Below are 57,671 nucleotides of genomic sequence, written 5' to 3'. Positions count from 1 at the left end.
TCGAGTTCTTCATTGATCGATACTCGGTCGAGCATTTCACCGGTTTCCGGGTCTCGATATTCCTGATCCTGAATCCAGAAATCGGCATAGGTAACGTAACGATCAAAGATATTCTGACCATATTCGGCATACGACTCGAGGTAGGCGGTCTGAATTTCTTTACCGATAAAGTTCACATACTCGGTGGCCAGGTATTCCTTCAGGTAGTTCAGGTAGCGATTCTGCGTTTCCTCAGGGAACTGCTCCTGTTCAATCGCCTGCTCCAGGACATACATCAGGTGCACTGGGTTGGCGGCCACCTCGGTTGAGTCGAAGTTGAATACCTTGGAGAGAATTTTGAAAGCAAAGCGGGTGGAGATGCCGCTCATACCCTCATCGACGCCAGCTCCATCTTTGTATTCCTGAATCGACTTGGCTTTCGGATCTGTGTCTTTCAGATTCTCGCCGTTGTAGATCCGCATCTTCGAGTAGACGCTGGAATTCTCCGGGACTTTTAAGCGCGAAAGTACAGTGAACTGGGCCAACATCGACAGGGTGTCAGGCGCACATGGCGATTCAGCCAGTGACGAATGCTCCAGCAGTTTTTTGTAGATGTTTATTTCTTCATCAACGCGCAGGCAGTAGGGCACTTTCACAATATAAACACGGTCGAGGAAAGCCTCGTTGTTTTTATTGTTGCGGAATGCCTGCCACTCGGATTCATTTGAGTGAGCGAGGATGACGCCTTCGAAAGGAATCGCCCCCATGCCTTCGGTGCCGTTGTAGTTGCCTTCCTGAGTCGCTGTCAGTAATGGGTGGAGCACCTTAATAGGCGCCTTGAACATCTCGACAAACTCCATCAGCCCCTGGTTGGCACGACAGAGTGCGCCTGAGTAAGCGTAAGCATCCGGGTCATCCTGGGCGTAGTCTTCCAGCTTGCGGATATCGACTTTACCGACCAGAGATGAAATGTCCTGGTTGTTTTCGTCACCGGGTTCGGTTTTGGCCACCCCCGTCTGATCGAGAATGGACGGGTAGAGTTTTACGACTTCAAACTTACTGATGTCACCGCCTAATTCATGGAGGCGCTTAACGGCCCACGGAGACATGACTTTGCCAAGATAGCGGCGTGGAATGCCGTAGTCTTCTTCCAGAATCGCCCCATCTTCGTTGGGGTCAAACAGTCCCATGGGCGACTCAAAGACAGGCGAGCCTTTAATGGCGTAAAAAGGAATACGTTGAATTAACTCTTTCAGACGTTCGGCGAGTGAGGATTTACCACCACCGACCGGGCCTAACAGATACAGGATCTGTTTACGCTCTTCGAGCCCCTGCGCAGCGTGACGGAAGTAGGAGACTATGTTCTCGACGGCGTCTTCCATACCGTAAAACTCAGAGAAGGCTGGGTAGCGCTTGATGACTTTGTTGGAAAATATCCGGCTCAGACGAAGATCCCGGGAGGTGTCGATGATTTCTGGCTCACCAATGGCCATTAGCATTCGTTCTGCCGCGGAGGCATAAACGGTGGGATCCTGTTTGCAGAGCTCAAGGTAGTCCTGAAGGCTCATTACCTCTTCCTGCGTGTCGCGATAGCGCTCCTGAAAACGACTGAATACGCTCATGGTTCACCCCTTATCGGTCTGTCCGAATATATGTTTCCGTTACATAAAACCCTGTAAAAAATTGCTATGTCTGGGACCAGTATGTCCCTTATCCGTTGTTGTTGGCCAGAGAATTTATGTTTCTTTGACGTCGTATAATCAGTATGCACAGCTTGTGCCGGCATGCAGCATTATTAGCTGACCAATGTGATCAAAGACACGATTTGACAGAAAAGCCGGATAAAAATGCACATGCCTGAAAAAACGGTCTACGGCTTTTGCAGTGCGCTGGAGAAGGGAAGTACTGGGGCTGAAAGAGGAGATGGAGTGCGCTCAGCGAGCGCACAATTCAGGAACGGCGAGCTTCCACATTTCGAAACCACCGTCCAGGCTGAACACTCGAGAATAGCCCTGAGCGGCAAAGAACTGCGCAGCACCCTGACTGGAGTTACCGTGGTAACAGCACACAATAAGCGGAGCATCTTTCGGTGTGTTCTGCATGAACTCAGGCAGGTTGTCGTTATCAACATTCACCGAGCCCTTTATATGGTTATCATTGAAACTCTGGGCATCGCGGATGTCAGCAATACGGACATCAGCTTCATCAAGTAACGATTTGGCTTCGGCGATGTTGATTCGTTCAAAGGTCATAGGTCTCTCTCTTAGCTGTCAGCCTGCGCAGGCACGCTGAATCTTTGTTGGTCTTCGAGGCGTAATGCCGTCAGGGCTCCACCCCAGACACAGCCTGTGTCCAGTGCCCATACGTTACGTACGTCGGCATTTCCCTCAAGTGCCGCCCAGTGCCCGAACAGCAGTCGTGTGTCGACAGACTGGCGATGGGGGTGCTGAAACCAGGGTATAAAACCTTGCGGAGAGTTTCCTGCTCCCTCTTTAGTTTTCAGGTCGAGGCGACCATCCTTATCAATGAAGCGCATACGTGTTAAGTAATTGACGATCAGGCGTATTCTGTCAATGCCTGTCAGACTTTTGTCCCACAAGTCAGGCTGGTTGCCATACATGCCCTGAAAGAAGTTTTTGCAGTCGTTCTGAAGTATGTATTCAACTTCCTGCGACAGACGACGCGCTTTTCGCGCTGACCACATAGGTGGCAGACCTGCGTGGCTCATGCACCAATTGCGCGCAGCATCGTAATGAACCAGAGGCTGATGCCGCAGCCAGTCCATCAGAAAACCGGCATCCGGTGCCTCGAATACGTGTTTCAGTGTATCGCCGCCTTTGGTTTTACGATCACTGTAGTAGCAGGCCAGCATGTGCAGGTCGTGGTTACCGAGTACGACGGTGGCCCTGTGCCCCAACTGCTGAATAAAGCGCAGGCACTCCAGCGACTCCGGGCCACGGTTAACCAGATCGCCTGCGAACCACAGGTGGTCGTTATTACGGTCGAAACGTATTTCGCTGAGCAGTCTTTGTAGCGGCTCGAAACAGCCTTGCAGATCACCAATCGCGTAGGTAGCCATCAGTTCAGTGCGTTAGGCAGAGCCAGAGTGAATACAGGGATGGTCGCATGAAACAGAGTGCCGTCGTCAGCTTCCATCACATAGTAGCCGCGCATGCTTCCGACGCGTGTCTGTAAAACTGATCCTGATGAGTAGCGATAGGTCTCACCGGGCTCAATGGTAGGCTGTTCGCCAATAACGCCTTCACCTTTTACTTCCTGCACATCGGCATTGCCGTCGGCGATAAACCAATGGCGCGTGCGCAGTGTCGCTCCCTGATCACCGCGGTTGGTGATGCTGATGTGGTAAGCGAATACAAAGCGGTCATCTTCTGGCAGTGACTGCTCTTCGAGATATTCGGTTTCCACCTCAACATTGACGGTGTCTTCAAGCTTCATCGGATGACTCCTTCAGTAGCTCTGCCACCTTATCTGCAATGGTAACGTATTGCTCCAGTGTCAGATTCTCTGGGCGCAGGCCAGTATCAATACCAATACTTTCAAGGGTGGCGGCATCAATGAGATTTTTCAATGTATTACGGATAGTTTTGCGTCGCATACTGAAGGCTTCACGTACTACGCGCTCAAGTACCTTGTGGTCTTTCGCGGGAAACGGCAGCTCTTCGTAAGGCTCCATGCGTACAATGGCGGACTCGACCTTAGGTGGCGGGTTAAATGCGCCTGGCCCGACAATAAAGAGAGGTTCTACTTTGCAGTAGTACTGCGCCATGATGCTCAAGCGACCGTAGTCACCGTTGCCCGGCACTGCGCCCAGTCGCTCGACGACTTCTTTCTGCAGCATGAAGTGCATGTCCTGAACCATTTTATGGTGGCTCAGGAAATGAAAAATCAGCGGCGTCGAAATGTTATAGGGCAGGTTACCCACAATACGCAGACGTTGGCCCGGCTCGAGAATTGTATTGAAGTCGAACTTAAGCGCGTCGCCTTCGTGGATACGAAAATCCGGATAATTAAAGAACTTAGTACGCAGAATCGGAATCAGATCGCGGTCGAGTTCGACCACATCCAGCTTGCCAGAGGTTTCCAGCAGCGGCTCGGTCAGTGCGCCCATCCCCGGCCCGATTTCTACCAGACAATCCGTCGGTTTCGGACTGATCGCTTTTACGATTTTTCCGATTACGTGCTGATCATGCAGAAAGTTCTGGCCAAAGCGCTTCCGGGCCTTGTGGCCATGGGCTTTGGGTGTGTGTTTACTCATTGGGTTATTTCCTTTCTGCGGTTGGTGGCCATCTGAGTGGCGACCTGAATAGCGGTGTGCAGGCTACCGCTGTCAGCCTTGCCGGTGCCAGCAAGATCTAACGCAGTGCCGTGATCAACAGAGGTACGGACGATGGGCAGCCCCAAGGTGATATTGGCAGCCCGGCCAAAGCCGTGAAATTTAAGAACAGGTAGCCCCTGATCGTGATACATCGCCAGCGCCGCGTCGGCGTTATCCAGATACTTGGGTGTAAACAGGGTGTCTGCAGGCAGGGGGCCTGTCAGGTTAAGCCCTTCTTCCCGCAGTGCATTCAAGGCAGGAATGATGGTATCGATTTCTTCGCGACCCAGGTGGCCGTCTTCACCCGCGTGCGGGTTCAGGCCTGCTACCAGAATATGCGGTGCAGGCACACCAAAGAATTGCTGCAGGTCGTTGTTCAGTATTCGACTGACACGTTGAATGCGATCACCAGTGCAGGCATCGGCGACGTCTTTTAACGGTAGATGGGTGGTAACAAGAGCGACCCGTAGATCTTCTGTCGCGAGCATCATTACGACTTCTTCAACGCCACAGTAATCACGGAAATACTCAGTATGGCCACTGAAAAGCACGCCGGATTCGTTAATGACCCCTTTGTGAACCGGTGCTGTGACTATGCCATCCCAGCGACCATCGACACATCCCTCAGCCGCGATGCGCAGAGTTTCTATCACGAAGGCGCCATTCTCTTTATTGAGAACGCCAGGGCTGACAGCTGCATTCACTGGCACAGGAAATACGGTCAGGTGACCATTACCCGATTGTGCTCCGGCATCACCAAAGGTATGCAGGGTCAGGGGTAATCCCAGCGAGTCCGCACGGTCAGCCAGTACTGCCGGGTCTGTGATAACGACAAGATCGGTCGACAGCTTAGCCTGGGCAATCTGAACACAGAGGTCCGGCCCGATACCGGCGGGTTCTCCCGCCGTTACGGCAAGGCGCAGACTCACGGCTGTTCCTTGATGTCGACGTAGGCTTCTGAGCGAATTTTACGCAGCCAGATAGGAAGTTCTTCTTCGAAGCGACGTCCATAAAGCATCTGGCGCACCTGATTACGCTGCACTTCTTCACCGATGTCGGCTTCACGACGGTCGGTCACCTGAAGCACATGCCAGCCAAACTGACTGCGCACCGGCGTACTTAACTCACCGGTCGGAGTAACGTCCATCGCTTGCTCAAATTCCGGCACCATGTCGCCGGGTGAAACCCAACCAAGGTCACCGCCACCGGCACCGCTGCCGGGGTCATCACTGTATTCACGAGCCAGCTCTGCGAAATCTGCACCGGCCTTCAGGCGCTCATAAATCTGATTAATGAGTTCACGGGCCTGATCCTGATCGCGCACTTCATTCGGGGTGATCAGAATATGTCGTACTTCAGCCTGTTGAATCAACTGAGAGTTACCGCCGCGCTTGTCTTCAAGCTTGATAATGTGGAAACCACTGGCGGTGCGGATCGGATCTGAGATATCGCCGACGCTCATTTCGGGCGCAATGTCCGCGAAAATGGATGGTAGCTGAGCGTCTTTACGCCAGCCCATGTCGCCGCCATTCAAGGCTGTACGTCCCTGGGATTCGGCCATGGCAGTTTTGCCGAAATCGGCGCCATCGCGTAGCTCTGCCACAAGCTTGTCTGCTTTATTTTCAGCTTCTTTGTATTCCTGTGGTGCGGCACCAGAGCGAACTGAAATCAGAATGTGGCGAAGTCTGTATTCTGCAGCCGAAGCGATACGCCCAATATCCGAGGCCAGAAAGTAATCGATATCCTGATCTGTGATCTCGATGCGTTCACCCACCTGATACTGCTGTACCCGGCTGATGCGCATTTCATTGCGAATCTGTTCACGGGCATAGGCGAAAGATACGCCTTCGCTGGTCATGGCCTGTTGAAACTCGGCCAGGCTCATACCGTTCTGCGCCGCGATGCGTCCCATCGCGTCATCCAGCTGCGACTCACTGATGCGGATGCCTGCACGATCCGCCATCTGCAATTGCACGCTTTCGGTGATCATGCGCTCGAGTACCTGTTCGCGCAGGGTATCTGCTTCTGGCAATTCGTTCTGATTACTCTGAACACCTACCGTTTTGATGCGTTGTTCTAGCTCGCTTTCCATGATGATGTCGTCATCGACAACAGCCACCACTCGATCGATCAACTGAGGCTCTGCATGGAGTAAGGCGCTGACAGTCATTGCCAGAAGAGAAAAAATCAGGTGCTTAATAGTCATGGTATTGGCGTCTTGAGTATCCATAAATGCTTTCAGACAAGAGGCTGTCGGTGCCGCTGCCCAGTGTGGTCAGACCTTTTAACTGAATGCTCAGCATAAAGCCGTAATGTTTTTCGGTTGAGAACTCCCCTGAGCTGCGGGGTGAACTTTCCCGATAGGTGAATTGTGCTCGCCAGCAACAATTCTGATATTCGAATCCGGCCAGAGACTCCAGAACCGGGTCTTCCGGGCGACGTTCTCCCGTCTCATAGTGTTTCAGATCACGAAGCTGCCTTGCAAATAGCGCCCAACGATCGTTCAGAGACCAGAATGCACTGGCATCAAGTTGGTGCGTATTGTAGCTAGTTTCAGTGTCAGGGTCGCGGCTCTCGGTGCGTGTATTGCTGAGGCTTAACATATGATTCGCTTCATCACGGAAGCGGACACCGTAGCGTTGCTGACGGAAGTAGTCCTGATGCGAATCCCACTCGAGAAAAGAGAAGACTGTCCAGTCGCTGTTCGGGTTCCATTCCGCTTCACCCAGAGTGCTGGATGTATGGCGCTCAAGGTAGTCGCTTTCGGTCTCGTTGATGTTCACTTCACGATCGCGGAAATACCAGATCTGACCTACGCCAGCCCGGAGCTGTTCCAGACCATCGTCGCGGATATAGCGTGTTGTGACCCCGGTACTGATCTGATTCAGGTCTGCCAGGCGGTCGCCGCCGGTAAAGCGGTCACCGTTGAATAAGCTTGAGTAGGTGACGCTGGTGGCTTTGGTATCGAAGGCCGGAATGTCTTCCTGACCGCTACGGTAGGGGCTGTACGCATACAGCACGCGAGGTTCCAGAGTCTGAATGTAGTCGGTATTGAAGGCGCTGGTTTCACGCTCAAAGAAGAGGCCGCCGTCGAGGGTCAGACGGGGTGCTCCGAACGCTGGCGTTTCATCGTCGTCTGTGGGCTCTGCATCGTAAAGCCGGTAGCTGCGATAGCGGTAATCCAGTGCAGGCGTGAAGAAACCGTATGGCTGTGTCATTGGGTAGGCGATGCGGGTGTCCGACAGAAAACGATCACCGTTAAGAGCGGCGCGGCCACTGAGCGTCTGCTGATTGCCGTCGATCACGGCGGAGCTTTCGCGGTTGAAGCGTGTGGCCTGCACGGTTTGCTTCATTGTCCAGCCTGACTCTGATGTTGGTGTGAGTGTCAGGCCGACCTGAGGCAGGCGGCGATACGGTCGGTTGCTGAGCGAGATGTCTTCGTCCGTCGTCTGAAAGCTCTCAGCAAGAAAAGTCGCTTTCACCGGTGTCGTATCGTAGCGAATCAGGCCTCTTCTTGGCAGATGGGAAGCCCGGTACACAGAGGCACTCGGGTTCATGTCCGAGAAGTAGTCCTCATCACTGACATTGTTGTAGAGAAATTCGTGGCTCCAGTGACGGCCCCAACGACCCGTTTGTGAGTAATTCACCAGAGAGCGTTCTTCGCCGGTTTCTTCGTCGTCAGCGAGAATGCCGTAATTCAGCTCGCCATCACCGAAAAGCGCTGTTTTGTGTCGTAGTTGGTTTTCCCACAACAAACCATGATCAAGCACGTGGTGGGCAGTGATGGTGGCATCCAGGTTGGGGGCGATATTGAGATAAAAAGGAATCTGAATATCTTCCGCCTGGCCCATACCGTTCACAGACAGTGACGGATCGAGGAAGCCGGTGAGGCGCCGGTCATCAATCGGGAAGCGATAATAAGGTATGTACAGGATCGGTACTTCGGCGACCCTGAGTCGAGTGTGCCAAGCAGTACCAAATCCTTCGTTCTGATCCAGGCTCAGTTCGCTGGCTGCGATGTCCCAGTCGTTGTGGCCGGGTTCGCAGAAGGTCAGGGTAGCCCCTTTCATTTCCAGAACCTGATCTTGGGGTGATCCCAGTTGTTCTGCGGTTCCTCTCAGGTGACGGTCGGCAATGACCCAGGCGCTGTGGTTCAGTTCGATATCACCCTGTGCGTCGTCGATACGAGCGTTGTCGCCACCCAGCGTCATGCCCGGAGAGGTGACGGACACATTGCCCTTGAAATTAGCCACCTGTTGCTCAGGAAACCAATGCGCGTAATCAGCTTTGAGCAGCTGGTCTCGTCGCTGAAATACTACATCGCCACTCAGCTCAATTTCTCCAGCGCGGGTTAAGGTTCCCTGATCGGCCTCAGCTTCAATCCTGTCGGTGTCGAGAGCCGCGGGTGTGGTGACAACGTAGGCGCCCGTGCAGAACTCCGGAAGCGCTTCAGCCTGTTCTGCAGGGAGCTGCGATCTCGGAGTCCAGCCGAGGGCTTCATAGTTGAAGTGCTCCGCAGAGTCGGCCAATGCTTGGTGGCTCAGACCGGTGGCGAGTGCAGGTAGCAATAGATGCAGGCACGGGCGCAGGTACAGGCAAAAGTACAGGAGTAGATACTGAGATGTTCGGTTCAGGTCAGTCATGTAGGGCAGCAGGCGCGATTCCGGAATGAAGTGTGTTATCTTTAGCGGCTTATCAGGGCGCCAATTCTGGGGCCCAATTCTAGAACGACTGACACCGAGAGGCCAGCATGGATCAGCGAAGGGATAACCTTGCGCATTGGGCAGTAAATCAGATTCAGCAACTTACTGGCGAAGATCTGACCGCAGAATTGTCAGTAGTTTCAGGCGATGCCAGTTTTCGTCGATATTTTCGGCTGACGGGCGCCGATTCCAGCTGGATCTGTGTGGATGCACCTCCAGAGAAAGAAGATAACCCTAAATTTATTGCGATCGCACGCAGCTGGTCCGAGCAGGGTGTGAATGTACCCGCAGTTTTAGGCGAAGATATCGCTCAGGGATTCATGCTTTTACAGGACTTCGGCGATAAGCTGCTTTGGCCGGCGCTTCACGATGGTGCCGACCATGAACGCGTACTTGCGTTGTACAAACTCGCTATCGATGAGCTGATCAACATCCAGAAACTCAAGGCCGGTGAGCTGCCAGTATATGATGCCGCACTTCTGCGTCAGGAGATTTCTCTGTTCACCGACTGGCTGTGCGAACGTCAGATTTCGCTGTCTCTGTCGGCCGATGAACACAGACTGATTACTGATGTTACGGATATTCTGGTTGATTCAGCGCTGGCACAGCCGCAGGTGGTCGTGCATCGTGATTACCACTCACGGAATCTGATGCTTTGTGCAGAGGGTGCTCTGGGTGTTATCGACTTTCAGGATGCTGTTCAGGGGGCTGTCACCTACGATCTGGTGTCGCTATTGCGTGACTGCTACGTGCGTTGGCCACATGAAATCGTTGATGAGCTGACTGCCTACTACCACGAGAAAGCTTCATTGGCGGGCGTACTGGATATGCCATACGACGCCTTTTCCAGAGCGTTTGATCTGATGGGAATGCAGAGACACCTCAAAGCTGCGGGTATTTTCGCCCGCCTTAACATCCGTGATGGCAAGGCAGGTTACCTGGCAGATATCCCTAATACCTGCGTGTATCTGCGCGAAGTCGCGGGACGGTATTATGAATTCTCGGCTTTCTGTCAGTGGCTCGACGAACGATTTCTCCCAGCGATGGAGAAAGGCCTGTCATGAAGGCTATGATTCTGGCGGCAGGTCGCGGCACCAGAATGGCGCCGCTGACAGATAAATGCCCCAAGCCCCTTATTCCTCTATGTGGTAAACCCCTTATCGTGCACCATCTTGAGAAGCTTGCTGCGGCAGGTATTAAAGAGGTGGTGATTAATCATGCCTGGTTGGGAGAACAGATTGAGCAGCACCTGGGGGATGGCAGTGCGTGGGGACTGACTATTCACTACTCCGCTGAAACCGACGCGCTCGAAACCGGTGGTGGGGTCTATCAGGCATTGCCGCTGCTTGGCGCGGCGCCTTTTCTTCTAATCAATGGTGATGTCTGGACTGATTGGGATTACACCGAGGCGGCTCAGTATGAGCTGAATGAAAGTGACCTTGGTTGCCTCTGGCTGGTCGATAACCCGGATCATAATCCGAAGGGCGACTTTGCGTTGCAGGCGGGGCGGGTGGTCAATGAGCCGCAGCTGACGTTCAGTGGGGTCTCCGTTCTCAAACCTGAATTATGGGCATCCGCGACGGCGGGCGCCTATCCACTAGCACCCATGTTGCGAGAGGCCATGACGACGAACCGGCTTGCAGGTCAGTTGATGAATGGCCGATGGGTCGATGTCGGCACCCCCGAGCGACTGATGACTTTGGAGAACGATTTACTTAACCAAGACGGTGGTGACGATTGAAACCGTTGGCGAATAGTAATCGTGTCTGGGTAGGAAAAGCGTCGGGGGCAGCCATAGGCCTGTTGTCCGGTGGGCCGTTCGGGCTGGTGATTGGTGCGATTGCCGGACACCTGTTAGACAGATTGGCTGAAAAGGCACGCAGTGGTCCGGCAGGCCCAATGGCTCAGGAGCATATGAGTGCTCTGTTCCGTGTGATGGGGCATCTTGCCAAAGCGGATGGTCGCATCAGCGAAAAAGAAATTGCCGCGGCCGAAGGCGTGATTGAAGCCTTGGGAATGACCGGTGACCGTCGTACATTGGCCATTCGCCTGTTTGGTGAGGGGAAGCAGAGCAGTTATCGACTGGAGCGTGATCTGAAAGCGCTGGAAGCTGGATTACCGCCGAACCAGCACGAGGTCTTCTTCTCGTTACTGGTCAAGGTAGCGCGTGCAGATGGCCGGGTAAAACGTGCGCAGCGCAAGGTACTTAAGCAGGTTGGCAGAGCGTTTGGCATTCCCCCGTTCCGTTTTTACTGGTGGTTGAGCCGGGGCGAGGGCTCAACGGACTGGGAGAAAAAAGCGCGGCCTCAGGAGCGCGCGCAACAGACATCTCAACCGCGTCGTCCTGAATTGATGATGAGCCGTGAGGTACGGCGTGCATTCAATGTACTCGGGCTAGCGCCGGATGTTTCTGACGAAGAATTGAAGCAGACGTTCCGCCGCCTGATGAGTGAGTATCATCCCGATAAGCTTGTCGCCCGTGGAGTGTCGGCAGCAGAGCTTGAGCGTGCTAAGTCGAAAGCGCAGGAGATCCAGAGCGCCTATGCGATTATTCGTAAGCACCGGCGCGCCAGTAAATAATGGCGGCCTGCGGGGCTATTGCTGAACTTTGCTATTGAACTCTGCTACTGAACTTTGCCGCGCAAGGCTTTGACCTGGCCACGTTGAACTTTCTGATCGACTCTCCGGCGTTGCGACGCACGCGTTGGTCGTGTTGCCACTCTCGGCTTATCTTTCTGGAGGGCAAAACGAATCAGCTGCTGCAACCGTTGCAGGGCATCCTCCCGATTTTTCTCCTGTGTCCTGAAACGCTGCGCTTTGATGATGATAGTACCGTCCTGTGTGAGGCGCTGGTCATCCAGTTTGAGTACGTCTTCTTTCACATCCTCAGGTAGCGACGAGCGTCGCACATCAAAACGAAGATGAATGGCCGACGCCACTTTATTTACGTTCTGACCGCCGGCGCCCTGTGCCCGGATAGCTTTGAGGGTGATTTCAGCCCAGGGGAGGGTAATTCTGTGGTTGATGTAGAGTCCGTTCGCGTTCATACGCCAGCCCCCACCGAAACATGGGACAGGTGGAAGGCGATGGCCCAGAAGTGGCAGAAAGCGCCAGCCATGACGAAGATATGCCAGATTTCGTGGAAACCGACCCAGCGTGGCCATGGATCAGGCCAGCGCAGCGCATAAACGATGGCACCAACAGAGTAGGCGATACCACCGAAGAGCAGCCACCATAAAGCACCTTCGGGTACGCGCGCCATGGCTGGCTCAAACGCGAACACGACCAGCCAGCCCATACCGACATATATCAGAGTTGATAGCCAGCGTGGCGCTGAAATCCAGAACAGCTTCAGAGCGATGCCTGCAAGCGCCAAGCTCCAGACGGCAACAAGTAAGATCAGACCCGTATTGCCGTACAAAGGAATCAGGCAGAAAGGGGTGTACGTACCGGCAATCAACAGGAAAATCGCAATATGATCTATACGTTTGAGCCAGAGAATCACCTGCTCTGACGCGTGAATCAGATGGTACAGAGCGCTGGCTGCAAACATCAGAAACAGTGTTGCGCCGAAGATTGCGAATGAGACAATATGTACGACTTCGCCGTACATCGCGGCTCTTGCCATCAGAATACCGAGTGCAACAATGGCAAAAACAGCCCCGGCCAGGTGGGTAAGGCCGCTGATAGGATCACGGAAAACAGAATGCATGCGGTTGTCCGGTAAAAACTTATGAGTTGCGGCACACCATACGGTAAAGCGGTGGCAGAGAAAACAACGATGGATCAAATCGGTAGCGTCGACGAAATCGACCTCTGGTATCTGTACCTTATAGAAACCGCCAGCGGGCATCTCTACTGCGGGATCACGCTGGATGTAAGCCGTCGCTTCAAAGAGCATTGCAGCAATGGTCGCCGCACAGCGCGTTTTCTGAGGGGCAAAGGGCCTTTGGTGTTGCGCTTCGTGGCGGTTGCTGGTGAACATGGCGATGCGTTGCGGGCTGAAATGCAGGTGAAAAAACTGTCCCGCCCTCAGAAACAGAGGCTGGTCAGTGGTGATCGTGCTTACTCCCTTAAACTGAAACTGATGCCCGTGCCCGAGCTGCTCGGAGACGACTGAGGCCGGACCAAAACCAGGTCAACACCCGATCAAAAAAAGACACTTTTGTTACACGCCTGTCATAAAACCCTGTTAACCTGCCCTTATTGTGTCTGAAAACGCAGGCTGGTTGACCATTATTTACGCCATCTGTTTGAAGTCAGGTTAAATTTACATCCCCTGCTGGTAGAATGTCCGATCGGAAACAAGGACAGAATAAAAATTATGCTGCGTGCCGTATGGTCAGCGAAGTGGTACATACTGCTTGGTTTGCTGGCTTTCATCCTGATAGTGGTTGCTACCACACCTATCCACTTCCTTTGGAAATACGCCGAGCCCTACGCCCGGGACTTGCCTGTGCGGATTCAGAATCCGACTGGCACATTGTGGCAGGGGCGCGCGGATATTGGCGTTCCTCAGGCGGGTACGATTGCCGCTGGCTGGGAGTTGAGCCCGCTGTCGCTGCTCCTCGGTAACGCAGACCTGGCTATCAATGCTGAAGGTGAAAACATTCGTCTGACAGGCGCTGCGCAGGCAACAGGGCTATACGCAGGCTTGCCTGAGCGCGTCATTATTGAAGATCTGAATGGCTATCTGGATTCGTCGGCACTGGCGCCTCTGTTAATGCAGGCACGGGCGAATCTTGATGGCAGCTTTGAATTGAGCCGCCTCAATGCAGATATCTCCATTGCCGATCAGGGCATTAACGATATTTCCGGACAGCTGGTGTATTCCGGCGGTCAACTTCGTGCACGTGTAGAGCGGCAGGCAATTGATACTGAACTCCCGATGCTGGTGGCGAACATCGTTATGGACGGGCCTAAAGTGACTGTGCCTGTGGCGACAGCCGATGGTGAACCTCTTGGGCAGCTATTTCTTCAGGAAGACGGTTGGGGGGGCATGACAGTACTGCGTCGTGCCGTGGATATTGCGGGTCAGAGCTGGCCTGACAAACAAGCAGATGCAGACACGGTAATTTTTGAAGTGTCGCAGAAGTTTCTATAATCTGAGCGCTTTGATAAACGATGGTCGCTGTAGTGAATCAGTCTGTTGAATTGACCCCGTGGCAACGCTGGGCGAAGCGCCTTGCGTACGTTGTGCTCACCTTGTTGACGGCCTGGCTACTGGCGAAGATCTTCTGGATGGTGCTGGCACCCGAGCCGCTTATATTGAAAGCACCTGTGGCAGGGCAGTCCTCCGCCGCTAAAACGCCTCAGGTCAGTGCCGCACAATACCACTTATTTGGTGAAGTCGGTGCAGAGCCAGTCGTGGCTGTAAAAGAAGTGGATGCACCGGATACCCGTTTACGCCTCGAACTGCTCGGCGTGATGCAATCGAGCACGGCCGAAATGTCGAGCGCGATCATTGCTCAGAAGGGCGGTAAAGGCGACTTCTACCGTGTGGGTGATGTGGTTCAGGGCCGCACCAAACTGGCAGGTGTGTATCCCGATAAAGTGATTCTTGATACAGCGGGTAAGTTAGAAACTCTGAAGTTTGAAGAGTTCTCTGCACGCGGTGTCGGAGTGTCTGCCCGTGCACCGGAACCGGCGCCACGCGAGGTACGTGAAGAACGCGCTTCTCAGCTTCGTGATCGTTTCAGCCGTATTCGTCGTCCGTCTGACTTTATGGGCATCGCCAGTGAAGCCGCGACAGAATCACCAGAAGCCGTGATCGATGGCCTGGGGCTTGAATCTGTGGGCGTTGGTGAAGGTTATCGGGTTGATAACAGCTCAATATTATTGAAAGCCGGAATGAAACCCGGCGATGTTCTGCTTTCCATTAATGGGCAGCAGTTGGGAGACGCGTCGTCTGATCAGGCGTTACTTGATCAGGTGATGCAGGAAGGCCGCGCGCAGATTGAAGTTCAGCGCGGCAATAGTCGTTTTATGATTAATCAGAGTTTTGGAGCTCGGAACTGATGTTGCTCAGACGTTGGCTGATAGCCGTGTTGCTGATGGCAGGCATGGCTATGCCGCTGCAAGCAGAGGAAAGCTGGCAGATTAACCTGAAGGATGCCGATATTGAGGCATTCATCAGTCAGGTTGCTGATATTACTGGTAAGAGCTTTGTTCTTGATCCACGGGTTAAGGGCAAAGTCAGTGTGCTCTCCAGCGAGCCAATGAATCAGGAAGGCGTGTATGAGCTTTTCTTATCCGTGTTGCAGATCCATGGCCTCGCTGCTGTTCCTGCAGGCGATGTCACTCTGGTCATTCAGCAGAATGATGTGAAGCAGGCCGGCCGCAGCCTTGAAGAACGTGCGGCGGTCGACAGCCAGGAGCTGCTGACTAAAGTCATTATGATCAAGAATACGCCGGCGCTGGATCTGGTGCCTATTCTGCGTCCACTGGTTGCCAAATACGGTCATCTTGCTGGTGTGAAATCTGCGAATGCCCTGATCATCTCTGACCATGCCATCAACATTAACCGCATCGAAGAAATTATCGATCGACTGGACCGTTCCGGCTCAGAAGAACTGGAAGTGGTTCAACTGAAAGAAGCCTGGGTGGGCAATGTCGTTACCATGCTGCAGAGCCTTGATCCTTCCAAGGTGTCGCAGGGCACGACGGATAACAACAATACAGCAGGCAGCATTCGTGTTGTTGCCGATGAGCGCAGTAACCGCCTGATTATTAAGGGCGAGAAAACGGCGCGTGAACGTATTCGTGGTCTGATCGAACAGCTTGACCAGCCGTCATATTTCAGCGGCAGCGCTCAGGTGATCCGCCTGCAATATGCCGACGCAACCAAGCTGGCGGAAATGCTGAAGAACCTGATGGGTGAAGCGTCAGGTTCTGGTGACGAAGCGAAAGTTAAAGGTGATATTGGTATTCATGCCGACGAAGACCTGAACGCTCTGGTTGTCCGTGCTGAGCCTTCCATCCTGAAAGAAGTACAGGAGCTGGTAAATTCCCTTGATGTGCGTCGTGCTCAGGTGCTGATCGAATCGGCAATCATTGAAGTAACTGGTGATACCAGCGATGCCCTGGGTGTTCAGTGGGTACGTGGTGATCTGGATTCTCCGGTTGCAGGTACGAATTTCAACAACGCTGGACCGGGTCTTGCGACCATCGCTACCGGTGTGGCCACAGGTGACTATGCCTCTGCCGTTGGGCAAGGCCTGACCATTGGTGGTTTCAAAGAGTCGGGTGGTGATATTGATTTTGGTGTGATTATTCAGGCGCTGAAGAGTAATTCTTCAACCAACCTGCTTTCAACGCCGAGCATCATGACACTGGATAACCAGGAAGCTGAGATTGTTGTCGGTCAGAACGTACCGTTCGTGACTGGCCAGACGGCATCAAGCACCAACACGAATCCGTTCACGACCATTGACCGCCAGGATGTGGGTGTGACACTGAAAGTGATTCCTCACATTCATGATGGTGAAGCGATTCGTCTGGAAGTTGAAGCAACTGCGGAATCGGTTTCAAACACGACCGTCGCGGGTAGTGCCGACCTGATCACTAACAAACGCTCAATCAAAACCATGATTCTGTCTGATGATGGCGAAACCATCGTGCTGGGTGGGTTGATTCGTGATGACGTACGCGAAGTTGTCAGCAAGGTGCCGCTGCTGGGCGATATTCCTTTGCTGGGTTGGTTGTTCCGCTCGAAGAGCGTGAATCAGGTGAAGAGTAATCTGATGGTGTTCCTGCGCCCAACGATCGTTGGTGATGGCGGTAAAGCGAAAGACCTTACTCGCGAGAAGTTTAACGGCATCTGGGAGTTTACCGTTTCTGAAGAACTCGGTATCGATGAAGCCGACATGCAGCTGCAGCGCCTGTTTAAAGGCCTGCCGATGCAGAACAAGTGATCCATATGCTGGCGGGTGGAGGCTTAGGCCTCCGCTAATGCCAGTGGTTCTAATCCTGCCTGACGCATTAGTTCACACAGGCCTATCATAGGCAGCCCGATCAGGGAGTTCATATCCCGACCTTCCAGCGCTGAAAAGAGCGTAATTCCTAATCCTTCAACTTTGAAACTACCGGCGCAGTCTAACGGCTGTTCGATACTGATGTAGCGCCTCAGTGCTTCATCCGAAAGCTCATTGAAATGCACGTGAAAAGGCTCTGTCAGCGTGTATTCGTCGCCAGCAGGTGACCGCAGGCAGAGGCCAGTCAGGAAAGTGATCTTCTGACCTCTAACCCGCTTTAACTGCTCAAGTGCTTTTTCTTCTGTACCTGCCTTGCCAACGGGCTGGCCGTCGACCACACAGGTCTGATCGCTGCCGATAATCCAGCTGTCTGGATGACGGGTGTGTAATGCTCGTGCTTTTTCCTTAGCCAGACGCAACACATACGCCTGGGGTGTTTCGTCTGCAAGTGGTGTCTCATCAATGTCTGGCGATGCTTGACTGAATGGAATACGCAGACGCTTAAGAAGCTCTGCCCGATACGGTGAGCTGGAAGCTAGTAGCAGATTAAAAGACATGATTAGTTTCCTTGGAGAGCAGACACAAAAAAAGGGAGCATAGCTCCCTTTTTATTCTGGCACTGAATTACTTAGCGAAGTTTTCGTTCGCGAAGTCCCAGTTAACCAGCGCCCAGAAACCTTTCAGGTAATCAGGACGAACGTTGCGGTAGTCGATGTAGTAAGCGTGTTCCCACAGGTCAACAGTGATCAGTGGAGTCAGGCCTTCAGTGATCGGCGTGCCAGCGTTAGAGGTGTTTACGATGTCCAGAGAACCGTCAGCTTTCTTCACCAGCCAGGTCCAGCTTGAACCGAAGTTGTTCACAGCCATATCGTTGAATTTAGCTTTGAAGTCTTCGAAAGAACCGAAAGCCGCATTGATGGCATCAGCAACTGCGCCAGTTGGCTCGCCGCCACCGTTAGGGCTCAGGCTGTTCCAGTAGAAAGTGTGGTTCCAGATTTGAGCTGCGTTGTTGAAAACGCCACCTGAAGAAGTCTTGATGATGTCTTCCAGGCTTTTGCCTTCGAGATCAGTACCTTCAACCAGACCGTTCAGCTTCTGAACGTAGGTGTTGTGGTGCTTGCCGTAGTGGAAGTCCAGAGTCTCAGATGAAATGTGTGGCTCCAGTGCATTTTTTTCGTAAGGCAGTGCAGGAAGTTCAAACGCCATGGTCTCTCTCCATATTCAGGTTGATTGCCGGATCTCTTGAAATGTCCGTTACGACCTACATGGGGTCGAAAAGTATCTTTTCAATAGTCCGTCTTTTATATTCCTCAAAATGATAACACCGGCCCTTATAACCGGCTACGTCGTTATAACCCCTTGTTTAGGGAGGTCTTCTTGATCAATTCTTTACAAATTGCCAACTGGTAGACATTCATGGACACTACATGTTCCCAGCTGGCGTGGGTTTGAGGTATGTTGAAGCGCGCAAGTGCGCCGGATACGGGGTGCCGTTGCCAGGGCGATGGAAATATCTGTTGCACAAACTGAGCAAACTTTTCCGGTTAGCCGGATGCACGTTTGTCCGGCTTCGATGGTGCTGTGGGGAAGCAGTAGTAAGCCAATAACAATAAAGGTAGAAAGAATGAAACCGACTGAGGAAGAAATCGCGCTGCGTCAACAACAGTTGCGGCGCCAGGCTCAGCAACGCCTTGCGCAAGCGGGAGCTGCGAAGCGAAGCGCTCCGGTAGATGCTGCCGCAGCGAGAGCGGCGACACCGCCACCTCCACCTGTAGCTGCGCCAAAAGCATCGGGCTCATCAGCCTCCTCCGGGCTGGCTGCGGCAGGCCTTGTGATTGCACTGGGTGCACTAGGCGCCGCGGGTTATATGTACACGCTTCTGCAGCAGTCTGATCAGAAGTACGCAGCCGCTCAGGAAATTCTTCTCCAGCAGGGCAGTAAGATTGAGGCATTGGAAAACCGTCTCTCGGCATCGGGTGAGAATGCCAATTTGTCGGTTGATGCCCTTAAGGTTGTACTGCGCGAACAGGATAATGAAATTCGTAAGCTCTGGGACCTCGCCAGTAAGCGGAACCGGGCTGACATCGATGCCAATGCGGCGAAACTGGGCAACCTGAACACTGCGATGAACAGCGCATCTGGCGCCAGTGCTTCGGACCTGAAAGCTCTCCGTTCTAAAGTGACTGAACTTGAGAATGCTGTGGCAGCCTTGCCATCCGGTCTGGAGATCTCAATCGCTCAGAATAAAGAGAGTATTGAAATGCTGGGCTCAAGTATCAAAAGCCTGCGCAGCGATGTTGCGAACATGGAGAGCAGCCCTTCATCTGGCGGCTCTGTTGGTTATGATGACCTGACCAATATGAAACTCGAGATTGAGGATATTCAGATTCGCCTCGATCGTATTCAGAACGCGATGACTGGTGGTTAATCTGTATGTTGCCTGAGCTCTGGGTGCGGGCGTTAGAAATGCCCGCACTCTCAGTGACGACGCCATATACGTTAAGGATCAACCTGGCTCGGTTACTTCGTACTGCCTCACCTGCTGAGGCAGCCATTATTGCCGGACTACGCTCCGACATTCCAGCTTCTGCTTTTCTCTCTGCCTATCAGATTGCCATGAGGGCCGTAGACCCTGCCTTGCCACCGGAGCAGTGGGCCTGCCTTTGTGTGTCAGAAAAAGGATTGCGCTCACTTTCCGAAATGGAAACTTCTATAGAAGCGGGTGCTGTCAGCGGTCGGAAAAGTCATGCCATGCTAGCAATGGACGGTATCGACTGGCTGTATGTGATCGCGCGATCCACGTCAGGCCTCATTTGTCAGCGGGTCTCTGCAAAAGCGGAGGGAGTTTCTCCTCATCCTGCTAAACCGGGTCAGCCGGTCATTCCTGAACTGCCTCACCATGTGGTCGATTTTACCGCGAGTCCGGTAGATTCAGCGTACCTTGCAGAGGATGCTCACCAGTGCATTAACAAACCCTTTCGCTACCACGAAGACGTCATGGTATTGCTTGCTTTTGCGGGCTGGGTTTTACGGGTTTCTGAAGCTCATCCGGGTCATCAGAGGCTGATTGAGTGCATGCGGGCTTTAGCGGACGGGTATCGTATAAGCGCTGCTGGCTATGATAAGTCTCAGCTGGATGCGTTTGATGCGCTTATTGAAGAACTGCTGCAAATCTCCCTTCCAGAAAAATTACAGCAGACCTGGCACAGAGATCGTCAGTTGTTGCTTATGGGAAAGAAGGCAAGAGATATCATTCGTAGTCGCCTGGCCTGATGTAAACCGCCGACTCCGTAATCAGCGCTGGTTAACCCGCACAGAGATGCCCGAAGAGGGCAGAGTGACTGCCGAAGCTGGTGCAGCATTGATTGGAGCGACGCTTGGCAGTTTTTCATTCTGACTGATGAAATCCACTGCAGGAGTATCGTCCTGAGTGCTGTCTGCAGCATCTATCTGCCCGGTTTCTGGCGTGTTGCCTGCACTGGTCGGTGCGAGTGACGCTGTCTCTATGCGCTGTTGTTCCAGCTCGTTATTCAGCATTCGCGAAAAACGGATACTTTGAGAGGTCGTCCGCTCGTAACGAAACTCGCTGCTGTAATCATAGTGATGAGTGCGCTCCCGGGCCTCGTTGATTGCAGCATCGAGGTCGTTGGCGTAGTAGTCATCCTGAGCTTTGCGGAAGTCTTCCGAGGTGGCGGATTTGCCACCTGCAGATGCATGACATGCAATCACAGAAAGCATGACTGCTGTAATAGAGAGACGCATCGACACGAGACGTCTCCTCAGCGAGCTGTCGCGGTCACTGTCCCGACGGAGCGGGTCTGACGCGTGACCATTTCACCGGTGCGGTTAACTGCACGGGACTCATTGATCACAACTTCACGTGGCAACTTAACGTCTGCTCGCGGAGAAGGCTGGAGATTGCCATCGGTTTCGATAACTTCTTCGTCTTCATTGCTCTGCCCAAGTGCGACACGTCTGACAGGGCGGGTAGCATCTTCAGCCGCTGCAACACCGGCAGCAGTTGGCCCCATCGCGCCTTCAACGATCAGCTCGTTCATTTCAGTATTGAGCATTTTCGGCAGAGGAAAACTTTTGCTTGTGGTTCGGTTATACCATTCGTAACCCACATATTCGGTCTGCACCGGAAAACGACGTGCAGCTTCTACCGCCACTTCGATCTCTGGCGAGGTGTAGGCTTGTTTGGCGCTTTCCTGTTCCGGGCTGTCAGCGGCCATTGCTGGCATCGCCGCCAGAAGCGACAGGAGGGGAAGTGTGTACAGACTACTCTTCATGTTTGCTTTCCCTTTGTGGCTGTTTCTTTTTGTTATTATGTGTAGAATGCAATATAGCACGACGGTTTACTTTCTGTACAGTTGGTAACACTACGCCATAGGTGTAGGGTGGCTGTCAGATGTTAAACCTCCCGACCCGATGCAGATGCAATAGCCGGTAACAGGGCATAATAATGATAAAAACAGCAATCAGAATTCTTTCTGCCGCCGCCGTAAGCGCAATGATCGCCGGCTGCAGCAGTGTTCACATTACAACCTTCGACAACTTTGGCTCATACCCTAAGTGGCTTTTTTCGCCGAAAGGGCAGTACTACAAATCCGTTGGTTATCGTTGGGATTATGAAAAGTATGCGCTGGTGTATATCTATCGCCCAGCGACTGAGTGGTCGATGGATGAAGTCGAAGCGCCGAGCCTCAACGTTAACGGCGAGCGCCTGTTTAACTTCAAAGGCGGCGGCTACACCTGGTACGAAATGGAACCGGGCACCTACGACTTCGTTGTTCGCCGCGGTATTTTCGGCTTCGAAGGCGTTGGTAATCTGGTATTCCGTACCTACAGTGATTTCGACCTGAACCTTGAGGCGGGTAAGGTGTATTACCTGCGTTATTCAGAAGTTGATCCTCAGAACATGGTGATGCTGGACGACGGTTCATTGGGCGGCGACGGTCCGTTGCAGCTGGTTGGCCATGACCTCGCCGTGAGTGAAATGAACGACACGCGTTTACACCACCATGGCCGCGAGTTGATCCGTGCAAAAGCACGTGATGAAGATGCGCAGGATGAAACGGTCGTAGCCAGCAAGTCAGCTCCTAAAGTTCAGGAAACCGAACAGCAGGAAGAACCGCAGACCTTCTTTATCGAAGAAAACAATGATGAGACTGATGCCCCTGAAGGCATTCGTGCGAAGCCCCGTTCAACTGAAGAGGAATGGTGGCCGTTTTAAACGCTGCGCATTCAAGAGTTGCCCGGCTTAGGCTACAATAAGCCCATCAGTAAACGCCCACTGACCAGTGGGCGTTTTTACGACTGCCGTTTGCAACTCCAGAGAGAGACCTCCCGATGACTGTGATCAAGCAAGAAGATCTGATTCAGAGCGTTGCTGATGCCCTGCAATACATTTCTTATTACCACCCGAAAGACTTTATCGATGCCGTACATCAGGCGTATGAGCGCGAAGAATCAAAAGCCGCAAAAGATGCGATGGCTCAGATTCTGATTAACTCGCGCATGTGTGCCATGGGTAAGCGCCCGATCTGTCAGGACACAGGTATCGTGACGGTTTTCCTGACCATCGGTATGGACGTTAAGTTCGAAGGCGACATGAGTGTCGAAGATATGTGTAACGAAGGTGTTCGTCGCGCATACACCCATCCTGATAACGTTCTGCGTGCTTCTGTACTGGCTGACCCGGACGGTAAGCGTGCAAACACTAAAGACAACACCCCCGCCATCATCCATATGAAGTTAGTGCCGGGCAACACCGTGGATGTGCACGTGGCTGCGAAAGGTGGTGGTTCTGAAGCGAAGTCTAAGTTTGCCATGCTGAACCCATCTGACTCTATCGTTGACTGGGTGCTGGAGCAGGTGCCGAAGATGGGCGCAGGTTGGTGCCCACCGGGTATGCTGGGTATTGGTATTGGCGGTACTGCAGAGAAAGCGATGCAGATTGCGAAAGAAGCCCTGCTTGAGCCGGTAAATATTCAGGAACTGCAGGAGCGCGGTGCCCAGACCCGTTCTGAAGAGCTGCGTCTTGAACTGTATGAGAAAGTGAACAAGCTGGGTATTGGCGCTCAGGGCCTCGGCGGTCTGACCACTGTGCTCGACATCAAAGTAGCTGACTACCCAACGCACGCTGCGAATAAACCAGTGGCTATCATTCCTAACTGTGCAGCGACCCGTCACACCCATTTTGAACTGGACGGTTCTGGCCCTGCTTCTCTGAAGGCGCCGAAACTGGAAGACTGGCCAGAAATCAGCTGGGAAGTCGGTGACAGCGTTCGTCGCGTCAATCTCGACACCGTCACTCCAGAAGATGTGAAAGAGTGGCAGCCGGGTGAAACCGTACTGCTGTCTGGCAAAATGCTCACTGGCCGTGACGCTGCGCACAAACGCATGGTCGACATGATCTCCAAAGGTGAAGAACTGCCGGTTGATCTGAAAGGTCGCTTTATCTATTACGTGGGCCCGGTTGATCCGGTGCGTGAAGAAGTTGTTGGTCCGGCTGGCCCGACGACTGCAACCCGTATGGATAAGTTCACCCGTACCGTTCTGGAAGAAACCGGTCTGCTGGGCATGATCGGTAAAGCCGAACGTGGTCCAATCGCGATCGAAGCCATCAAAGATAACGAAGCCGTTTACCTGATGGCCGTGGGTGGCGCTGCTTATCTGGTGTCTCAGGCGATTAAAGGCGCGAAAGTTGTCGGCTTTGATGACCTGGGTATGGAAGCGATCTACGAGTTCGAAGTGGAAGATATGCCTGTGACGGTTGCGGTCGATAGCAAAGGCGAATCGGTACACAACACCGGACCAAAAGAGTGGTTTGCGCGCATTAACGCCACTGAAGTCTGATTTGCCTCCAGTCAAAGCTGACACTTGTGTGTCAGCGGCCACTGACTGGCAAATTCGTGCGTAAAGAAGGGAGCAATAGCTCCCTTTTTTTGTCTCAGTGAGTTAACACAATCGATACGTTAAAGGAGTTCGTATGACCGATGTCCTCACTGAAGAAGAACTTAAGTCTCACCTTATTCGCTATCCGGAATGGCATCGCGAATCTGTCGGCGGTGTTGCCTGTGTCCGCAGGATCTGGATCTTCGATAACTTCATCGATGCTTTTCGGTTTGCCGGGCGCGTGGCTGAGCTTGCAGAGAAATATAATCACCACCCCCAATTAACGGTTTCCTGGGGGGAGCTTGCTGTTGCCTGGTGGAGCCATGATGCTGGCGGCGTAACGCAGGCCGACCTGGAAATGGTCGCGCTTTGTGACCATCTGTCTACCTGAGGTCCATCTTCCGCCCAACAATTTGTTACCAATGAAAACAGGGTGACGAAGTTCTGACCTTCGTTACCCTGATCGATGTGAATGTTCTGACATCCACATCAGTCTTTCGGGAAACTGAGCCGTGATGGATTACAAAAGTCGGAGCACCGGCGGAAAAGCCGGTTATCTCCGTCATATTCTGGTCGTATTTGTTTGTCTTATTAGAAAAACATTTGTTTATCAAACACTTGGATAAGTTACATTTCATGTGAAAAAAGGGATCTGAACTAAGCTGACTGTATTCGTTTTACGCTACTTTTACAGGACGCATCTGATGTTCCGACGGTCACTTTCTCCACTGATATCTGTATGGATATTCTGCCTGCCATTTATGGTGTCGGCTCAGGAGTCACTTCCGGGGCTTGAGCCACCTGAAATGCGCTCATCACTGTATACCGGCTTCACCCAACTACTTGATGACGATAAGACACTCGTGAAAGAGGAGCTGATTGATCTGCCCGAAGAGATTAATCGTGTAGCCCTTTACCATAATGGTGACAGGATGCATCGTAAGGTGCCGAAGCAAGTGCACCTGATGATCGAAAATAAACTGATGAAGCGTATGCTGGACAGCGGGCGCTTCGAGATTATTCAGTGCCTTGAATGTCGCACTACGCAAGTCGCTATGCGTGCAGACCGTCTTGAGATCAGCCATGCTGCTACAGACAACCAGGCATTACGTAAGCTCGGACAGCATGTCCGGGCGGATGCATTTCTTTTCTGGAACGCTTCCGTTCAGGACAACAAATTCACCATTAATTTACGCATGGTGGATGCCCGCGATAACAAGCTTCTGTGGCTGAAAGAATACTCCAAGAAAACCACACTCGAAGAGGAAGTGCAGGGCTTCGGTAGCGTCAACTACGAACTGCTTGTCGGCGCCTGGGGTATCTCCGCAGAACGTGATCATCTCTCCAGTGCAGACTCTGAAGATGTGAAAGGTCTGACTGTCTTTGGTATTCGCCGTCGTGAAACCACCAGTCTGGATGACCAGCTTCAATACACCCTGGCCTTTGAATATTTCCGTAACTTCTCTAACCGCGAAAATTTCGATATTTCGGGGATCAATCTGGAAGGACGGATTATTGCCGATATTCCAAGTATGGACGATCTGATTGATACCAAAGTGTACTTGGGTATGGGGCAGGCATTCTTTAATGATACCAATGCCATCGTCTTCCGTTTTGGTTTTGAATTTCCGTTCTTTAAAGATGGATTCATCGATTATGGCGTGACCTACATTCCTGAAAGCACGGCGAAGTGGAGTGAAGTCTCGGGTCTTGAAGATACCGGGAAAATCGGTGGCGCAAGCTACGACCTTTCTCTTGGCCTGAGATTTTAGGAGTCAGTATGAAAGCAGGAATTATTGCAGCAGTGCTTCTGGTATCTCTGGGGCTTCAGGGGTGTTCGCACGAACGCTCCAACCGTCTGGTGAAAGGGTTTAACCCAAGCCCATGGGTTGATCCGGGGAAACCGGTTGAGGCCGAGCAAAAAACAGAAGAGGAAGTCATTGTTGAGGAAATTTCTCAACTTGAAAAAATCTCTGACAAGGCAAAGAAACAACATGGACTGATGCATATTCATCGTTATGGCGCAGGGTACGATGTTCTTATGACCATTGATGCTGGCGACTCTGACGTTAAATTCATCATGGAATTACCGCAAAGCGAAGCAGAAAAATCTGCCGGTAGCGATGGACTATCGGATGAAGCAGCCGAAGATCGTGCCGCTGAAAATCACACTGATGTCGATGGAAAAATCAGCGAGCAGGAGTCTGAAAAACTGCGACGCAGCGAGACAATGACGAAACACATTCTCTCTGCTCAAAGTCTTTTCTATAAAAAAGAATATTGGGAAGCCCTGGATCAGACGAATGCAGCGTTAGAAGTCATTCCTGACTCAGCCCAGGCGCACGCGCTCAAAGGCAGCATCTACTACAAGATGGGCCTGATACCCGAGGCCAGAGCGAGCTGGGAGCAGGCATTAGAACTTGATCCTGAGCTGGATCAGGTACGCGCTAGTCTGGCTCGTGTGCGATGAAAGGGGCTGTGACGATGAAAGAATTAATGACGTGGCTGGTAACCATTGCTCTTTTTGCGGCTTTACCTGTTCTTGCTCAGGACACATTTGAGGTTCCGGTTAAAAAGGACGAGGTAGAAGAAGCACGTTTCCGAAGTGACCTGGAGGCGCGCCTTCGTCAAGATATTGAATCTTATCTCGGCAATAACCGGTTTATCATTCAGGTCGATGCAGTCATCGAACGAGCGCGCACCGTCGTTCGTGAGAACTCCGAAGGTCAACAGCAAGCAGCAGCGCCACAGTTGCCCGCAGAGCCTCGGGTAAGCGGCACTCTCTCTCTTCCTGATATTGATGCAACCGGCATCGACGAGCTTGAAGAACTGCCGGGCCTGCCCGTCAGCGAAATGCCATTGCTTAAAGAAAATAATGAAAAGCTAAGGGCGCTGCGTAGTCAGCTACAACAACTTGAAAAAGAGCGTCAGGAGATAATCACTTACGCGGACAAGTTGAAGAACGTAGCGAAGCAAAGTCAGAGTCAGTCTGGCGGCGGTAAGCCTTCAGAAAAGACGATTGGCTATCGCAATATTATCAAGAAGCTTGAAATTACCTTGGTCGTCGACAATGCACTGAAAGATGAACAGATAGAATTTCTTAAAAATCTGGTCACGCGTAAAGCCCAGATTAATGAACTTCGTGGGGATACGCTGAATATCGTGAAAACGGCATTCAGTCACCTGAAGAAGGATGAAACGCCACTTACGTTCTGGGAGTCTTACAACCCCTGGATCTGGTTGGCGACCTTGCTGATTGTCGGCTTGTTGTTAGTGCTGGCGTTTGCGGCGCTATGGCGTCGGCTTAATCAGCCTGTGTCCGCAGTACCGGTGAATGGAGCAGGCGGAACTGAATCTGTAAGCCAACATTCTGTAGCACGTCAGTCCGAGGGCGAAACAGCGGCACTCAGATACCGGATTAACGAATCGCGCCAGCGCTTAGTCAGCCAGGGGCTGTCTCAGCCGCATCGTTTTCAGCAGGCTGTATCTCAGGCACTAGGTAGTGCTCAGGCGTTTGAGGTTGCTTCTCTGTCGGCCACGATGGGTAAAAGTCTTTTTGCCAGTCTGGCGCCGCATTTGACGCCAGCGGACTGGAAGCAGATTGATGAATTGCTGCAGGAAGGAGAGTGGAGTGAAGAGCAACTTTCTGAAGGCATGGAGCAGTTTTCTCAGCGGCTTGAACGTCAGCAGGATGATGCATCTAACACACAGCCGTTCGCGTTCCTGAATAAACTGAATGACTCGCAGGTTCTGTACCTCATCAAGGATGAAGATATTCGTATTAAAGCTCTGGTGATGTCACAGCTACCAGCGCAACGTTCTGCAGATATTATTTTACGTCTTGACGAGCGGGAACTCGCTGCCATTGCCTTCGAGCTGGGGCAGTTTGAAAGCTTGCCTGTGTCGGCGTTTAAAGACGTTGCTGACCGTTTGGCTAAAGCCTCACTCACAGTGCCCTCGTTTGAAAATATCACTGCCGATGGTCTGTCTGTTCTTATCGGTATGCTTGATCGTATGACGACCAGTGAAGAGACGCGGATGCTCAAAACACTGAAGTCAGAGAAGCCCGAAACCTATTACAGGCTGCGTCAGGTGTACTTTACCTACGCCGACCTGTCGCGCACGCCAGATCGTATTATCTCAAACGAGCTACGATCTATCGATGCCGGCGTCCTGACCGCCTCATTATGCAATACATCCATTGAGTTTAAGCGTCACGTATTGGCTGCGCTGCCTGCGAAGTTGCGGGCGGGGATTATTAACGAACTGAAAGTATCCGAGTCTGACACAGTACAGGATCAGGTAGAGTCAGCGCGTCGCCAGGTAGTTCAGAAAATGCGGGAAATCATCCGTGAAGGTCGTTTCTCTATGGACGAGCTGGCGGATGTGAAGCCAGCACAGTAATCGATTCAGAAGTCTGCAGATTAAGAGACAACAACAGGGGCAAAGTCAGTGTTTCGATTTTCATTCAGTACGCTCATTGGTTTCTGCGCAGGTATCGGCCTGTTGGCATTTGCGGTTGCCAGTGCCACTGACAATCACGTTATTTTCATCAGCCTGTCGAGCTTCGGGCTTGTGTTTGGCAGCACCATGGCGGCCGCACTGATCAGTTACTCCACTGCCGATGTGCTGCATGCGATGCGCAGTATGCTACATACCTTCTTTCATCCGCCGACGTCGCAGAAGCACCTGAAACAAGTGACGAGGCGATTTGTTGAGTGGAGCAGTATCTACCGCCAGGGAGGCATTGTTGCACTCGAACAATCGCTGACGAAACAGGAAAATAATGACGAATTTATTCGTGCGGGTATCGATCTGATGGGAGCCGGATACGCGAACCACGACATCCGGACCATGCTGACTGACCAGATGGACGCAACCTGGCAGCGTCACACCCTGGAAGGCAAAGTGCTCAATACCATGGCTGTTTACTCTCCCGGTTTTGGGATGGTCGGTACGATTGTCGGCCTGATTATTATGCTCGATAACCTGAACGGCGACATGGCGGGGTTGGGCAAGGGGTTAGCGCTTGCGCTGATTACGACCTTGTATGGTGTGCTGTTGTCGAATTTATTCTTTAAGCCCGCAGCGAACCAGGTCACCGAAAAGCAGGAGACCATGTACTTCCGTCATCAGCTGATTTCTGAGGGCTTTGTCCTGCTGAGTGAAAAGCGCACGGCGCTTTATATGCAGGATCGACTGAACGCCTTTATTAAACCTTCCGTGCGTGATCAGGCGCTCTCGGGAGAGCTGTAATGAATCATGCCAGTCGTCAACGAGGCTTACGGAGACGTCGTCCGAACTTTGACGATTCATCCAGTTCCTGGCTGGTGACCTATTCCGATGCGATTACCTTGTTGCTGGCGTTCTTCGTCATGATTCTTGCGGTATCCGATCTCAATGAAGGAAAGATCGAATCTCTTAAGGAAGGATTAGCTGAGGTTATCTCATCAGAAACTACCACGACTCCCTTTACCGATATTCGTCAGGGCATTGATGATTATATTGAGCAGAATGGTCTGCAGGATCAGGTGTCGGTCACGCTCGACCCCCGCGGTGTGCAGGTAGAGTTTGCGAATGTTGCGTTATACGACTCCGGCGCTGCTTCGCTGAAGCCTGCGGCGACCCCGCTGCTGCAGGAACTGAGCCGTGTTATCCGTGATGTCAGCCATGGCTCGCACATGATCGAAGTGGAAGGGCACACTGATGATCTACCTATCTCGAATGAGCAGTTTCCCTCTAATTGGGAGCTATCTTCCGCCCGGGCGACCGGAGTTGTGAAGTACCTGCTTGAGAGTGGCATCGAAAAAGAGCGACTGAAAGCATCCGGATATGCTGACAGCCGCCCAAAGGGGGGGCTGGATGACCTGCCGCTGAGCGAACAGCGAAAGGCCAACCGGCGTGTGGTGGTCTCTATACGACGCTACTGATAGATTTGTCATATTTCTTTATTTTTACTGTCACAAAACTGATCCTGAACTGTCATTTTCTTCTTCTAAAGTCTCCGCCGGTAATGAAGTAACCAACCGATAAGAGAGATAACGATCATGACTTTCACGCCCAATAAACTGAGCAAAGCCGTACTGCTCGGAATGCTGACCGCTGGCCTTGTTGCCTGTGGTGGTGAAGATGGTAAAGATGGCGCCGACGGTGTAAACGGTACCAACGGAGTAGATGGCTCCGCTGGCGTTGATGGCGCACCGGGTAATGACGGTAGCGATGGCGAGAACGCACCAGCTGTCACCGCCGAAACTCTGGACCCTACTATGCTGAAGCGTGTTGCTACAGCTCCTCTGGGTGCTGAATTTACAGGTATGTACCTGAATGAGGACGGTACTTTCTTCCTTAACGTTCAGCATCCTTCTGGCGGTAACAGCACAGCTGACAGCGCAGGCAAAGTGTTCAACAAAGGTACTGTCGGTGCGATCGTTGGTACAGATTTCAACAAGCTCGGCAACATTTCTGCGCTCGATCTGCCAGTGACAATGGCTGATAAAGAAGTCGTAATGACCTCCGTTGGTTCCTATCAGGTGTTGCTGCAGCAGACCGACACTCTGGGTGATGGAAAAAATGCCGGTGATATCGTTGCTGCGGACAATTTTTCTCTGCGTAAGAATTCAAACGACCCAGATTTTAATGGCGCGGTCAGCGACGGTGCTGGCGGCTTCTATCTCTATACAAACTGGGAAGACCGTCCCGGAGGCATGAGCCGTATTCAGGTTTCTGGTCTTGGTACTGAAGGCTACTCTTCTGTTGAGCCCGAAGGTATGCTCGACTTCTCATCGGTCGACGGTACCTGGGTTAACTGCTTCGGGACGGTAACGCCGTGGAATACGCCAATCTCAGCTGAAGAACTCTACTTCGATAACTCAGCCAGCTGGTACAGCATGAACGGATCTCCAGTATCTGTTGCAGGTTACCTTGGCTATCCAACCGACGGTTCAGGCGCCTGGGGTAATCCGTACGACTATGGCTATAACATTGAAGTAGGTGTGAATGGCACTGCAACCGCTGCAGATGAAGCGAATGTTGAAGTAGAAAAACGTTTCGCACTGGGCAGATTCTCGCATGAAAACGCAGTGGTTCTGCCAGACAACCGCACTGTCCTGCAAAGCGACGATGGCTCTAATGTAGTCTTCTTCAAGTTTGTTGCTGACACTGCAGGTGACCTGTCTTCCGGTACTCTGTATGCCGCAAAAATGACTCAAGCCGCAGAGACTTCAACCATTGCGGAAGCATCGTTTGCGATTGAGTGGATTGAACTCGCGTCGGCAACCGACGCTGAAATTGAAGGCTGGATTGCTGAGTACGATGGTACTTATGCAGAAGCTAAACACATCACTGATCAGCAGATTAATGACTGGGCTGAGGCCAGAACTGGTTCCGATATTGATGGTAGTGGCTCTATTGCAGTTTCGCCATTTGCTGATAACCGCGTTGCATTCCTGGAAACCCGAAAAGCTGCAGAAGCTCTTGGTGCGACCGCTGAATTCAATAAAATGGAAGGCGTAAACATCAATTACGGTCTGGCTTCTGACTGGTGGAATACTGGTGCTGCAGACGGTTCGCAGGCATATGCTTACATGGCGATGTCAACCATCGGTTCTGGCATGACAGACAGTTCTGGCGACATTCAGATCGAGGATGAAAATGCATCCTGTGGTGCGGTCTATCGTATGAAGCTGGTTGAAGAAAATGGCTTGGTGAACGTGAGCTCCATGGTTCCAGCCATTGTTGGTGGTCCTTACTTTGGCGACCGCTCTGTGAATGAGTGTGACGTAAACAATATCTCAAACCCAGACAACCTCGTTATTCTTGATGATGGTCGTGTACTGATCGGTGAAGATACCGGTAACCACCAGAACAACATGATCTGGTTGTTCAATGATCCTGCAATCTGATTCATCAGCTCAGTGATCACTCAGGGGGCTTAGGCCCCCTTTTTCCGTGGAAAGTAGTAACATGAAATACGTATTTATAGCTCTATCTTTTTTAGCTCTGAGTGGTTGTTTTAACGAGAATGACACCTCTAGCCAACAAAACTCCCGCGCTGTTGATGAAACACAGAATATTAATGAGTCAGGCGAAAATCCAGTAAGCCCAGCGACTTATCCGCTGTTTACCGAAGAAAAGTTGAATGCTGCAAACAAAGAAGCAGTTATCCCTCCGCAGTGTTATACCAAGCACGAAGGTGAACATAATCCGTGCATGATCTGTCATCAGAATTACACCTATAAGTCTCGCCCTAATTACATGTTTGATGCTGGCCTGCAGTCGGCTTACGAATTTTCTGATTATGGTTTTACAAACCGGTGGGACAACCTGTTTGAGGACCGCAGCGAACGGGTAGCTGGCATCGAAGACACCGAAATTCTCGAATACATCAACCAGGATAACTACACGCCTTTGATCGAAAATTTGAAAGCGATGTCAGACTGGAAGGGCCCAATACCGGAAATTACTGATCTTCACCTGGCAGCAGAAGCATTCGATGATCTCGGGTTCGCAAAAGACGGTAGTTACTGGGTGGCATTTAACTATAAGCCACTACCGAGTACGTTCTGGCCTACCAATGGCTCTACGGATGATGTCATGATTCGCTTGCCAGCAGCGTTCCGGGAAACCAGTTGCTCTGGCAATGACTATTCTCGGGATGTCTATCTGGCCAACCTTTCAATATTGGAAATGAGTTTTCAGGAACTTGAGTCTATCTCTGTTCCACCGCTGGATGAAAATGCGATCTGCACTGATCTGAACGGTGATGGCGTCCTGAGCAACCGCATTTCTGAAATTCAGGCACGTGATTTCTATGTCGGAAATGCATCATCGGTTCCAGTAACACACATGCTCTATCCCGAAGGCACTGAGTTTATTCACAGTGTTCGCTATGTCGGTGTAAACGACCAGAACGATATTGTGACACCGCCACGTATGAAAGAACTCAGATATATGGTTAAGACAAATTTTTATCCCGATACATGGCTGGAATCTGCCTATGGCAACGAGCAGCAGGAAAAAATCGACGGTCTGTTGCCGAAATACGTTTACCGCAAAGAAGGTTCTGATAACGAGTTCGGCTGGCAGCTGATCGGATTTATTGAAGATGCTAAAGGTCGCCTCAGAGTACAGGACAGGGAGGAAACCCACTTCTGCATGGGGTGTCATACCACTGTAGGCTCAACGATCGATCAGACATTCGCGTTTGCGCGTAAAGTCACGGGAGCTGATGGCTGGGGGTATATCAATACCCGTGGGATGAAAGATGCGCCAAGTAAGGCTTGGGAGAATAATGAGATTCTTGAGTATTTTAGAACGGTCGGTGGGGGCGATGAATTCCGTCAGAACGAGGAAATGCTGGATAAGTGGTTCAACGAGGACGGTACAGTCAAAGTCGACGCTGTAAAGGCGGCAGATGTGTATACGCTGACTGCTCCAAGTCGTGAGCGTGCTCTGGCCTTGAATAAAGCTTACCGCACTATTGTGGAGGATCAGGATTTCCACCATGGCCGGGATGCTAACCTCAAGCCAGCGAAGAATGTTTATCGTGAAGTGGATGAGAATAGCCCTGTGTTACCCGGCGAGAAAACACGTTCTTATGACATCAGGCTCAAGTGGTGACATAGACGGAGTCTTATGCGCCTGATATTGCTAATATCAGGCGTAGTAATTTGCGGATTTCTTGAGAATTATATGAATCATTATTTTTTTATCACTTTCGCTTTCGCCGTACTTTCAGGGTGCTCTTCCGGTTACTTATCAGAGGCAGAGTCATCTGGTATCTCGCTTTTACCATCTCATAACACCTGGTTTGAAAATGGTTCTGCGCGTGTCTCGGAGCGTCAGTCTATGCTCAACTTGCCATCGGGTAACGCCAAAAACGTGATCTTGTTTGTTGGTGACGGCATGGGCATATCAACAGTGACTGCGGCCCGTATTTACGCAGGACAGCAACAGGATATGAGTGGCGAAGAGAATCTGCTTAGTTTTGAGAAGTTTCCTTTTACCGGCTTAAGTAAAACCTACAACGTTGATGCCCAGACGCCCGATTCGGCTGGAACCATGACCGCCATGATGTCTGGCGTTAAGACGGACGCCGGTATCATTGGCCTTGCGGAAAGTGCAGAGCGTGGTCTTTGTCACCGCGCAGAAGATGAAGTCCCCTCGGCTCTGCTTCTCGCCGAGTTAGCTGGTAAGAAAACCGGGATTGTCACCACCGCCCGCCTGACCCATGCCACCCCGGCAGCTACTTACGCGTACTCTTCTGAACGCAACTGGGAAGATATTTCTGACATGCCAGTGGCCGCTATTGAAGCGGGTTGTGAAGACATAGCGTCTCAGTTCTTGAGTTTCAGGCAGCGAACACAGCAGGACTTTGGTGTTGATATTGATGGCATTGAGGTCGCTTTTGGTGGCGGTCGCCGACACTTTTTGCCGGGCGATGCCGGAGCGAATACCGCCGACGCCAGAAGTACAACGGAAGGCGACCGTACCGATGGCCGTAACCTGATGGATGAATGGCAGTCGCAGAACCCAGATGGGCATCTGGTGATTGATGAGCAAGGATTTACGAAGGTGACTAGCACTCCTGTACTGGGCTTGTTTGAAGAAGCGCATATGCGATTTGAAGCAGATCGCCTCCAGGACACGTTAGGGGAGCCATCACTTAGCCAGATGACAGAAAAAGCGATTCAGTTACTGTCTGGCAGTGACGAGGGGTTCTTTCTGATGGTGGAATCCGGTCGTATTGACCATGCGCACCACGCTGGAAACGCATTTAATGCGCTCAATGAGACGCGGGAGTTTTCTGATGCTGTTGCTCTCGCCGAGTCTATGACTTCTCCGGAAGATACTTTGATTATCGTTACTGCTGATCACAGTCATGTATTTACCATTGCAGGGTATCCTAAGCGGGGTAATCCTATTCTTGGTAAAGTCGTTGCGCCCGGTGAGACAGAACCCACTATGGCCAGTGATGGCCTTCCGTATACCACGCTGGGTTATATGAACGGTCGCGGACATCATCACCTGGGTGGTGAAACAGACGCCGAACTTGTATACGAAGAGCCAATTAGTGCAGGACGTAAAGATATTACCGGTATGAATACGGAGGCCGCTGGTTATCATCAGGAGGCTCTGATTCCGCGTGATTCAGAAACGCATGGCGGTGAAGATGTGGCGATTTACGCAACAGGCCCGGGGGCTCCGCTGGTGTCTGGCGTGAACGAGCAGAACGTCATTTTCCATGTCATGGATCGTGCTGCCAACCTATCCGGAAAGGCAGCAGCACGCCTCAGTGCAAAATAATTACCTTCAGGATTTTACGATCCGGTAGCACGGATCATATTTTCCACTGATTTTCATTCGGCCATGGTCAACCATGGCTCGCAGTAAGCGGTCCATACCGTCGAGAATATCTGCGTCGCCGTGAATTTCATAAGGCCCATGCTTACGCACCAGCTTAACGCCATCGGCCTTCACGTTACCGGCCACGATACCTGAAAATGCTCTGCGCAGATCTGCGGCCAGCTCATGGAACGGAGCATCGTGCGTTAAACGAAGGGTTTTCATGTTGGCGTGGGTCGGTTCAAAAGGCACCTGAAAATCATGATCGATTTTTAAGGTCCAGTTGAAAAAGTAGGCGTCGTTGTTATCACGGCGATACTGTCGAACCGCTTCCATACCGGCTTTCATTTTTCTTGCAACCGTCACCGGATCGTTAATCACCAGTTCATAACGCGCCTGAGCTTCTTTTCCGAGCGTATCGCCGATGAAGCGATTAATGTCTTCGAGATATGCCCGGGTTTCTTCTGGGCCGGTAATTATCAGAGGGAAGGGAATATCCTTATTTGCCGGGTGCGACAAAACACCGAGGATATACAAGATCTCTTCGGCGGTACCCGGGCCACCAGGGAAAATAATAATTCCGTGCGCCATGCGAACGAAGGCTTCCAGCCTCTTTTCGATATCCGGCAGGATCACCAACTCGTTGACGATTGGGTTGGGTGATTCGGCAGCAATAATACCGGGCTCGGTAATACCGATGTAGCGACCGTTTCGGATATGCTGCTTAGCATGGCCAATGGTTGCGCCTTTCATCGGTCCTTTCATGGCACCTGGACCACAGCCCGTACCGATATCAAGGCCTCGAAGCCCCAGTTCATAGCCGACTTCCTTGGTGTATTGATATTCGTTAGGCGGAATGGAATGCCCACCCCAACAGACGACTAGTTTAGGTTCTACGTCTGGCTGTAGCAGGTTTGCATTGCGCAGAATATGGAATACCGCATTGGTAATATCTTCGCTTTTATCCAAATCAAAACGATGGGCTTTCAGGATATTTTCTTCCGCATAGAGGATGTCCCGCAGTACAGAAAAAAGCTGCTCGCGTACACCCCGGATAATTTCATCATCAACAAATGCACCGCTTGGCGCACCGCTGAGTTGCAATACAATGCCGCGCTCTTCCTGCTCAACAGTGATATTGAAGTTCTTGTAGCTCTCTTCCAGCCGGGTGTAGTCATCCTCCAGGCTTCCGGCAGAGAGGACTGCGAATGAGCAGCGACGGAGCAGCTCGTGAGCCCCGCTGCTGACATCTTTAAGCTGTTGAATTTCATACTGCGAAAGCACGCGTAGATGTGTCTTCGGGTGAATTAACTCATATTGTTTAGCCAAAATAATTCTCCTTAATGCCCACCTGAGGGCATATCAGGCCCACAATTCCAGCGGACCATATTCACTGAGCAGGTGCAGCAAATCGCTGCGGGTGATGATACCTGTCAGTTGTTCTTTGTTATTAAGCACTAGGAGGGCACCGATGTGATATTCCGTAAGTAGTCTTGCTGTCTGTCGTATGTCGGTGCTCTCTGCTGTGCAATAGACTGGTCTGGCGGCAACCGTCATGACGGAGTCATGTTCTACAGAGCGTTGCTCGGCCAGTGCTCTTAATATGCGCCGGTCTGAAACTAACGCCTGAAGATTATCGTGTTCGTCGATGACCGGCAGATGATGAATGTCGTGCTCCCGCATGAGCTGGTAGGCATCCCGGATTGTTGTTTCCTGGCGAATGGTAATGACATTGCGGGTCATGATGTCGGCGGCGAAGGCAACTGTCTGTGGAGCATGCTCCTGACGTTCGGTGGTACCTTCTGGGGAGTAAATCAGATCGTCGGATGATGGCGTCTGATCAGGCTCGTTTTCGATATTGGAAACCGCAGCAGGCCGCTCTACCGGCGACACGCGTCGGCGTGGGCTGTTTACGGGCGTTTCTACTCTGCGCCCCATGTCGAAAACAATTAAACCCATCGGCTACTTTTTCTGGCTGCTGAGCGTTAAGTATAGCGCGTCCGACGGCTAAAACCTCTTACGCAGCTCTCAGATGTGATGAGCAACCTCATCAAGACGTCCAAGAATACCGTCGGCATAGCGCATCACCAGAAACGGAACAAGGCGCGCATTGGTATCGGTTGCCGCTGTTTCGATAAACAGCCACTGGCTATGAATCTTGCTGAGCTGGCGCTGAGCTTCACTTGCCGTGACGCGGCTCTTCATATCGGCAATACCGCGCTCAAACTGCTGGCATAGTACCCGAATGTCGACGTTATCAATGGTCAGGGGAGCTCCCATAGAGGACGCCGCACGTTCAATGTAACGTTCAACCACTTCAAGGAGCAGGTTTTTCTGCTGACGCTGCCAGACAGTGAGTTCTGACAGAGTGAGCTCATTTTCTGCCAGTATCTGGTCAGAAAGTAATTCTAATTCCTGCAACATAGCTCGCTGCGCTTTGCGCATCAGAGTGACGACTTGCAGTTCAGGGTAATTGCTTTCGCGGATTTCAGCGATGTTCTCATCGAGCAGGCTGTTAAATTCGTCCCAGTGGGTCTGGATGCCTTGAGTTCTCGCAGGAAAGTTAGCTCCAAGATCCTCGAGTAGAAGACTTTTCTGATGACTGACTTCTTCGCGATGGCGCAGTACTTCCTCGACAAGTTGAGGATTTCCCTCATCTGCCTGGACGTGGTAGTACTTTAGAAGCAAAATCTTAACACTGGTACTCAGCTTAAAAACGCTAAGCTCTTCTGCCAGCGTTGATGCATGCGCAGGCAAGCTGAAAAAAAGGCTGAGTAAGAGTGTCCTTAGGAGTAACATAGATCCGTCTCTGTTTTAGTTCTGAACAGTCATTAGAGCGTCAAAGAGTTGACCATGAAAGGCCTCTGGATGCAAGCTGGTGGCTATCGTTATTGAGTGATGTATCACATTATGGAAAGAGTATTCAGGCTGACCATCTCCTGTCCTGACAGGGTCGGCATCGTGGCTAAAGTTGGCCAGTTTTTTTCGGGGCACGGTGGCTGGATTGTTCAGGCAAACCACTATTCAGACCCGGTTAGCGGACGCTTTTTTATGCGTCATTGTATCCGCGCGGATTCCTTGCCGTTTGACGCTGATGGGCTGAAGGCAGCTTTTGCGCCAATTGCCGACGAATTCGAGATGGACTGGCAGCTCAGCGACAGTGGTTCACCTAAGAAGGTCATCCTGATGGCGAGTAAGCAGAGCCACTGCCTGGTTGATCTTCTGCACCGCTGGCACAGTGGGGAGCTTGAGTGTGATATCCCTTGCGTGATTTCCAATCACGATGACCTGCGTTCATTGGTTGAGTGGCACGGAATTCCGTACTTCCATGTGCCCGTCGACAAAGACAACAAGGCCGAACACTTCCGCCGGGTGACAGCGATTGTCGAAGAACACAAGGCCGATACCATCGTACTTGCGCGCTACATGCAGATTCTGCCGCCAGAAATCTGTGAGCAATACGTTGGGCAAGTGATCAATATTCATCACAGCTTCCTGCCATCGTTTGTAGGGGCCAAGCCATATCACCAGGCCGCAGAACGCGGTGTGAAACTGATCGGTGCTACCTGCCACTATGTGACCCAGGAGCTGGATGCCGGGCCTATCATTGATCAGGACGTAATCCGCATCAGTCATAACGATACGGTCGAAGACATGGTGCGTTTAGGCAAAGACGTTGAGAAGTCAGTGCTGGCGAGAGGGGTGCGGAGTCATTTGGAAGATAGAGTTTTGCTCCACGGTAATAAGACCATCGTCTTCTGAGCCTGCCTGCATCGTCATAGCTTTGTTAAACATCGGCCAAAGAATACTCACTTAGCAATAGTAAGCTCCGTTTCTTTGGCCGATGTTTGCCGCGCTATGACTTCTTCGGCGACGGCTCAGTTATGGAGCTAACTGCGTTGTCACAGCGTTGTTAAAAACCTTCTCGAAATGCTCATTTACTAAAGTAAACTCCGCTTTCTCGAAGATTTTTGCCTTGCTGCGACGGCCTCGCTGACGCTTTAATTCGCTAAGTAAGCTCCGTTTCTTTGGCCGATGCTTGCCTCGCTATGACTTCTTCGGCGACGGCTCAGTTATGGAGCTAACTGCGTTGTCACAGCAGTGTTAAAACCTTCTCGAAATGCGCTGATTTAACAGGCAATAAAAAAGCCGGCATTAAGCCGGCTTCTTTCGTTAGCGCTGCAATCAGATCATTTCGATTGCAACGGCAACTGCTTCACCACCACCGATACACAGAGCAGCAATACCTTTCTTGCCACCCGTGTTTTTCAGGGCGTTCATCAGGGTCACTATCAGACGTGAGCCAGTTGAGCCAACCGGGTGGCCCTGTGCGCAGGCACCACCGTAGATGTTTACTTTCTCAGCATCCAGTCCGAACGCGTCGATAGGCATCATAGCGACCATGGCGAAAGCTTCGTTGATTTCCCACAGGTCAACGTCGTCTTTGTTCCAGCCGGTTTTTGCCAACAGGGTTTCGATAGCACCACAAGGTGCGGCCGTGAACTCAGAAGGGTGCTGAGAGTGAGTGCTGTGCGCCACGATACGGGCAACCGGCGTCAGACCTTTTTCAGCGGCAACGGATTCGCGTGCCAGTACCAGGGCCGAAGCGCCATCAGAGATAGATGAAGCGTTAGCAGCTGTGATAGTGCCGTCTTTAGCAAATGCCGGGCGCAGAGACGGGATCTTCTCGATGTTGGCGTTGAATGGTTGCTCGTCCTGTTCAACGACAGTCTCACCACGGCGGCTCTTTACAGTAACCGGTACGATTTCAGCGGTGTTCAGACCTTTCTCAATCGCGTCTTTAGCACGGTTCAGAGAGCGGATCGCGTATTCATCCATCTGCTCGCGGGTGTATTCCTTCTTATCTGACATGTCCTGAGCGAAGGCGCCCATCAGTTTGCCAGTCTCTGCATCTTCAAGACCATCGAAGAACATGTGGTCTTTGGCCTGATCGCCGTGGCCCATGCGATAGCCACCGCGCGCATTTTCCAGGATGTAAGGGGCTTTTGACATGGACTCCATGCCGCCGGATACCGCGATATCAACAGAACCGGCTTTGATTGCATCATGAGCCATCATGGTGGCTTTCATGCCAGAGCCACAAAGTTTGTTGATGGTGGTGGCGCCTGTGTTGTCTGGCAGACCTGCCTTGCGCATCGCCTGACGGGCAGGACCCTGACGCAGACCAGCAGACAGTACGTTACCCATGATAACTTCCTGAACATCCGCTGGTTGCAGGCCAGAGCGCTTCACTGCTTCTTCAATTGCGATAGCACCAAGCTCGGGTGCAGAGACTGAACTGAGGCTGCCCATAAAGCCGCCCATTGGGGTACGGGCACCAGCAACAATTACAACGGAATCCTGATTGGACGACATAGGGATCTCCTGTTCGGGAATGAGGGTTGGTTTAAAAGGCCGCCTATTCTATGACAAAGGGGTGTGTAAATCCTATCCCCCCGGTTTGGTAGGTTGGCGGATCTGGACTATGGTTGATTACGATCAGATACAAAATGCCCCGGTTTAAGGAGGCGAATCATACTTTCGAGTGATGAGGGTATGAGTCGACGGGATTATAGTCAGGTGATTGCTGATATCCGCAAGGGATGTGTGTACCAGCGCATCTGAATAACCATAACAACACATTACAGGTACATGTATGGTGAAGAAGACTTTACTCAGTCTGGCCATCGCAGCCACAGCCGCAGGTCTTGCGGGCTGTAATACTGGCGGTGATTATAAAGTTGATACCGGGGCAGTGACTGCCGGTTCTGATGGGAGCACTCCATCGCGGATTACTCCGATTTTTTCTGCCGCAAACTCCCAATTACCACTGAATACCGATCTGGTTTTTGCTTCAGCTTCGGCAACTGATGGCACCGCGGCCACCGCAGATACGACGCCGCCCGTAACTACCGCACTGAATGATCTGCCTGGCTTCTCTACAACGGCTACTTTCTACATTCCTTTTAACGGCCTGCTTGACGCGGATACCGTAGTTGCTGGGCAAAGTGTTTTCCTTATCGCGCTGAAGAACAGTGATGACAATGCAAATATTGATGCGCTGGATATTCAGACGATTCTTGCGAACACTGCTTACGCGGATACACCTTCTTCCCCATTCTCGGACGATCAGCCGGTAGCGGGTACTGACTACATGGCACGCTATGTTGAGCTCGGTGATGGCTCAACACCTTCTGTGGCTATTACGCCCATGACGCCGCTCAGTGCTAAGACCAAGTACCTCGTAGTACTTACCGACGGAATCCAGTCCGTTTCAGGAAAGGCGGTCGCAACCTCTGCCGAATATGAACTGGTGAGTGGGAATCTGGGGCTTCCGTCACCGGCGTTGCAGCCAGTTCGTGACGCAGTTCAGGGTTGGGAAACACTGTCTGGACAGTTTCTTGAGGCTGCATCCGGCGGTACTCTCTCTAAGGACAATATTGTTCTCAACTATGCATTTACTACCGACGGTTCTTTAGACGTCCTTACGTCCTATGCAAATCCTGCCCAGTTCATCGCGGCCAATCTCACACTCGAAGCTGCAGAAGATCTGACGGATGAATTCGCTGGTGGGCAGCTTGAAGATATCGTCGCGCGTAAAATAGCGACTGGAGGCTCAAGTGATCCCTCGACGCTAAATGCCGTTACTGATGAGCAGATTGCTGGGGTGAAGGCTCTCGCTATCTATCCAGGTCAGGTATATGGGGCTATAGCCTCTGCCGATATCAGTAGTTTAATTGGGGCTGAATCAGCAATCACGCTGAACGAACTTGTTGATCGTCCTGAAGCGCGAAGCGTTGCTATTCTCGATGGCGCCACTGTCGACGGCGCGATTCAATCTGCGACGAGCTATACCGGTGGCGCTTCCCCGGATTTCTTTATCGGTGATAAGGATCTGAGCGGCGATACCGTGACGCGCTACTATCAGGGTCAGATTGAACTTCCTGATTTCCTCGGTGATGTTACTTTAACTACCGAGTTGACTGCATCCGGTATCAGTGCCGCGATGGCAGCTGATCCTGACTGGTCTGCTAATACTACGGTTGGTGCGGTGCTCGACGGAGCGCTGGGTAACGAAGCGGGCACAACGCCTCCTAAAGATGACGATGAGTCGACCAACGTAACCTATCGCTATCCGTTTCCTGAACCTCAGGAAAATAACAATATAGCGCCGCTGCTGGTAACAATGCCTGATCAGGTGGACTATTCGGCGGGGGGCTCTGTTCCAGGTACCCAGGACTGCTCTGGTCTTACTTCTGTACCAGTTGTTATATACGTGCATGGTATTACCGGTAGCCGCGGTAATGCGGTACCTTACTCTGCAGGACTTGCTGCCAACTGTATTGCTACTGTCGCAATTGATTTGCCGTTGCATGGTGTTGCTCCGATCACCAGCGATAGTAATGGTGACCCGATAGCTAACCAGCTGCTACCTCTTAATATGGAATACGCGCTCGCCGCTGATACTCAATCGCCTTGGGCGGGTGTGATCGCGGCTCAAGTCGGAGGAGGGAGTAATACCTTTGCCAATATCGAAGAACGCCACGGGAACGTTTACCAGAACAGTGTAAACGCTCGAGTCGCCATGGAATTCGGTGCAGAGGATGCGGGGACCTCAGGTTCAACGTTCATCAATCTTTCGAATTTCACCCGTACTCGTGACAACCTCAGACAGGCGGTCGTAGACCTGCTTAACCTGAATGCCAGTATCGGCAACGTCAGTGATGCTGTTGTTGCAGCAGGTGCTGCTTTAGAGCTCGACGAGACTAAGGTGTTTGTAGCTGGACACTCTCTGGGTGCAATTGTTGCAACGACTTTTGCCGCAGTGAATAACTCACCGGCAGTCCTCGCCGCAAACACCAACCTGAACGAAGTTCAGGGTGTAATTCTTGCGAATGGTGGTGCGAACCTGACCAAGCTTCTTGAGAACTCACCATCTTTTGGTCCAGTTGTTGTGGGAGGCCTCGCTGCTTCTGGTGTGACTCAGGGTACTGAGAACTTCGAAAAGTTCATGTACGTATTCCAGTCTGCAGTAGATGTTGCTGACCCAGCCAATTCTGGAAGCATACTTGCTGCAACGGACACGCCTGTCGTTGCATTTAACATGGTGGGCGGTAATGCGCTGCCGGGCGACGCTTCGGGCATCTCATACCCGGATGGCTTCAAAGCCGCTGGCGTCTACTTACCTGATCATACCGTTCCTAACAGTGATTACTTCGCTGATTCAGGCACCAACCCATATGCTGCGTTCGCTTCTGCACTTGGATTACCTGCTGGTATCGATACCGCCTTTGCTCCTCTGGCTGGTACTCAAGGCTTGACTTCTGTGCTGGATACCGAAGCTGTAACAAGCACTACCACTGTTGGTGATCTGGCGTCACCTTTGCGTGCAGAGGTACGTTTTGCGTCCGGCACTCATAGTACGTTTGCAAACTCTGACGATAGTGCAGTGTTCCTTGAAATGCTCGGTCAGTCAGTGAGTCTGATTCTTGGTAGTTACACCGTTACTAACACTGCCGTTTTAGAAAGCAATTGAGTTGCGGAGAATAAAAATCATGAATAAAGCAATTTATCAGATGTTTAAAAAGACTCCGCTGGCTCTGGCCATGGCGGGAGTAGTCACGTCAGCTCAAGCAATTGAGTACAACGTTGGCGAGTTGAATATTCAACTGGCAAACACAGTATCGTACGGTATTGGCTGGCGTGTAGAAGAACGTGATCGTGGCCAGATTATGGTAGGCAACGGCTCTGCTATTGATGAAACCACTTACGGTGCGTCATACAACTACGATGACGGTACGTTGAATTACGATCAGGGAGACATTTATACAAATGTCTTCAAGTGGAGCGGTGATCTCGAAATGAGCTACCGCAATTACGGTGGTTTCTTCCGTGCCCGCGCTTACTATGATCATGCGATCATGGATCAGGACACTGAGTTCAAACAGTTGAACGAAGAAACTGAAAATGCCGCCGGTCGTGGTGCAGAGCTGCTGGATGCTTTCGTCTGGGCAGACTATGACATCAACTATGTACCAGTGACTTTCCGCCTTGGTCGCCAGGTTCTTAGCTGGGGTGAAAGTACCTTCATTCAGGGTGGTATCAACAGCGTTAATCCCGTGGATGCTTCAGCATTCCGTAAGCCGGGTGCTGAACTGAAAGAGGGTTTGCTGCCGGTCAACATGTTCTATACCTCAATTGGTCTGACAGGTGAAATCACTCTGGAAGCTTTCTATCAGCTGGAGTGGGATCACACGCGTAGTGACCCGTGCGGTACTTTCTTCTCAACGGTTGACTTTGTCGCCGATGGCTGTGGACCAGTTATTCTGGGTGGTGCGTCGGATGAACTCGCAATCCTTGCTTTACGTGACCTTGAGATCGAAAGTGGGATTCCTCTGGCCAATCGAGCTGCGCCGGTAACGGAGCGGATTGAAGACGAAGAGCCGAGCGATAGCGGTCAATACGGTATGGCTGTTCGTTGGTATTCAGAAGCGTTGGGTGACACCGAATTCGGTTTCTACTACATGAACATTCATAGCCGCCTTCCATACATCAATGGTGTGATCACCAACCAGGACCGCCTTGGTGTTCTGACGGGCACACCCAATATGGAAGTAAATGCTGATGCGACGTACAACACCTATCGTCCGCTGTATCAGATCGCTTACCCAGAAGACATCAAGATTGCTGGCATCTCGTTTGCGCGTAGTACTGCAAGTGGCGCGTCCATCTCAGGTGAAATCAGCTACAAGCCGGATATGCCAGTTCAGTGGAACGCATTTGAGCTGATTCTGGCGGGTAACGGTGCTCCGTGGAGCCGCCTGTATCAGCAACGTGCTGAAGAAGCAGGTAATGCTTCTGACCTCTACGGTGAAGTTGGTAAGGGCTATGACGAGTTCGACATCTGGCAGGCACAGTCGACCTATATCATGTTCTTTGATCGTGTATTAGGTGCTGACCGTCTAGCGCTTGTTGGTGAAATCGGTGCGACCTATATCCCTGACCTTCCGGACACTGATGATGCCCGTTATGGTCGCTCAGGTGCCTACGGTATTGGTAATAACGATGGAGTCTATGCTCCTGGCGGAGAAACTAACTACTGTATCGATGGTGGTACTTCAGCGAACGTTAACCCGGATTACTGTACCGACGATGGCTACACCACCAAGCTGTCAGGTGGTATCCGTCTTCGTTCTGGCCTGACGTATAACAATGCTTTCGCGGGTGTGAATATGACCCCTAATCTGTCGATTGCTTACGACAAAGGTTATGGCCCAGAGCCGGGTTCACAGTTTATCGATGATCGTCTGACTGTTGGTCTGGGTGTGTCATTCCTTTATCTGAACCAGACATCCGTTGACGTGTCCTACACTAACTTCTCGGGTGGCAAATATAACCAGCTGAAAGACCGCGACAATATCAGTCTTTCTGCTAAATATTCATTCTGAGCAGTTGAACAAGTTACACAGAGGTTCCGAATATGTTGAAGAAACAATTTAAAACCTGGGGAGCGGCTGCGGCCCTCTCCATGCTGATGGGTTCTGCTCACGCGGGTGTGAGTGCTGATAAGGCCGCCAAACTGGGTACGGAATTGACTCCAGTCGGTGCTGTAAAAGAAGCTCAGGGCAATATCCCTGCGTGGACGGGTGGTCTGGCTGTTGATGCAGCGAGCGTCGACAAGAACGGTCGTCTTGGTAATCCGTTCGCTGGTGACAAGCCTGAATTTGTGATTACCGCAGCGAATTATAAGGACTATGCGGCGAATCTGACCGACGGTCAGAAGGCCATGTTCGAGAAGTACCCCGACACCTACAAAATGCCGGTTTACAAGACCGTTCGTTCGGCTGCTTATCCGCAGGACGTATACGACGAGACCAAGAAGAATGCTGTAAATACCTCACTGCTGAACGACGGTAACGGTATCGCCAACTTTACTTTTGGCGTGCCTTTTCCATTCCCTCAGACAGGTGTTGAGGTTATCTGGAACCACATCACCCGCTATCGCGGTGGGTCGGTCAGCCGTATCATCGGTCAGGTAACCCCTCAGGTGAACGGTGATTACACGGTGGTTCGTTTTAAAGACGAATTCACCTTCCGTAATAATCTGGTCGATTTCCAGGCAGATAAAGACGATAACGTTCTCTTCTACTTCAAGCAGGATGTTCTTTCTCCAGCCCGTCTGGCGGGTAACGTTCTGTTGGTTCACGAAACACTGGACCAGGTGAAAGAGCCGCGTAAGGCGTGGGTCTACAACGCTGGTCAGCGTCGCGTACGTCGTGCGCCTCAGGTAGCTTACGACGGTCCGGGTACTGCGTCTGATGGTCTGCGTACTGCAGATAACTTCGATATGTTCAACGGCTCGCCAGATCGCTATGAGTGGAAGCTGGATGGCCAATTTGAAATGTACATCCCGTACAACTCATATCAGTTGAAAGACACCAGCCTGAAGTATGACGATATCGTTAAACCCGGTCACATCAACCAGGATCTGACTCGTTACGAACTGCACCGTGTGTGGAAAGTAACAGCGACTCTGAAAGATGGTCAGCGTCATGTATACGCTAAGCGTGTCTTCTATATCGATGAAGATACCTGGCAGGCGACTGAAATCGATCATTACGACGGCCGTGGCGAACTGTGGCGTGTGGCTGAATCACACAACATGTACTACTTCGATCGCAAGGTTCCTTGGTATGCCATCGAAACTCTGTACGATCTGAACTCGGGACGTTACCTGGCGTTGGGCCTGGATAATGAAGAAGAGTCAGGTTACCAGTACGAGTTTGAACGTACCTACTCTGACTACACGCCAGCTGCGCTTCGTCGTGGCGGTGTTCGCTGATACTCAGACTGCGAAACTGACAGGGAGAGTTATCTCCCTGATTTAAGAGAGCTCCTCATCCATTTAGGGTGGAGAGCTTTTTTTTATTCCTCATATCTCTCTGCTGCTCTTTCATTCTTTCCATCCTTTTGGCTGATATTTAACTCATTCTCCCACCACTATCCTGAAACCTATTAATATCGCACGGGCGTAGTTGTTTGTGATGGGTGGCGTTAATTGTCCGTCTTGGTAATCTTAATGATCCGCATCGGTAGGTGTAGTTCTGGCCTGTAGATGGGTGTATTACCCACGAAACGGGCATGCTTCGAATTCAATGAGTGTGTTTAATTGGGACAAGCATCTGATTGATCGTTTTTTGTCTACTCAATGTAACGTTTTGTATGTAAAATATACAGAATGACCGTTCTCTATAAATATGACGTTCCAAAAAAATGTCAGCTCAGGACAGTCACTGATGATGACGAGGCACCCATCGGTGCGTCGCGAAAACTATTAACAAGGCTGTTAACGCGGCGCTTCTGAATCCAGGTGTCTTATGAAAAAGCAATTCTCTAAACTACTTTGCAGTTCTATCCTTACCTCATCGCTGATCGGCGGTGTTTCTGCAACCCATGTTCAGGCAGCCGCAGACCCTCTTCTTGGTGAAGTGATGTGGTTTGCTGGTAACTTCTGCCCGCGTGGTTGGGCCAGTGCTGACGGCCAGTTGCTGGCGATTAACCAGAATCAGGCACTCTTCTCTCTTTTGGGTACCACCTACGGTGGTGATGGCATAACCACGTTTGGTTTGCCTGACCTTCGCGGGCGTGTTGCAGTCAATGCGGGACAAGGACCTGGTCTGAGTAACTACAGGCAGGGCCAGAAAGTAGGGCAGGAGTTCACTACCCAGGTGCCTGCCCACTCGCACTCTTTGGGTAATGGAGTAACAGCAACGCTCAACGCGAACGGAAGCACAGCGTCTCTCGAAAATAACGTAGCTTCCCCGTCGGGGAATATGCTGGCAAACGGTCAGCGAGCGGCTACCTACGGCCCACAACCTACTGAGCCGGCTGACAGCGTTGCATTGCATTCGTCTTCTGTTTCCGTAACAGGGAATACTCAGTCTGCCGGTCAGACGAATGTTGATATTCGTCAGCCAACACTGGCATTGAAAGCCTGTATCGCACTTCAGGGTGTTTTCCCTTCACGCTCTTGATCTCTGACTCATTGCTATACAGGTAGTTACCATGTTTAGAATTCTGCGTTCTGTGTTTTGCAGTGCGTTGCTGGCGATGATGACGTTATCGTTATCCGCGTTTGCAGCCACTGAAGATTTTTCGACGGCGACCTGGGGGAACCATGAAGACCTGGGCACGTCCGTCACTATTAATGACCTGACGGTGGAAGTACCGACAGGTGCCAGTATGAAGGGGGTGACGAGCCCAGCGGCCATTCAGGTTGGTTACGATCCCACCCGCGTTGCAACGTCGGTCAGTATTACTCCTTCAGTAACACGCGATAAATTTAATCTCTCTTCCATTACTCTGACTGACCTTTTCCAGATGCCTGTTCCTGGCGTCAAACTGACTGGCCTGTCTTCCGGTCAGCAGGTAGCTGAAATAACAGCGCCATCTCTCTGGACAGAGGGTACTGGTGCAACAACCCTGGCGTTGACAGGTTTCGACAACATCGATGAGCTGAAAATTACCAGCGATGTCGCAGATGAAAATACGAGTGATATTTTCTTTTTTATCGAATCCTTGAATTATCAGTTAATTGTATTTCCTCCGGCGCTGGGTGTTATCCTTGATGCTGCAGGTGACACCTCGAATACGATTTCGGCAGCACAATTAAATGCTGTGGACGGTGTGTCTGGTGCGCTGGAAGCGAACACGCAATATTATCGTGACGCGATTGCTGCCCGGACCGGACAGGATCTGGATACAGCTGCTGAAGTTCAGGCTATGGTGGACGATATTAACAGTAGTGTAGCCTCCAGCCCTGTTCCTGATATCCCTGCTGCTGAAACTGTGATTGAAGGCGATGACCTGTCGATTGCTTTAAAAGCGAGCGACGCAAACAACGATCCTCTCACATTCAGTCTTGAAACGGGGTCACCGACCTGGCTGTCAGTGGAAAATTTTTCAAGTTACACCAAAACCCTGTCGGCGGCGGGTGCTTACGAAGAAGCCCCGGCTAATGCATCAGAGCTGGCTTCTGTCCGCGGTATTGCCAGGGACAATGCGGGTAACACATACGTAGCGGTTACCGACTTCAGTGCAGGCTTCAATGGTGCTGTCGCGAAAATAGCGACAGATGGCAGTATATCAACCATGGCGGGTTCCTCTTTCTTCAACCCCAGCATTACAACAGACTTTGAGTACATATATTCGGTGGCCGTGGATGATGACGGAAATGTCTACGCTGCTGATGTTTCACTGAAAAAAGTATTCAAAATCTCTGGGAATACCGTTACTGAATTTCTAACAAACGTTAATTCTAAAGGGATAGTATTTGCCAATGATGGTTACTTATACATATCGAATTCAGACCAGGTATTAAAAGTTAACACTGCAGGTGTGATCGAGCAGACCTTCTCCAATATTACTGACCCATACGGACTGGATGTTGATAGTAGCGGCAATATTTATGTTGCCAGTGAAAGTATGCGAGTTGTCTACAAGGTGACAGCCGCCGGTGACGTCAGTGTCTATGCCGGTACCGAAGGAGTTCGTGGTGCGGATGATGGTATTCCCGGGACATTCCGTTCTCCAACGGACGTTGCAATTGACCACAATACAGGTGAGCTATACGTCGCTGATGCGAGTAACCACCTTATTCGGAAAGTAGCAACTGATGGTACCGTCAGTACCATTGCTGGTGCGACTCGCGCGTCTGGCACGGACGATGGATTAAAAGCGAAGTTCAGTAATCCTGCAGGCCTGGTGATGAACGCTTCTGGTGATTTAATTATCACTGATAAGAATAGCGGGCGTATTCGTTATTTACGCCTGAAGGAGAATCCTGGTCTGAAAGGCATTGCACCTGACCCTGCTGGTCAGGCCAGAATTGAGCCTTTCAGAGTCTACATTAAAATTGCAGACGGTTTCGGTAACAGGATTATTCATCAGATGACTCTGAGTGTTGCTGATGCGGAGCTGACTGCGATTATGAATGTCGCCGGCGACGCTAATAATCGGGTGACAGACGTGCAGCTCAATGCCGTCGATGGGGTCAGTGGTGCAGTACCTGAGAATATCAGTAAATATCGCACTGCGCTTGGCTCTCTGACTTCTGCAGATGTAGACACTCCTGAAGAAATTCAGGCTCTGGTCGACAGCGCTAATTCAGTTCCTGTATTCACGACCGTCGCCTCTGCAACGGCGATAGAAAACCAGGCATTCAGTTTCACCTTTACCGCCACCGACAGCGCCGGTGATGCACTTAGCTACACCATTAAAGATGGAGTGCCGGGTTGGCTGACTTTCAACGCCGGTACTATTTCAGGTACGCCGCCAGACTTTGTTGTCGGTGTTGTGAATCTGACTGCGGTTGTCAGTGATGCCTTTGGTAATTCCGTCGAGCAGGAATTTTCCCTGACTGTTCTGGATGCAGAAATTTACGAAATAGCGAGCGCTGCGGGTGCTACTAATTCAGTGACCGCAGATATGCTGAATGCCATCGCAGGTATCAGTAATGCTGTGGCTGCGAATAACAGCAAATATCAGAGTGTGATTGCGGATCTTACTTATAACGATCTGGACAGCGTGGCTGAAATTCAGGCCATGGTGAACAGCGTCAACTCTGTACCGCAATTTACTTCTCCGGTAAGTGCGGTAGCGATTGAAGGTGAGTCGTTCAGCCTGACATTTACCGCGACTGACAGCACTAATGACCCGTTGACTTTCAGTATACCGGGCGGTGTACCGGGTTGGCTTATATTCAACTCAGGGACTCTGACTGGTACACCTGCTGACTCTGTTGTGGGTACGCTGAACCTGACAGTGGTTGTCAGTGATGGCTTCGGTAACAACGTTGAGCAGGCATTAGTGATTGATGTCCGTGATGCGCAGATTAATACCGTTGCATCAGCCGCTGGAAATACCAACACTATTACCGCGGCCGAACTGAATGCGATCGCTGGTATCAGCAATGCGATTGCGGCAAATGATGTGAAATATCAGGCCGCGATTGCAGCGCGCTCGTATGAAGACCTGGATACGGTGACTGAAATTCAGGCGCTGATTAACAGTGTTAATTCTGTCCCGGTATTTACATCTGACGCGAGTGCGATGGCGATTGAAGGGGGAGCGTTTAGTTTCAACCTGGTTGCGACGGACACTGCGGGTGATGCGCTTACCTATTCAGTTAAACCGGGAACCGGCTGGCCTTCATGGATGACACTGTCATCGACAGGCGCCTTAACAGGGACACCGCTCGATGAGGACGTCGGTGCGAATATCATCAATGTGCGTGTCTCGGACGGTTTTGGTAATAACGCCGATCAGGTATTTACCGTGACCGTATTGGATGCTGAGATCTATGCAGTTTCCAGTGCTGCGGGTTCTGCTAATGACATCACCTCCGACGACCTGAATGCCGTTGCTGGTATCGACAATGCCCTCGCTGAAAATAACGCTAAGTATCAAGCGGTTATTCAGTCAATGACATCGGACCAACTCGACAGCGTTGAAGAAATTCAGGCCATGGTGAACAGCGTTAACTCTGTACCTGAGTTCCAGTCTTCCGACCACTTAACTGTTAATACCGGAAGTGTGGGTGGAATACCGGTTCTGACCTCCGATGCTGCGGGCGATGACGTTACCGTCACTTTTAAGCCGTACAGTGCAGTACCGTCATGGATTCGTCTTGAGGAACCTGGAATTCCTGATGGGCCGGGCATGCCGATACCTGCAAGTACGTCTGGGACTGTGTCTGCTACGGATGTACCGTCACCACTGCCGGAGCCGATTATCCTGGCGCCTCTGTTCCTGGTCGCAGAGCCAGCGGCGGGGGATTATGGCAGCTATACCGTCACCCTGACGGCCAGTGATGACTTTGGTAACGCAGCGGATCAGATCGTGACGGTTATTGCGAATGCGCCGGGTCAGCTGAATATTGCTGGCGAAGTGGCAGTAGCTCAGACGCTGACACCGAGCCTGTACGACAACAATGGCATTGATGGTGAGATTACATACCAGTGGTTGTCGGCAGGTAACGAAGTGGCAATCACAGAGAGCTATGTGGTTCAGGCGTCAGATCTTGGCAATCAGATCACGCTGCGCGTTAGCTATACCGATAACGACGGCACCGCGGAAAATCTGGAAGTTGTTTCTGATGTTGTCATCAGTGCTGAAGAAAACGCTTTCGATAATATTACTGATCAAGTAGGGGGCTCACGCCAGCCTGCCGATATTGATGATTATCTGAGTGTCGGTATTGGTAGTATCGATGAAGAAGCACTTGAACGTATCCTTCCGATTCTGAATTACGCCGTACGAAATCAGGCGGATGCAGAAGACGTCGATACAGCTGAAGAAATCGAAGCACTGATTGCCACCATTATGGAAGGCCAGGACGATGACTGCGATGGTCTGCCAAATCTCCTCGAAGGTGTGCTTGATACGGATGGCGACGGTGTGGCTGATCGCAGCGACTTCGATGCAGATAACGACGGTATTCGCGATAACCTCGAATACGGCACCCTGATGGGCGAAGTATCGGAGGATGACTCCGCGTGTGCTCTGAGCGGTGACAGCGACCGTGATGGCGTTATGGACTTCTTTGATGTGTCTCCATTCGGAGATGATAAGTCCATCGGTTCTGCCGCGATATTTATCGGTCTGCCACTTGAGGCCGTAGTCGATGAAAATCTCGACGGTGTTCGCGATGATCGTGATAGCAAAGAAGAGTTTATCGAAGCCCTTAACCTGCTTATTGATGGTGACGAGGCAGGGACAGTAGAAGTTGCCGTAGCGAGACCAATCGCATCCTATGATGTGAAAGCAGACGCTGATGGCGACGGCCTGATTAATTCACTGGATCTTGATGCCGATAATGACGGTGTAATTGATCTCGTTGAAGCCGGGTTAAGTGACAGTGATGCAAACGGTCTGTTGGATGAGGGTGTCGATATCATCGATGTCGCCGAGGACCTTGTGGATACTGATGCTGACGGCACGCCAGACTTCCTGCAGCTTAAGAGCGATGGCGTTACCTTTGATCTGGTGAAGGCGGGTATCCGTGCAGCGCTGGATGCAGACAACGATGGTCGTCTCGATAGTAATACCGATGTCGATCTTGATGGCCTGATGGATGTGGTTGATAACGCGATCGGGTTCTTTGGCTCAGTTGAAGACTTCGATGGTGACGGTATTCCGAACCATCTGGATGAAGACGATGACGGCGACGGCATTCCGGACCGTGATGAGAACAACCAGTATCAGTTCTTCACCGGTGAGGACGCCGATGGTGATGGCATTGATGACGGTATCGACGCGCTTATTAATGGTGTTATTCAAGGGCTGGATAGCAACAATAACGGTGTTCTGGACGACCGCGAACTCGCCGACCTCGATTCAGATGGTATTGCTGATTACCTGGACGTCGACGCTGATGGCGATGGAATACGGGATGACATCGATGACCTGATCGCGCTGGTTGTAGATGAGGGGCCGTCACAGGCTCCGGATCTCGACGCTGATGGTGACGGCGTACCAGACAGTGAAGATGTTTCTATCAATGATGGCCCGGATGTTAAGCAGGGTGGTGCAATGGGGCAGGCGTTTTATGCTCTGATTCTGGCAGTACTCGCGTTCACACAGCGAACCCGACGGACGTTTCGTAAGCTCGCACTGATCTGTGGTTTTGCACTGGCATGGGTAGCACCTGCCAGTGCTCTGGACCTCAGCCTTGATGGTGGCGTCGGCTTCAGTCGTTTTGATCCGGATCTACAGATAGAACCGACCCAGAGCGATACCATTGATGCCGGTGTTTCTATTGGAGCAGGGGTTCATTTCACCGGGGAATTTGCACTGACGGTATCGTATTTTGATTTGGGCGATGCCCAGGTAAATACTGCCCGTGTCTCTTATCAGGCGACGTCAGCAGCGCTGCAGTATCGTCCGGTATTCTTGCGTACCGGGCAGTGGGGGTTGCAGGCAGAGGTGATGGGCAGTGACATTGACCTTTCTTCAGAACGAGGCCTTCAGGTCGATAGCTCGGATGAGCTGACCGTTGGTTTTGGCCTGGGCGCCGATTATGAAGTCACTGAGCGTGAACGGGTGGAGTTGATGTTTCACCGGTTAGCCAGTGATGTTGATTACTTCAGCGTTAATTATCGGGTGTTTTTCGCGTTGTAATCTGCGTTAAAGTTAATCCACTTTATGCATAAAAATGCCCGGCACTGAGTTTTATTTCAGGCCGGGCATTTTTATTTATGCTGACTCAGATTATTAATCAGGTCACTAGTCAGGTTCAGGTCAATAGTCAGCTATGGAGTTTAGAAATGAAACAAGGCGCCAACCTGATAAACGGATGACGCATCTTTATTAATAAATTCTGCACGAAGGCCGACCTGTTCGTTCACTTTAAATCCGGCACCCGCGCCGAGAAAGATACCGTCGTCGTCACCCAGGTCCAGGCCACCGCGACCAATAACGCTTAAGCGTGGGTCAATTTCCGGCAGGTACTTTTCTGCAACCGCAGCGACCCAGACACCATTGATATCCTCGTCACCGTTACCATTGCTGTTGTAAAAATCGCCCGTGTCACTGTATCCGAACTCAACTGCTGTCATCAGGTCGGCAACCGAATTGTCGAACTTATACCCACCAAACAGCGAGTAGCCATTGGCATCTAATTCATCACCGCCGAAAGGTGAATCAATGACGTTGTGATTAACGGCACCGCCGAGATAAAGCGCATTGCGCAGATTATTTTCCTCCGCAGAAACGGTCGTAATAGTTGCGGCAGAAATGGCGGTAGCGATCAGGTACTTTTTCATAACATCCTCTTTAAAATACAGGTAATGCCAATGGCTCTTCTTGCAGTGCGGACAGTTGCTCACGCAGTGCCAGTAAATGCTCTGACCAGTAGCGGTGTGATGCAAACCAAGGGAATGCCACCGGAAATGCCGGGTCGTCCCAGCGCTGGCTCAGCCAGGCGGCATGTCGAACAATTCGTCGTGTACACAGTGTTTCTATCAGAGGGAGTTCCTCTGCAGGAAATCTGCGAAACATGCTGTAGCCTTCTGCTATGACCATGATTTGTTGGCGATGTTCCTCACGACTGCCACTGAGTAACATCCAGATATCCTGCATTGCAGGACCTTGAGCGCAGTCATCGAAGTCGACCAGGTAAAGATCTTCATCCCGGATAATCAGATTACCTGTGTGCATGTCACCATGCAGACGAATCAGTGAATGATTCGACAGATTGATCTGATCTGTATGTGCGCAGATGTCTCTGATAAGTGACGTGTACGCCGCATGATAATCCTCAGGCATTAAACCGCTGGCAAGTACGGCATCTGCTGCTGCGGAAATATCTTCACTGCCATTGATATGCGGCCGGTGAATAAACGGTGTGGTCTCACCAATGTTATGCAGGCGAGCAAGCCAACGTCCAATCAGTTCCAGGTCGTCGTCATTACTCAGTTCGGGAGCGTGACCGCCGCGGCGAGGAAAAAGTGCAAAACGGAAACCGCCATAGGTGAATAAAGTTTCGTTATTTATCTCTACCGGAGCAATAACGGGCACATCTTCTGCGGCCAGCGAAAGCAGAAACTGGTGCTCCTCACGGATGCTCTCATCAGTCCAGCGAGCCGGGCGATAGAACTTGGCGATTAAAGGTTGTTCATCTTCAATGCCTACCTGAAATACACGGTTTTCATAGCTGTTTAATGCCATTACGCGGGCATCGCAGAGGTATCCGAGCGATTCTATGGCGTCCATGACCAGGTCGTGGCTTAAGTCGGCGTAGGCGTGCATAACTGAATCCGGAACATGAGTGTGGTGGACATTATGCCTGAAGGTGAACTGGGTTTATCGGGTTTTCGGCGTTCTGGCAAAACACCATGCGCCGACCTTCTGCGCACTGGATTCTTTCAGAAGTGCTGCTGCGGTGTGAAGCGTGCTGCCGGTGGTCATAACATCATCAACGATCAGGATGTGTTTACCGGTCAGGTCGAGGTTGGTCTCGATGCTCATATCGGTCTGACTGCTGGCTCGCTCTCTGGCGGAACGTCCACGTTGCTCCTGATGTTTGGTTTTCTTCAGAAGAGGGTGGAATGCAAGGCCCAGGTCATCCGCGACTGCCCGGGCCAATTCCTCACTCAGATTAAAACCGCGCCAGAATCGCCGCCGGTGGCTGGTGGGGATGCAGGTGACGATATCTGGGTGGTTTTCAGGCTGGTCATCAAAGGCAGGGCGTGCCATCAGCATGAGCGTCTGTATCCGGCTGATTTGCCGGGTATCGCGTTTGTCCTTACAGCGATGCAGCCAGTGAGGAAGCGGGTGCTCATAACTGAGTGAGCAATAGCTGTAGTCGTAAGCTGGTGGCGTTCGCTGGCAGCGACCGCACAACCCCTCCGTCGAAACACTTTCGCTGCACTGCGGGCAGGCGAGCCCCATGTAGGGTAAGCGGTTCAGGCATTCCTCGCAGATTCCGGTGCTGCTGCCATCGGGTTCGAGGCAGAGCTCACACTCGAAGAGTTGATTAAAAAACGTACTGAGGTTACCCCGGATTTTCATCAGGGTTGACCAGTTATGCCTCATCTTTATCATCCGTGATACTGACACCAAACTGAGGGTACCATGATGAGCACTGTTCGCCACGACTGGACTGTTGAAGAAGTCGAGCAGCTACTGAATACGCCGTTTAACGATCTGCTTTTTCAGGCTCAGACCGTGCATCGTGAGTATCATGACCCGAACGCCGTACAGGTAAGTACCTTACTGTCTATTAAGACGGGTGCATGCCCGGAAGATTGTGCGTACTGCCCTCAGAGTGCCCGCTACGACACCGGCCTGGAGCGTGAACGCCTGATGGAAGTTGAGGCGGTTATCGAGAAGGCCAAGGCGGCTAAGGCCGCGGGTTCGGATCGTTTTTGTATGGGCGCGGCGTGGCGCTCGCCGCGCGACAAAGATATGCCTTACGTACTCGCTATGGTTAAGGGTGTAAAAGAGTTGGGCCTCGAAACCTGCATGACGCTCGGCATGCTGGATGATAAGAAGGCGGATGCCCTCGCCGAAGCGGGCCTCGATTACTACAACCACAATCTTGATACGTCGCCAGAGTTTTATGGTGAAATTATCACTACGCGCACGTACTCAGATCGCCTGAATACTCTGGCCAATGTGCGTAACGCCGGCATGAAAGTATGCTCCGGTGGCATTCTGGGTATGGGCGAGTCCCATAAAGACCGTGCGGGTCTACTGGCTCAGTTGGCTAATCTCCCGGTACATCCTGATTCAGTACCGATTAACCAGTTGGTGAAAGTGGCAGGCACGCCGCTTGAGACTCAGGGCGACCTTGATCCTCTGGATTTCATCCGCACCATCGCTGCGGCCCGCATTATGATGCCAGCGTCTCATGTTCGTCTGAGTGCTGGGCGAGAG

48 protein-coding genes (2 of these 48 cut by a window edge) are annotated in these 57,671 nt (G+C 51.6%); 27 read left to right on the top strand and 21 right to left on the bottom strand.

Annotated features, from left to right (window positions below; all coding sequences use genetic code 11):
* From BW941_RS09390 to BW941_RS09355, 8 genes are all read right to left on the bottom strand, one after another.
* Nucleotides 1-1,601 carry the 5' portion of a PrkA family serine protein kinase gene (locus BW941_RS09390; RefSeq protein WP_068441632.1) on the bottom strand. It extends 322 nt beyond the left edge of the window, so 1,601 of the gene's 1,923 nt are visible here — the first part of the coding sequence; it begins with the start codon at nucleotides 1,599-1,601; its stop codon lies off the left edge, out of view.
* Between the two features lie 312 nt (nucleotides 1,602-1,913).
* The gene (gene glpE / locus BW941_RS09385) at nucleotides 1,914-2,231 is read right to left on the bottom strand and encodes a thiosulfate sulfurtransferase GlpE (protein ID WP_076515480.1); all 318 of its coding nucleotides are present in this window, start codon (nucleotides 2,229-2,231) and stop codon (nucleotides 1,914-1,916) included.
* Between the two features lie 11 nt (nucleotides 2,232-2,242).
* The gene (locus BW941_RS09380) at nucleotides 2,243-3,058 is read right to left on the bottom strand and encodes a symmetrical bis(5'-nucleosyl)-tetraphosphatase (protein ID WP_076515478.1); all 816 of its coding nucleotides are present in this window, start codon (nucleotides 3,056-3,058) and stop codon (nucleotides 2,243-2,245) included.
* Complete coding sequence (gene apaG / locus BW941_RS09375) at nucleotides 3,058-3,435, bottom strand: Co2+/Mg2+ efflux facilitator ApaG/CorD (RefSeq protein ID WP_068441638.1); 378 nt, start codon at nucleotides 3,433-3,435, stop codon at nucleotides 3,058-3,060. Before apaG ends, BW941_RS09380 begins: the two co-directional genes overlap by 1 nt.
* Nucleotides 3,425-4,255 (bottom strand): 16S rRNA (adenine(1518)-N(6)/adenine(1519)-N(6))-dimethyltransferase RsmA, encoded by an 831-nt coding sequence (gene rsmA, locus BW941_RS09370; protein ID WP_076515476.1) that lies wholly within the window; start codon nucleotides 4,253-4,255, stop codon nucleotides 3,425-3,427. The genes apaG and rsmA overlap by 11 nt, the downstream gene beginning before the upstream one ends.
* Nucleotides 4,252-5,244, bottom strand: coding sequence for a 4-hydroxythreonine-4-phosphate dehydrogenase PdxA (gene pdxA, locus BW941_RS09365; protein WP_076515474.1), 993 nt, complete (start codon nucleotides 5,242-5,244; stop codon nucleotides 4,252-4,254). The genes rsmA and pdxA overlap by 4 nt, the downstream gene beginning before the upstream one ends.
* Complete coding sequence (locus BW941_RS09360) at nucleotides 5,241-6,545, bottom strand: peptidylprolyl isomerase (RefSeq protein WP_084188808.1); 1,305 nt, start codon at nucleotides 6,543-6,545, stop codon at nucleotides 5,241-5,243. Before BW941_RS09360 ends, pdxA begins: the two co-directional genes overlap by 4 nt.
* Nucleotides 6,511-8,958 (bottom strand): LPS-assembly protein LptD, encoded by a 2,448-nt coding sequence (locus BW941_RS09355; protein ID WP_076515471.1) that lies wholly within the window; start codon nucleotides 8,956-8,958, stop codon nucleotides 6,511-6,513. Before BW941_RS09355 ends, BW941_RS09360 begins: the two co-directional genes overlap by 35 nt.
* 107 nt (nucleotides 8,959-9,065) lie before the next feature.
* On the opposite strand from BW941_RS09355, the gene BW941_RS09350 reads away from it, so the two are divergent.
* From BW941_RS09350 to djlA, 3 genes are read left to right on the top strand one after another with little or no spacing between them, the layout of a single operon-like run.
* A complete protein-coding gene (locus BW941_RS09350; RefSeq protein ID WP_076515469.1) occupies nucleotides 9,066-10,082 on the top strand; it encodes an aminoglycoside phosphotransferase family protein in 1,017 nt (338 codons plus the stop codon).
* A complete protein-coding gene (gene murU, locus BW941_RS09345; RefSeq protein ID WP_076515467.1) occupies nucleotides 10,079-10,759 on the top strand; it encodes an N-acetylmuramate alpha-1-phosphate uridylyltransferase MurU in 681 nt (226 codons plus the stop codon). The genes BW941_RS09350 and murU overlap by 4 nt, the downstream gene beginning before the upstream one ends.
* Nucleotides 10,756-11,598: a co-chaperone DjlA gene (gene djlA / locus BW941_RS09340; protein ID WP_084188806.1), complete on the top strand. Its 843-nt coding sequence runs from the start codon at nucleotides 10,756-10,758 to the stop codon at nucleotides 11,596-11,598. Before murU ends, djlA begins: the two co-directional genes overlap by 4 nt.
* 44 nt (nucleotides 11,599-11,642) lie before the next feature.
* Here the strand turns inward: djlA and arfB are convergent, their stop codons facing one another.
* Both arfB and trhA read right to left on the bottom strand, forming a co-directional pair.
* Entirely contained in the window at nucleotides 11,643-12,065 is a 423-nt protein-coding gene (gene arfB, locus BW941_RS09335) for an alternative ribosome rescue aminoacyl-tRNA hydrolase ArfB (protein ID WP_068444646.1), read from the bottom strand.
* Nucleotides 12,062-12,730, bottom strand: a complete 669-nt coding sequence (trhA, locus tag BW941_RS09330; protein ID WP_076515465.1) for a PAQR family membrane homeostasis protein TrhA — start codon at nucleotides 12,728-12,730, stop codon at nucleotides 12,062-12,064. Before trhA ends, arfB begins: the two co-directional genes overlap by 4 nt.
* 21 nt (nucleotides 12,731-12,751) lie before the next feature.
* Here trhA and BW941_RS09325 point away from each other — a divergent pair, with 21 nt between their 5' ends.
* The 4 genes from BW941_RS09325 to gspD all read left to right on the top strand — a co-directional run bounded on the left by BW941_RS09325 (nucleotide 12,752) and on the right by gspD (nucleotide 16,931).
* Nucleotides 12,752-13,138 (top strand): GIY-YIG nuclease family protein, encoded by a 387-nt coding sequence (locus BW941_RS09325; RefSeq protein WP_076515463.1) that lies wholly within the window; start codon nucleotides 12,752-12,754, stop codon nucleotides 13,136-13,138.
* Between the two features lie 204 nt (nucleotides 13,139-13,342).
* Nucleotides 13,343-14,122 carry a type II secretion system protein N gene (gene gspN, locus BW941_RS09320; protein ID WP_076515461.1) on the top strand — a complete coding sequence of 260 codons (780 nt, stop codon included), beginning with the start codon at nucleotides 13,343-13,345 and terminating at the stop codon, nucleotides 14,120-14,122.
* Nucleotides 14,123-14,154: 32 nt separating this feature from the next.
* Nucleotides 14,155-15,036 (top strand): type II secretion system protein N, encoded by an 882-nt coding sequence (locus tag BW941_RS09315; RefSeq protein WP_175607886.1) that lies wholly within the window; start codon nucleotides 14,155-14,157, stop codon nucleotides 15,034-15,036.
* Nucleotides 15,036-16,931, top strand: coding sequence for a type II secretion system secretin GspD (gspD, locus tag BW941_RS09310; protein WP_068444636.1), 1,896 nt, complete (start codon nucleotides 15,036-15,038; stop codon nucleotides 16,929-16,931). The genes BW941_RS09315 and gspD overlap by 1 nt, the downstream gene beginning before the upstream one ends.
* 23 nt (nucleotides 16,932-16,954) lie before the next feature.
* Here the strand turns inward: gspD and BW941_RS09305 are convergent, their stop codons facing one another.
* Both BW941_RS09305 and sodB read right to left on the bottom strand, forming a co-directional pair.
* The gene (locus tag BW941_RS09305) at nucleotides 16,955-17,548 is read right to left on the bottom strand and encodes a Maf family protein (protein ID WP_076515457.1); all 594 of its coding nucleotides are present in this window, start codon (nucleotides 17,546-17,548) and stop codon (nucleotides 16,955-16,957) included.
* Between the two features lie 67 nt (nucleotides 17,549-17,615).
* Nucleotides 17,616-18,197 (bottom strand): superoxide dismutase [Fe], encoded by a 582-nt coding sequence (gene sodB / locus BW941_RS09300; protein ID WP_068444633.1) that lies wholly within the window; start codon nucleotides 18,195-18,197, stop codon nucleotides 17,616-17,618.
* Between the two features lie 418 nt (nucleotides 18,198-18,615).
* On the opposite strand from sodB, the gene BW941_RS09295 reads away from it, so the two are divergent.
* Together BW941_RS09295 and BW941_RS09290 are read left to right on the top strand one after the other, a co-directional pair.
* Nucleotides 18,616-19,419: a hypothetical protein gene (locus BW941_RS09295; protein ID WP_076515455.1), complete on the top strand. Its 804-nt coding sequence runs from the start codon at nucleotides 18,616-18,618 to the stop codon at nucleotides 19,417-19,419.
* Nucleotides 19,420-19,424: 5 nt separating this feature from the next.
* Entirely contained in the window at nucleotides 19,425-20,264 is an 840-nt protein-coding gene (locus BW941_RS09290; protein WP_076515453.1) for a hypothetical protein, read from the top strand.
* A gap of 21 nt (nucleotides 20,265-20,285) precedes the next feature.
* Here the strand turns inward: BW941_RS09290 and BW941_RS09285 are convergent, their stop codons facing one another.
* Nucleotides 20,286-20,759, bottom strand: a complete 474-nt coding sequence (locus BW941_RS09285; protein ID WP_139325807.1) for a hypothetical protein — start codon at nucleotides 20,757-20,759, stop codon at nucleotides 20,286-20,288.
* Between the two features lie 11 nt (nucleotides 20,760-20,770).
* Complete coding sequence (locus BW941_RS09280) at nucleotides 20,771-21,283, bottom strand: hypothetical protein (protein ID WP_076515450.1); 513 nt, start codon at nucleotides 21,281-21,283, stop codon at nucleotides 20,771-20,773.
* A 173-nt stretch (nucleotides 21,284-21,456) separates the two neighbouring features.
* Here BW941_RS09280 and BW941_RS09275 point away from each other — a divergent pair, with 173 nt between their 5' ends.
* The 11 genes from BW941_RS09275 (at nucleotide 21,457) to BW941_RS09225 (ending at nucleotide 35,195) form a co-directional block, all read left to right on the top strand.
* Nucleotides 21,457-22,227, top strand: coding sequence for a DUF2846 domain-containing protein (locus BW941_RS09275; protein ID WP_076515449.1), 771 nt, complete (start codon nucleotides 21,457-21,459; stop codon nucleotides 22,225-22,227).
* Between the two features lie 116 nt (nucleotides 22,228-22,343).
* The gene (locus tag BW941_RS09270) at nucleotides 22,344-23,852 is read left to right on the top strand and encodes a fumarate hydratase (RefSeq protein ID WP_068444614.1); all 1,509 of its coding nucleotides are present in this window, start codon (nucleotides 22,344-22,346) and stop codon (nucleotides 23,850-23,852) included.
* 133 nt (nucleotides 23,853-23,985) lie between these two features.
* Nucleotides 23,986-24,282 (top strand): 4a-hydroxytetrahydrobiopterin dehydratase, encoded by a 297-nt coding sequence (locus BW941_RS09265; RefSeq protein ID WP_076515447.1) that lies wholly within the window; start codon nucleotides 23,986-23,988, stop codon nucleotides 24,280-24,282.
* 313 nt (nucleotides 24,283-24,595) lie between these two features.
* Nucleotides 24,596-25,663: a hypothetical protein gene (locus BW941_RS09260; protein WP_076515445.1), complete on the top strand. Its 1,068-nt coding sequence runs from the start codon at nucleotides 24,596-24,598 to the stop codon at nucleotides 25,661-25,663.
* A gap of 8 nt (nucleotides 25,664-25,671) precedes the next feature.
* Nucleotides 25,672-26,361 (top strand): tetratricopeptide repeat protein, encoded by a 690-nt coding sequence (locus tag BW941_RS09255; protein WP_076515443.1) that lies wholly within the window; start codon nucleotides 25,672-25,674, stop codon nucleotides 26,359-26,361.
* 14 nt (nucleotides 26,362-26,375) lie between these two features.
* Nucleotides 26,376-28,295 (top strand): FliG C-terminal domain-containing protein, encoded by a 1,920-nt coding sequence (locus BW941_RS09250; protein ID WP_245820085.1) that lies wholly within the window; start codon nucleotides 26,376-26,378, stop codon nucleotides 28,293-28,295.
* Nucleotides 28,296-28,343: 48 nt separating this feature from the next.
* A complete protein-coding gene (locus BW941_RS09245) occupies nucleotides 28,344-29,147 on the top strand; it encodes a motility protein A (RefSeq protein WP_076515440.1) in 804 nt (267 codons plus the stop codon).
* Nucleotides 29,147-29,821, top strand: a complete 675-nt coding sequence (locus BW941_RS09240) for an OmpA/MotB family protein (RefSeq protein WP_084188802.1) — start codon at nucleotides 29,147-29,149, stop codon at nucleotides 29,819-29,821. The genes BW941_RS09245 and BW941_RS09240 overlap by 1 nt, the downstream gene beginning before the upstream one ends.
* A 117-nt stretch (nucleotides 29,822-29,938) precedes the next feature.
* The gene (locus BW941_RS09235) at nucleotides 29,939-31,792 is read left to right on the top strand and encodes an alkaline phosphatase PhoX (RefSeq protein WP_076515438.1); all 1,854 of its coding nucleotides are present in this window, start codon (nucleotides 29,939-29,941) and stop codon (nucleotides 31,790-31,792) included.
* Nucleotides 31,793-31,853: 61 nt separating this feature from the next.
* Complete coding sequence (locus BW941_RS09230) at nucleotides 31,854-33,509, top strand: Aq_1262 family (lipo)protein (protein WP_076515437.1); 1,656 nt, start codon at nucleotides 31,854-31,856, stop codon at nucleotides 33,507-33,509.
* A 228-nt stretch (nucleotides 33,510-33,737) separates the two neighbouring features.
* Nucleotides 33,738-35,195 carry an alkaline phosphatase gene (locus BW941_RS09225; protein ID WP_245820079.1) on the top strand — a complete coding sequence of 486 codons (1,458 nt, stop codon included), beginning with the start codon at nucleotides 33,738-33,740 and terminating at the stop codon, nucleotides 35,193-35,195.
* Nucleotides 35,196-35,201: 6 nt separating this feature from the next.
* Here BW941_RS09225 and ppnN read toward each other — a convergent pair whose 3' ends face one another.
* From ppnN to BW941_RS09210, 3 genes are all read right to left on the bottom strand, one after another.
* A complete protein-coding gene (ppnN, locus tag BW941_RS09220; protein ID WP_076515434.1) occupies nucleotides 35,202-36,563 on the bottom strand; it encodes a nucleotide 5'-monophosphate nucleosidase PpnN in 1,362 nt (453 codons plus the stop codon).
* Between the two features lie 33 nt (nucleotides 36,564-36,596).
* Nucleotides 36,597-37,193 carry a CBS domain-containing protein gene (locus BW941_RS09215; protein WP_076515432.1) on the bottom strand — a complete coding sequence of 199 codons (597 nt, stop codon included), beginning with the start codon at nucleotides 37,191-37,193 and terminating at the stop codon, nucleotides 36,597-36,599.
* A gap of 69 nt (nucleotides 37,194-37,262) precedes the next feature.
* Nucleotides 37,263-38,033: a hypothetical protein gene (locus tag BW941_RS09210; protein ID WP_076515430.1), complete on the bottom strand. Its 771-nt coding sequence runs from the start codon at nucleotides 38,031-38,033 to the stop codon at nucleotides 37,263-37,265.
* 111 nt (nucleotides 38,034-38,144) lie between these two features.
* Here BW941_RS09210 and purU point away from each other — a divergent pair, with 111 nt between their 5' ends.
* Complete coding sequence (gene purU / locus BW941_RS09205; protein ID WP_076515754.1) at nucleotides 38,145-38,996, top strand: formyltetrahydrofolate deformylase; 852 nt, start codon at nucleotides 38,145-38,147, stop codon at nucleotides 38,994-38,996.
* Nucleotides 38,997-39,419: 423 nt separating this feature from the next.
* On the opposite strand, the gene BW941_RS09200 is transcribed toward purU, so the two are convergent.
* On the bottom strand, nucleotides 39,420-40,610 hold the full coding sequence (locus tag BW941_RS09200) for a thiolase family protein (protein WP_068439179.1): 1,191 nt from the start codon (nucleotides 40,608-40,610) through the stop codon (nucleotides 39,420-39,422).
* A gap of 280 nt (nucleotides 40,611-40,890) precedes the next feature.
* Between BW941_RS09200 and BW941_RS09195 the strand changes: the two genes are divergently transcribed.
* From BW941_RS09195 to BW941_RS09175, 5 genes are all read left to right on the top strand, one after another.
* Nucleotides 40,891-43,770 carry a hypothetical protein gene (locus BW941_RS09195; protein ID WP_076515428.1) on the top strand — a complete coding sequence of 960 codons (2,880 nt, stop codon included), beginning with the start codon at nucleotides 40,891-40,893 and terminating at the stop codon, nucleotides 43,768-43,770.
* A gap of 19 nt (nucleotides 43,771-43,789) precedes the next feature.
* Complete coding sequence (locus BW941_RS09190) at nucleotides 43,790-45,682, top strand: DUF1302 domain-containing protein (protein WP_076515426.1); 1,893 nt, start codon at nucleotides 43,790-43,792, stop codon at nucleotides 45,680-45,682.
* A 32-nt stretch (nucleotides 45,683-45,714) separates the two neighbouring features.
* Nucleotides 45,715-47,076, top strand: coding sequence for a DUF1329 domain-containing protein (locus BW941_RS09185; RefSeq protein ID WP_076515424.1), 1,362 nt, complete (start codon nucleotides 45,715-45,717; stop codon nucleotides 47,074-47,076).
* 535 nt (nucleotides 47,077-47,611) lie between these two features.
* Entirely contained in the window at nucleotides 47,612-48,268 is a 657-nt protein-coding gene (locus tag BW941_RS09180) for a phage tail protein (RefSeq protein ID WP_076515422.1), read from the top strand.
* A gap of 31 nt (nucleotides 48,269-48,299) precedes the next feature.
* On the top strand, nucleotides 48,300-54,413 hold the full coding sequence (locus BW941_RS09175; RefSeq protein ID WP_076515420.1) for a putative Ig domain-containing protein: 6,114 nt from the start codon (nucleotides 48,300-48,302) through the stop codon (nucleotides 54,411-54,413).
* 140 nt (nucleotides 54,414-54,553) lie between these two features.
* Here BW941_RS09175 and BW941_RS09170 read toward each other — a convergent pair whose 3' ends face one another.
* From BW941_RS09170 to BW941_RS09160, 3 genes are read right to left on the bottom strand one after another with little or no spacing between them, the layout of a single operon-like run.
* A complete protein-coding gene (locus tag BW941_RS09170; protein WP_076515418.1) occupies nucleotides 54,554-55,057 on the bottom strand; it encodes an outer membrane beta-barrel protein in 504 nt (167 codons plus the stop codon).
* Nucleotides 55,058-55,067: 10 nt separating this feature from the next.
* On the bottom strand, nucleotides 55,068-56,042 hold the full coding sequence (locus BW941_RS09165; protein ID WP_076515416.1) for a serine/threonine protein kinase: 975 nt from the start codon (nucleotides 56,040-56,042) through the stop codon (nucleotides 55,068-55,070).
* A 54-nt stretch (nucleotides 56,043-56,096) separates the two neighbouring features.
* Nucleotides 56,097-56,828, bottom strand: coding sequence for a ComFC family protein (locus BW941_RS09160; RefSeq protein ID WP_076515414.1), 732 nt, complete (start codon nucleotides 56,826-56,828; stop codon nucleotides 56,097-56,099).
* A 39-nt stretch (nucleotides 56,829-56,867) separates the two neighbouring features.
* Here BW941_RS09160 and bioB point away from each other — a divergent pair, with 39 nt between their 5' ends.
* Nucleotides 56,868-57,671: the 5' portion of a biotin synthase BioB gene (bioB, locus tag BW941_RS09155; protein WP_139325806.1), read on the top strand. 249 nt of this gene lie beyond the right edge of the window; only the first 804 of its 1,053 coding nucleotides appear in the window; it begins with the start codon at nucleotides 56,868-56,870; the stop codon falls past the right edge of the window.

Origin of the sequence: Thalassolituus maritimus (assembly GCF_900156675.1) — a bacterium.
GTDB lineage: Bacteria > Pseudomonadota > Gammaproteobacteria > Pseudomonadales > Oceanobacteraceae > Thalassolituus > Thalassolituus maritimus.
The sequence above is the reverse complement of the archived record's forward strand: the minus strand, read 5'-3'. Positions and strand labels throughout refer to the sequence as shown.

Bases quoted from the DNA above. Each gene is read 5' to 3' on its own strand.
- BW941_RS09200 (WP_068439179.1), bottom strand. From the start codon at position 40,610: ATGTCGTCCAATCAGGATTCCGTTGTAATTGTTGCTGGTGCCCGTACC.
- BW941_RS09360 (WP_084188808.1), bottom strand. From the start codon at position 6,545: ATGGATACTCAAGACGCCAATACCATGACTATTAAGCACCTGATTTTT.
- BW941_RS09260 (WP_076515445.1), top strand. From the start codon at position 24,596: ATGTTCCGACGGTCACTTTCTCCACTGATATCTGTATGGATATTCTGC.
- BW941_RS09215 (WP_076515432.1), bottom strand. From the start codon at position 37,193: ATGGGTTTAATTGTTTTCGACATGGGGCGCAGAGTAGAAACGCCCGTA.
- BW941_RS09190 (WP_076515426.1), top strand. From the start codon at position 43,790: ATGAATAAAGCAATTTATCAGATGTTTAAAAAGACTCCGCTGGCTCTG.
- BW941_RS09355 (WP_076515471.1), bottom strand. From the start codon at position 8,958: ATGACTGACCTGAACCGAACATCTCAGTATCTACTCCTGTACTTTTGC.
- BW941_RS09270 (WP_068444614.1), top strand. From the start codon at position 22,344: ATGACTGTGATCAAGCAAGAAGATCTGATTCAGAGCGTTGCTGATGCC.
- BW941_RS09230 (WP_076515437.1), top strand. From the start codon at position 31,854: ATGAAATACGTATTTATAGCTCTATCTTTTTTAGCTCTGAGTGGTTGT.
- murU (WP_076515467.1), top strand. From the start codon at position 10,079: ATGAAGGCTATGATTCTGGCGGCAGGTCGCGGCACCAGAATGGCGCCG.
- BW941_RS09165 (WP_076515416.1), bottom strand. From the start codon at position 56,042: ATGCACGCCTACGCCGACTTAAGCCACGACCTGGTCATGGACGCCATA.
- BW941_RS09325 (WP_076515463.1), top strand. From the start codon at position 12,752: ATGAGTTGCGGCACACCATACGGTAAAGCGGTGGCAGAGAAAACAACG.
- BW941_RS09350 (WP_076515469.1), top strand. From the start codon at position 9,066: ATGGATCAGCGAAGGGATAACCTTGCGCATTGGGCAGTAAATCAGATT.
- BW941_RS09195 (WP_076515428.1), top strand. From the start codon at position 40,891: ATGGTGAAGAAGACTTTACTCAGTCTGGCCATCGCAGCCACAGCCGCA.
- apaG (WP_068441638.1), bottom strand. From the start codon at position 3,435: ATGAAGCTTGAAGACACCGTCAATGTTGAGGTGGAAACCGAATATCTC.
- BW941_RS09185 (WP_076515424.1), top strand. From the start codon at position 45,715: ATGTTGAAGAAACAATTTAAAACCTGGGGAGCGGCTGCGGCCCTCTCC.
- rsmA (WP_076515476.1), bottom strand. From the start codon at position 4,255: ATGAGTAAACACACACCCAAAGCCCATGGCCACAAGGCCCGGAAGCGC.
- BW941_RS09170 (WP_076515418.1), bottom strand. From the start codon at position 55,057: ATGAAAAAGTACCTGATCGCTACCGCCATTTCTGCCGCAACTATTACG.
- trhA (WP_076515465.1), bottom strand. From the start codon at position 12,730: ATGCATTCTGTTTTCCGTGATCCTATCAGCGGCCTTACCCACCTGGCC.
- BW941_RS09210 (WP_076515430.1), bottom strand. From the start codon at position 38,033: ATGTTACTCCTAAGGACACTCTTACTCAGCCTTTTTTTCAGCTTGCCT.
- BW941_RS09160 (WP_076515414.1), bottom strand. From the start codon at position 56,828: ATGAGGCATAACTGGTCAACCCTGATGAAAATCCGGGGTAACCTCAGT.
- gspN (WP_076515461.1), top strand. From the start codon at position 13,343: ATGCTGCGTGCCGTATGGTCAGCGAAGTGGTACATACTGCTTGGTTTG.
- BW941_RS09295 (WP_076515455.1), top strand. From the start codon at position 18,616: ATGAAACCGACTGAGGAAGAAATCGCGCTGCGTCAACAACAGTTGCGG.
- BW941_RS09225 (WP_245820079.1), top strand. From the start codon at position 33,738: ATGCTCAACTTGCCATCGGGTAACGCCAAAAACGTGATCTTGTTTGTT.
- sodB (WP_068444633.1), bottom strand. From the start codon at position 18,197: ATGGCGTTTGAACTTCCTGCACTGCCTTACGAAAAAAATGCACTGGAG.
- gspD (WP_068444636.1), top strand. From the start codon at position 15,036: ATGTTGCTCAGACGTTGGCTGATAGCCGTGTTGCTGATGGCAGGCATG.
- BW941_RS09380 (WP_076515478.1), bottom strand. From the start codon at position 3,058: ATGGCTACCTACGCGATTGGTGATCTGCAAGGCTGTTTCGAGCCGCTA.
- glpE (WP_076515480.1), bottom strand. From the start codon at position 2,231: ATGACCTTTGAACGAATCAACATCGCCGAAGCCAAATCGTTACTTGAT.
- BW941_RS09280 (WP_076515450.1), bottom strand. From the start codon at position 21,283: ATGAAGAGTAGTCTGTACACACTTCCCCTCCTGTCGCTTCTGGCGGCG.
- BW941_RS09275 (WP_076515449.1), top strand. From the start codon at position 21,457: ATGATAAAAACAGCAATCAGAATTCTTTCTGCCGCCGCCGTAAGCGCA.
- arfB (WP_068444646.1), bottom strand. From the start codon at position 12,065: ATGAACGCGAACGGACTCTACATCAACCACAGAATTACCCTCCCCTGG.
- BW941_RS09240 (WP_084188802.1), top strand. From the start codon at position 29,147: ATGAATCATGCCAGTCGTCAACGAGGCTTACGGAGACGTCGTCCGAAC.
- purU (WP_076515754.1), top strand. From the start codon at position 38,145: ATGGAAAGAGTATTCAGGCTGACCATCTCCTGTCCTGACAGGGTCGGC.
- BW941_RS09255 (WP_076515443.1), top strand. From the start codon at position 25,672: ATGAAAGCAGGAATTATTGCAGCAGTGCTTCTGGTATCTCTGGGGCTT.
- BW941_RS09265 (WP_076515447.1), top strand. From the start codon at position 23,986: ATGACCGATGTCCTCACTGAAGAAGAACTTAAGTCTCACCTTATTCGC.
- BW941_RS09235 (WP_076515438.1), top strand. From the start codon at position 29,939: ATGACTTTCACGCCCAATAAACTGAGCAAAGCCGTACTGCTCGGAATG.
- BW941_RS09175 (WP_076515420.1), top strand. From the start codon at position 48,300: ATGTTTAGAATTCTGCGTTCTGTGTTTTGCAGTGCGTTGCTGGCGATG.
- BW941_RS09180 (WP_076515422.1), top strand. From the start codon at position 47,612: ATGAAAAAGCAATTCTCTAAACTACTTTGCAGTTCTATCCTTACCTCA.
- BW941_RS09250 (WP_245820085.1), top strand. From the start codon at position 26,376: ATGAAAGAATTAATGACGTGGCTGGTAACCATTGCTCTTTTTGCGGCT.
- BW941_RS09305 (WP_076515457.1), bottom strand. From the start codon at position 17,548: ATGTCTTTTAATCTGCTACTAGCTTCCAGCTCACCGTATCGGGCAGAG.
- BW941_RS09290 (WP_076515453.1), top strand. From the start codon at position 19,425: ATGTTGCCTGAGCTCTGGGTGCGGGCGTTAGAAATGCCCGCACTCTCA.